This is a genomic window from Variovorax sp. 01N425, from assembly GCF_056399465.1.
Map to the genome: position 1 here is coordinate 227023 of NZ_JBFTRJ010000008.1, position 52463 is coordinate 279485.

The 52463-nt window shown below is 69.0% G+C and carries 61 protein-coding genes (2 of these 61 only partly in view); 25 read left to right on the forward strand and 36 right to left on the reverse strand.

Annotated features, from left to right (window positions below):
- Both AC1DSC_RS16540 and AC1DSC_RS16545 read right to left on the reverse strand, forming a co-directional pair.
- Positions 1-171: the 5' end (the start) of a hypothetical protein gene (locus AC1DSC_RS16540; RefSeq protein WP_015865833.1), read on the reverse strand. The gene continues 432 nt to the left of window position 1, outside the view; the window shows 171 of its 603 coding nt (coding positions 1-171); its start codon is at positions 169-171; the stop codon falls past the left edge of the window.
- A gap of 575 nt (positions 172-746) precedes the next feature.
- Complete coding sequence (locus AC1DSC_RS16545) at positions 747-1400, reverse strand: glutathione S-transferase family protein (RefSeq protein ID WP_015865831.1); 654 nt, start codon at positions 1398-1400, stop codon at positions 747-749.
- Positions 1401-1526: 126 nt separating this feature from the next.
- Here AC1DSC_RS16545 and AC1DSC_RS16550 point away from each other — a divergent pair, with 126 nt between their 5' ends.
- Together AC1DSC_RS16550 and AC1DSC_RS16555 are read left to right on the forward strand one after the other, a co-directional pair.
- A complete protein-coding gene (locus AC1DSC_RS16550; protein WP_015865830.1) occupies positions 1527-2612 on the forward strand; it encodes an alpha/beta fold hydrolase in 1086 nt (361 codons plus the stop codon).
- Between the two features lie 101 nt (positions 2613-2713).
- Positions 2714-3526, forward strand: a complete 813-nt coding sequence (locus AC1DSC_RS16555) for a class I SAM-dependent methyltransferase (RefSeq protein ID WP_015865829.1) — start codon at positions 2714-2716, stop codon at positions 3524-3526.
- 33 nt (positions 3527-3559) lie between these two features.
- Here AC1DSC_RS16555 and AC1DSC_RS16560 read toward each other — a convergent pair whose 3' ends face one another.
- The 18 genes from AC1DSC_RS16560 to AC1DSC_RS16645 form a co-directional block, all read right to left on the reverse strand.
- A complete protein-coding gene (locus AC1DSC_RS16560; RefSeq protein WP_015865828.1) occupies positions 3560-4390 on the reverse strand; it encodes a methyltransferase domain-containing protein in 831 nt (276 codons plus the stop codon).
- A 164-nt stretch (positions 4391-4554) separates the two neighbouring features.
- The gene (locus AC1DSC_RS16565) at positions 4555-5559 is read right to left on the reverse strand and encodes a Bug family tripartite tricarboxylate transporter substrate binding protein (RefSeq protein WP_015865827.1); all 1005 of its coding nucleotides are present in this window, start codon (positions 5557-5559) and stop codon (positions 4555-4557) included.
- A 46-nt stretch (positions 5560-5605) separates the two neighbouring features.
- Positions 5606-6787 (reverse strand): thiolase, encoded by a 1182-nt coding sequence (locus AC1DSC_RS16570; protein WP_015865826.1) that lies wholly within the window; start codon positions 6785-6787, stop codon positions 5606-5608.
- On the reverse strand, positions 6784-7173 hold the full coding sequence (locus AC1DSC_RS16575) for an OB-fold domain-containing protein (RefSeq protein WP_015865825.1): 390 nt from the start codon (positions 7171-7173) through the stop codon (positions 6784-6786). The genes AC1DSC_RS16570 and AC1DSC_RS16575 overlap by 4 nt, the downstream gene beginning before the upstream one ends.
- Positions 7170-7973 (reverse strand): enoyl-CoA hydratase/isomerase family protein, encoded by an 804-nt coding sequence (locus AC1DSC_RS16580; RefSeq protein ID WP_015865824.1) that lies wholly within the window; start codon positions 7971-7973, stop codon positions 7170-7172. Before AC1DSC_RS16580 ends, AC1DSC_RS16575 begins: the two co-directional genes overlap by 4 nt.
- The gene (locus tag AC1DSC_RS16585) at positions 7970-9661 is read right to left on the reverse strand and encodes a long-chain-fatty-acid--CoA ligase (protein ID WP_015865823.1); all 1692 of its coding nucleotides are present in this window, start codon (positions 9659-9661) and stop codon (positions 7970-7972) included. Before AC1DSC_RS16585 ends, AC1DSC_RS16580 begins: the two co-directional genes overlap by 4 nt.
- Positions 9658-10824 (reverse strand): acyl-CoA dehydrogenase family protein, encoded by a 1167-nt coding sequence (locus AC1DSC_RS16590; RefSeq protein ID WP_015865822.1) that lies wholly within the window; start codon positions 10822-10824, stop codon positions 9658-9660. Before AC1DSC_RS16590 ends, AC1DSC_RS16585 begins: the two co-directional genes overlap by 4 nt.
- The gene (locus AC1DSC_RS16595; RefSeq protein ID WP_015865821.1) at positions 10821-11660 is read right to left on the reverse strand and encodes an SDR family NAD(P)-dependent oxidoreductase; all 840 of its coding nucleotides are present in this window, start codon (positions 11658-11660) and stop codon (positions 10821-10823) included. Before AC1DSC_RS16595 ends, AC1DSC_RS16590 begins: the two co-directional genes overlap by 4 nt.
- A 21-nt stretch (positions 11661-11681) precedes the next feature.
- On the reverse strand, positions 11682-12110 hold the full coding sequence (locus AC1DSC_RS16600; RefSeq protein WP_041945786.1) for a MaoC family dehydratase: 429 nt from the start codon (positions 12108-12110) through the stop codon (positions 11682-11684).
- A gap of 17 nt (positions 12111-12127) precedes the next feature.
- Positions 12128-12571, reverse strand: coding sequence for a MaoC family dehydratase N-terminal domain-containing protein (locus AC1DSC_RS16605; RefSeq protein ID WP_015865819.1), 444 nt, complete (start codon positions 12569-12571; stop codon positions 12128-12130).
- Positions 12568-13752, reverse strand: a complete 1185-nt coding sequence (locus tag AC1DSC_RS16610; protein WP_208856361.1) for a lipid-transfer protein — start codon at positions 13750-13752, stop codon at positions 12568-12570. Before AC1DSC_RS16610 ends, AC1DSC_RS16605 begins: the two co-directional genes overlap by 4 nt.
- A gap of 108 nt (positions 13753-13860) precedes the next feature.
- Entirely contained in the window at positions 13861-14295 is a 435-nt protein-coding gene (locus AC1DSC_RS16615) for a PaaI family thioesterase (RefSeq protein WP_015865817.1), read from the reverse strand.
- Positions 14292-15110 carry an SDR family oxidoreductase gene (locus tag AC1DSC_RS16620; RefSeq protein WP_041945785.1) on the reverse strand — a complete coding sequence of 273 codons (819 nt, stop codon included), beginning with the start codon at positions 15108-15110 and terminating at the stop codon, positions 14292-14294. The genes AC1DSC_RS16615 and AC1DSC_RS16620 overlap by 4 nt, the downstream gene beginning before the upstream one ends.
- A gap of 17 nt (positions 15111-15127) precedes the next feature.
- Positions 15128-16108 carry a tripartite tricarboxylate transporter substrate binding protein gene (locus AC1DSC_RS16625; protein WP_015865815.1) on the reverse strand — a complete coding sequence of 327 codons (981 nt, stop codon included), beginning with the start codon at positions 16106-16108 and terminating at the stop codon, positions 15128-15130.
- Between the two features lie 46 nt (positions 16109-16154).
- On the reverse strand, positions 16155-16574 hold the full coding sequence (locus AC1DSC_RS16630; protein WP_015865814.1) for a PaaI family thioesterase: 420 nt from the start codon (positions 16572-16574) through the stop codon (positions 16155-16157).
- Positions 16574-18076: an AMP-binding protein gene (locus AC1DSC_RS16635; RefSeq protein ID WP_015865813.1), complete on the reverse strand. Its 1503-nt coding sequence runs from the start codon at positions 18074-18076 to the stop codon at positions 16574-16576. Before AC1DSC_RS16635 ends, AC1DSC_RS16630 begins: the two co-directional genes overlap by 1 nt.
- A gap of 98 nt (positions 18077-18174) precedes the next feature.
- The gene (locus AC1DSC_RS16640; RefSeq protein ID WP_015865812.1) at positions 18175-19188 is read right to left on the reverse strand and encodes an AraC family transcriptional regulator; all 1014 of its coding nucleotides are present in this window, start codon (positions 19186-19188) and stop codon (positions 18175-18177) included.
- Between the two features lie 64 nt (positions 19189-19252).
- Positions 19253-20434 carry a CaiB/BaiF CoA transferase family protein gene (locus AC1DSC_RS16645; protein WP_015865811.1) on the reverse strand — a complete coding sequence of 394 codons (1182 nt, stop codon included), beginning with the start codon at positions 20432-20434 and terminating at the stop codon, positions 19253-19255.
- A gap of 141 nt (positions 20435-20575) precedes the next feature.
- Here AC1DSC_RS16645 and AC1DSC_RS16650 point away from each other — a divergent pair, with 141 nt between their 5' ends.
- The 3 genes from AC1DSC_RS16650 to AC1DSC_RS16660 all read left to right on the forward strand — a co-directional run bounded on the left by AC1DSC_RS16650 (position 20576) and on the right by AC1DSC_RS16660 (position 23437).
- Positions 20576-20986 carry a hypothetical protein gene (locus AC1DSC_RS16650; protein ID WP_230537802.1) on the forward strand — a complete coding sequence of 137 codons (411 nt, stop codon included), beginning with the start codon at positions 20576-20578 and terminating at the stop codon, positions 20984-20986.
- A gap of 139 nt (positions 20987-21125) precedes the next feature.
- Complete coding sequence (gene chrA, locus AC1DSC_RS16655) at positions 21126-22499, forward strand: chromate efflux transporter (protein ID WP_015865809.1); 1374 nt, start codon at positions 21126-21128, stop codon at positions 22497-22499.
- A gap of 11 nt (positions 22500-22510) precedes the next feature.
- Positions 22511-23437, forward strand: coding sequence for a Fe-Mn family superoxide dismutase (locus AC1DSC_RS16660; RefSeq protein WP_015865808.1), 927 nt, complete (start codon positions 22511-22513; stop codon positions 23435-23437).
- 36 nt (positions 23438-23473) lie between these two features.
- Here AC1DSC_RS16660 and AC1DSC_RS16665 read toward each other — a convergent pair whose 3' ends face one another.
- Positions 23474-24529: a DMT family transporter gene (locus AC1DSC_RS16665; RefSeq protein ID WP_015865807.1), complete on the reverse strand. Its 1056-nt coding sequence runs from the start codon at positions 24527-24529 to the stop codon at positions 23474-23476.
- On the reverse strand, positions 24526-25170 hold the full coding sequence (locus AC1DSC_RS16670; protein ID WP_015865806.1) for a dihydrofolate reductase family protein: 645 nt from the start codon (positions 25168-25170) through the stop codon (positions 24526-24528). The genes AC1DSC_RS16665 and AC1DSC_RS16670 overlap by 4 nt, the downstream gene beginning before the upstream one ends.
- 191 nt (positions 25171-25361) lie before the next feature.
- Between AC1DSC_RS16670 and AC1DSC_RS16675 the strand changes: the two genes are divergently transcribed.
- A complete protein-coding gene (locus AC1DSC_RS16675; protein WP_015865805.1) occupies positions 25362-25616 on the forward strand; it encodes a ParD-like family protein in 255 nt (84 codons plus the stop codon).
- Positions 25616-26428, forward strand: coding sequence for a type I methionyl aminopeptidase (gene map, locus AC1DSC_RS16680; protein WP_015865804.1), 813 nt, complete (start codon positions 25616-25618; stop codon positions 26426-26428). The genes AC1DSC_RS16675 and map overlap by 1 nt, the downstream gene beginning before the upstream one ends.
- Here map and AC1DSC_RS16685 read toward each other — a convergent pair.
- On the reverse strand, positions 26392-27546 hold the full coding sequence (locus tag AC1DSC_RS16685; protein WP_015865803.1) for a citrate/2-methylcitrate synthase: 1155 nt from the start codon (positions 27544-27546) through the stop codon (positions 26392-26394). The genes map and AC1DSC_RS16685 overlap by 37 nt on opposite strands.
- A gap of 112 nt (positions 27547-27658) precedes the next feature.
- Here AC1DSC_RS16685 and AC1DSC_RS16690 point away from each other — a divergent pair, with 112 nt between their 5' ends.
- From AC1DSC_RS16690 to AC1DSC_RS16700, 3 genes are all read left to right on the forward strand, one after another.
- Complete coding sequence (locus AC1DSC_RS16690) at positions 27659-28612, forward strand: 2-hydroxyacid dehydrogenase (protein ID WP_478081374.1); 954 nt, start codon at positions 27659-27661, stop codon at positions 28610-28612.
- 47 nt (positions 28613-28659) lie between these two features.
- The gene (locus AC1DSC_RS16695) at positions 28660-29643 is read left to right on the forward strand and encodes a Bug family tripartite tricarboxylate transporter substrate binding protein (protein WP_478081373.1); all 984 of its coding nucleotides are present in this window, start codon (positions 28660-28662) and stop codon (positions 29641-29643) included.
- 62 nt (positions 29644-29705) lie between these two features.
- On the forward strand, positions 29706-30683 hold the full coding sequence (locus AC1DSC_RS16700; protein ID WP_015865800.1) for a tripartite tricarboxylate transporter substrate binding protein: 978 nt from the start codon (positions 29706-29708) through the stop codon (positions 30681-30683).
- A 126-nt stretch (positions 30684-30809) separates the two neighbouring features.
- Here the strand turns inward: AC1DSC_RS16700 and AC1DSC_RS16705 are convergent, their stop codons facing one another.
- Positions 30810-31475, reverse strand: a complete 666-nt coding sequence (locus AC1DSC_RS16705) for a carboxymuconolactone decarboxylase family protein (RefSeq protein WP_015865799.1) — start codon at positions 31473-31475, stop codon at positions 30810-30812.
- A gap of 89 nt (positions 31476-31564) precedes the next feature.
- Positions 31565-32056, reverse strand: coding sequence for a (R)-mandelonitrile lyase (locus AC1DSC_RS16710; protein WP_015865798.1), 492 nt, complete (start codon positions 32054-32056; stop codon positions 31565-31567).
- 135 nt (positions 32057-32191) lie between these two features.
- On the opposite strand from AC1DSC_RS16710, the gene AC1DSC_RS16715 reads away from it, so the two are divergent.
- Positions 32192-33106: a LysR family transcriptional regulator gene (locus AC1DSC_RS16715; protein ID WP_015865797.1), complete on the forward strand. Its 915-nt coding sequence runs from the start codon at positions 32192-32194 to the stop codon at positions 33104-33106.
- Positions 33107-33133: 27 nt separating this feature from the next.
- On the opposite strand, the gene AC1DSC_RS16720 is transcribed toward AC1DSC_RS16715, so the two are convergent.
- The gene (locus AC1DSC_RS16720) at positions 33134-34120 is read right to left on the reverse strand and encodes a serine hydrolase domain-containing protein (RefSeq protein WP_015865796.1); all 987 of its coding nucleotides are present in this window, start codon (positions 34118-34120) and stop codon (positions 33134-33136) included.
- Positions 34121-34508: 388 nt separating this feature from the next.
- Between AC1DSC_RS16720 and AC1DSC_RS16725 the strand changes: the two genes are divergently transcribed.
- Positions 34509-35363, forward strand: a complete 855-nt coding sequence (locus AC1DSC_RS16725; RefSeq protein ID WP_208856359.1) for an NAD(P)-dependent oxidoreductase — start codon at positions 34509-34511, stop codon at positions 35361-35363.
- A 21-nt stretch (positions 35364-35384) separates the two neighbouring features.
- Here AC1DSC_RS16725 and AC1DSC_RS16730 read toward each other — a convergent pair whose 3' ends face one another.
- A complete protein-coding gene (locus tag AC1DSC_RS16730; protein WP_015865794.1) occupies positions 35385-36689 on the reverse strand; it encodes a LysR family transcriptional regulator in 1305 nt (434 codons plus the stop codon).
- 163 nt (positions 36690-36852) lie between these two features.
- Here AC1DSC_RS16730 and AC1DSC_RS16735 point away from each other — a divergent pair, with 163 nt between their 5' ends.
- From AC1DSC_RS16735 to AC1DSC_RS16755, 5 genes are read left to right on the forward strand one after another with little or no spacing between them, the layout of a single operon-like run.
- A complete protein-coding gene (locus tag AC1DSC_RS16735; RefSeq protein ID WP_478131834.1) occupies positions 36853-37881 on the forward strand; it encodes an amidohydrolase family protein in 1029 nt (342 codons plus the stop codon).
- A gap of 4 nt (positions 37882-37885) precedes the next feature.
- Positions 37886-38593: a 4-carboxy-4-hydroxy-2-oxoadipate aldolase/oxaloacetate decarboxylase gene (ligK, locus tag AC1DSC_RS16740; RefSeq protein ID WP_478131827.1), complete on the forward strand. Its 708-nt coding sequence runs from the start codon at positions 37886-37888 to the stop codon at positions 38591-38593.
- 15 nt (positions 38594-38608) lie between these two features.
- On the forward strand, positions 38609-39628 hold the full coding sequence (locus AC1DSC_RS16745; RefSeq protein ID WP_478131828.1) for a Bug family tripartite tricarboxylate transporter substrate binding protein: 1020 nt from the start codon (positions 38609-38611) through the stop codon (positions 39626-39628).
- Positions 39629-39645: 17 nt separating this feature from the next.
- Positions 39646-40551, forward strand: coding sequence for an NAD(P)-dependent oxidoreductase (locus AC1DSC_RS16750; protein ID WP_015865790.1), 906 nt, complete (start codon positions 39646-39648; stop codon positions 40549-40551).
- On the forward strand, positions 40548-41240 hold the full coding sequence (locus AC1DSC_RS16755; RefSeq protein ID WP_015865789.1) for a substrate-binding domain-containing protein: 693 nt from the start codon (positions 40548-40550) through the stop codon (positions 41238-41240). Before AC1DSC_RS16750 ends, AC1DSC_RS16755 begins: the two co-directional genes overlap by 4 nt.
- An 18-nt stretch (positions 41241-41258) precedes the next feature.
- Here the strand turns inward: AC1DSC_RS16755 and AC1DSC_RS16760 are convergent, their stop codons facing one another.
- Entirely contained in the window at positions 41259-41666 is a 408-nt protein-coding gene (locus AC1DSC_RS16760; RefSeq protein WP_015865788.1) for a VOC family protein, read from the reverse strand.
- On the reverse strand, positions 41663-42157 hold the full coding sequence (locus AC1DSC_RS16765; RefSeq protein ID WP_015865787.1) for a helix-turn-helix domain-containing protein: 495 nt from the start codon (positions 42155-42157) through the stop codon (positions 41663-41665). Before AC1DSC_RS16765 ends, AC1DSC_RS16760 begins: the two co-directional genes overlap by 4 nt.
- A 97-nt stretch (positions 42158-42254) precedes the next feature.
- Here AC1DSC_RS16765 and AC1DSC_RS16770 point away from each other — a divergent pair, with 97 nt between their 5' ends.
- Positions 42255-42734 carry a VOC family protein gene (locus AC1DSC_RS16770; protein WP_015865786.1) on the forward strand — a complete coding sequence of 160 codons (480 nt, stop codon included), beginning with the start codon at positions 42255-42257 and terminating at the stop codon, positions 42732-42734.
- A 40-nt stretch (positions 42735-42774) separates the two neighbouring features.
- Complete coding sequence (locus tag AC1DSC_RS16775) at positions 42775-43452, forward strand: glutathione S-transferase family protein (RefSeq protein WP_015865785.1); 678 nt, start codon at positions 42775-42777, stop codon at positions 43450-43452.
- A gap of 23 nt (positions 43453-43475) precedes the next feature.
- Here AC1DSC_RS16775 and AC1DSC_RS16780 read toward each other — a convergent pair whose 3' ends face one another.
- From AC1DSC_RS16780 to AC1DSC_RS16800, 5 genes are all read right to left on the reverse strand, one after another.
- A complete protein-coding gene (locus AC1DSC_RS16780; RefSeq protein ID WP_015865784.1) occupies positions 43476-43907 on the reverse strand; it encodes a VOC family protein in 432 nt (143 codons plus the stop codon).
- Positions 43908-43936: 29 nt separating this feature from the next.
- Positions 43937-44803, reverse strand: a complete 867-nt coding sequence (locus tag AC1DSC_RS16785) for an alpha/beta fold hydrolase (protein WP_015865783.1) — start codon at positions 44801-44803, stop codon at positions 43937-43939.
- 82 nt (positions 44804-44885) lie between these two features.
- Positions 44886-45431 (reverse strand): P-loop nucleotide/nucleoside kinase family protein, encoded by a 546-nt coding sequence (locus tag AC1DSC_RS16790; protein WP_478131829.1) that lies wholly within the window; start codon positions 45429-45431, stop codon positions 44886-44888.
- Positions 45428-45841, reverse strand: a complete 414-nt coding sequence (locus tag AC1DSC_RS16795) for a GNAT family N-acetyltransferase (protein ID WP_015865781.1) — start codon at positions 45839-45841, stop codon at positions 45428-45430. The genes AC1DSC_RS16790 and AC1DSC_RS16795 overlap by 4 nt, the downstream gene beginning before the upstream one ends.
- A 60-nt stretch (positions 45842-45901) precedes the next feature.
- Complete coding sequence (locus tag AC1DSC_RS16800) at positions 45902-46270, reverse strand: hypothetical protein (protein WP_015865780.1); 369 nt, start codon at positions 46268-46270, stop codon at positions 45902-45904.
- A 189-nt stretch (positions 46271-46459) separates the two neighbouring features.
- Here AC1DSC_RS16800 and AC1DSC_RS16805 point away from each other — a divergent pair, with 189 nt between their 5' ends.
- Positions 46460-47209 (forward strand): TerC family protein, encoded by a 750-nt coding sequence (locus AC1DSC_RS16805; protein ID WP_015865779.1) that lies wholly within the window; start codon positions 46460-46462, stop codon positions 47207-47209.
- A 13-nt stretch (positions 47210-47222) separates the two neighbouring features.
- On the opposite strand, the gene AC1DSC_RS16810 is transcribed toward AC1DSC_RS16805, so the two are convergent.
- Positions 47223-47672 carry an SRPBCC family protein gene (locus AC1DSC_RS16810; RefSeq protein WP_015865778.1) on the reverse strand — a complete coding sequence of 150 codons (450 nt, stop codon included), beginning with the start codon at positions 47670-47672 and terminating at the stop codon, positions 47223-47225.
- 236 nt (positions 47673-47908) lie between these two features.
- On the opposite strand from AC1DSC_RS16810, the gene AC1DSC_RS16815 reads away from it, so the two are divergent.
- Together AC1DSC_RS16815 and AC1DSC_RS16820 are read left to right on the forward strand one after the other, a co-directional pair.
- Positions 47909-48769, forward strand: coding sequence for a helix-turn-helix domain-containing protein (locus AC1DSC_RS16815; protein ID WP_478131830.1), 861 nt, complete (start codon positions 47909-47911; stop codon positions 48767-48769).
- Positions 48770-48808: 39 nt separating this feature from the next.
- Positions 48809-49513: a B3/B4 domain-containing protein gene (locus AC1DSC_RS16820; protein WP_478131831.1), complete on the forward strand. Its 705-nt coding sequence runs from the start codon at positions 48809-48811 to the stop codon at positions 49511-49513.
- A 27-nt stretch (positions 49514-49540) separates the two neighbouring features.
- On the opposite strand, the gene AC1DSC_RS16825 is transcribed toward AC1DSC_RS16820, so the two are convergent.
- Entirely contained in the window at positions 49541-50323 is a 783-nt protein-coding gene (locus AC1DSC_RS16825) for an IclR family transcriptional regulator (protein ID WP_015865774.1), read from the reverse strand.
- Between the two features lie 121 nt (positions 50324-50444).
- On the opposite strand from AC1DSC_RS16825, the gene AC1DSC_RS16830 reads away from it, so the two are divergent.
- The 3 genes in view from AC1DSC_RS16830 to AC1DSC_RS16840 are tightly spaced (at most 35 nt apart) and all read left to right on the forward strand, a layout consistent with a single transcriptional unit that may run on beyond the window.
- Complete coding sequence (locus tag AC1DSC_RS16830) at positions 50445-51452, forward strand: TRAP transporter substrate-binding protein (protein ID WP_015865773.1); 1008 nt, start codon at positions 50445-50447, stop codon at positions 51450-51452.
- A gap of 15 nt (positions 51453-51467) precedes the next feature.
- Positions 51468-51917 (forward strand): type II 3-dehydroquinate dehydratase, encoded by a 450-nt coding sequence (locus tag AC1DSC_RS16835; RefSeq protein ID WP_015865772.1) that lies wholly within the window; start codon positions 51468-51470, stop codon positions 51915-51917.
- Positions 51918-51952: 35 nt separating this feature from the next.
- Positions 51953-52463 carry the 5' portion of a TRAP transporter substrate-binding protein gene (locus AC1DSC_RS16840; RefSeq protein ID WP_015865771.1) on the forward strand. The gene runs 503 nt beyond the window's last position, so the window shows 511 of its 1014 coding nt (coding positions 1-511); the start codon lies at positions 51953-51955; the stop codon falls past the right edge of the window.

Sequence of the window (52463 nt, forward strand, 5' to 3'; positions counted from 1 at the left end):
CAGGTAGTGGAACAGCGTTGTCCCCGTTTGGCAAAATCGGGGAGCGCTCTCTGCCGAGAGCAATGTTTCAATCTCCGGATCGGTGTAGAGCTGTTGCTCGAACTCAGGCACCGGGGTTTTGCCAGAGGCGAAGTCGCTCAGTCGTTGCAGGGCTTCAGTTGATGGAGGCATTTTCGAAGGCTTCTAGATTGGCATGCGCCGCGAACGACCGGTCTCGCGGAATTGGTGGCAATTGGCTGAATGACTGCATATGGCCGGCTGAAGCACGTTACTGGAGAACAGCATCTTGCTTTTCCTCAGCAGAGGCGGCCAGGGCCTCCTCGAGTATTTGGAACACGTCGCCTCCGGTGCTCGACACGAAGTAGTTGCCAAGGCTCGCCGTTACTCCGACTGCCATCAGCGCTCCTCGTGAACCGGCATCGCGTCTTGCGTCGCCTTCTATGACTGCGATCGGGTGCATTCTGCCTCGGAGCCGTACGGCCGGTTCTGGCCGACCGTAGCCGGTCGCAACGTCCAGAGCTTCAGGCCCATGCCGTCCTTCGAATCCGCAAGGCACTAATGCCTTCTTGTGCTCGACGGAGCGCGCAGGCCGCAGAGCTGCGCACGCCACTTGTCGCAATTCGCTCTCTAGGCGGCCCGTCTTGCAGTGTCTGCGTCAGCATTGGAAATTGTTCCTGGTGGCAAGTGATTTCGAAAGCGAGAAGACCATCAGAACTGGCGGCGACAAGTTGACGCAGCCTTCCAGGTCAGCTCGCCGGCAAAGGCGCAGCGTTGACCGCCAGCTGCGCGGCGAACGCCCGCTGGTAGGCCGGCCGCGCTTCGCCGCGAGCGACATAGGCGGCCAGGCTGGGAAACTCGTTCAGCAGGCCCGAGGGCCGAAGCCGCAGCAGCACCGACACCATCAGCAGGTCGCCCGCGCTGAAGCCGCCGTCGAGCCATTCGGCATCGCCGAGGCGCGCGGACAGCTGGTTCATTCGGGCGCGCACCCGGTCTTCCACGAGGGGCATGCGCTCGGCCTTCCAGGGCTTGTCGCCCTCCATCAGCCTGACCGTGACGAGTTCGAGGATGGGAAGCTCGACCGTGTTGAGCGCCGCGAACATCCACGTGATGGCGCGCGCCCTTGCGTTGGCATCGGCGGGGAACAGGCCCGGGTGGCGCTCTGCGATGTGCATCACGATGGCGCCGGTCTCGAACAGCGCGAGCTCGCCTTCCTCATAGGTGGGGATCTGGCCGAAGGGATTCAGCGCCAGATGCGCGGCCTCCTTCATCGCGCGGAAGGACACCAGGCGCACCTGGTAGGGCAGGCCGGCTTCTTCCAGCGCCCAGCGCACGCGCGTGTCGCGCGCCAGGCCCTTGCCGCCATCGGGCGAGCGTTCGAAGGCGGTGATGGTGATGGTCATGGTGAGTGTCCTTTCGGCGTACGGCAGGAAGCGCCGGCGCCATTTTGAGCAAGGCCGGTCAGATAGTTCATGGCGCGGCAAACGTGGCTTTCACGGTAAATTGTGCTCAAAACCACAGGAGACCGCATGCCTGCCATTCCGCACTTCAACCGCTTCGCCTTGCGAGCCGCCTTGTACTCCTGCCTCGCGATGCTCGCCCTGTCGAGCCGGGCCGCCGACTACCCGGCGCCGAAGGAGGGCAGCTGGATCGCCAAGGACTTTCGCTTTCACACCGGCCAGGTCATGCCGGAACTGCGCCTGAACTACGTCACCATTGGCGCGCCCAGCGGCGAGCCGGTGCTGGTCCTGCATGGAACCGCCGGCTCGGCGGCAAGCATGCTGACGCCCGCATTTGCCGGCGAGCTGTTCGGCGTGGGCCAGCCGCTGGATGCCACCCGCTACTACATCATCATTCCCGATGGCCTGGGAACCGGCAAGTCGGCCCGCCCCTCGGATGGCCTGCGCGCCAACTTTCCCCGCTACAACTACGACGACATGGTGGATGCACAGTACCGGCTCGTCACCGAACACCTTGGCGTCAAGCACCTCCGGGCGATCATCGGCAATTCGATGGGGGGCATGCATGCCTGGATGTGGGGCGTGAAGCACCCTGACGCCATGGACGCGCTGGTGCCGATGGCGTGCCAGCCCACCGAGATGTCCAGCCGCAACTGGATGATGCGCCGGCTGCTGACCGAGTCCATCCGCAGGGATCCGGAGTGGAACAACGGCAACTACACCACCCAGCCTCGCAGCGCCCAGTTGGCCTCCGTGTTCTTCGCCACCGCCACCAGCGGCGGCAACCTGGCGATGTACAAGGCCGCGCCGACGCGTGCCCAGGCCGACAAGCTGCTGGAGACGCGCCTGGGTGCGCCCTTCACTGCGGATGCAAACGACATCCTCTACCAATGGGAGGCGTCCGCCGACTACAACCCGTCCCCCGGGCTGGAGCGCATCCAGGCGGCCGTGCTTGCCATCAACGCGGCCGATGATGAGCGCAACCCGCCTGAGACCGGCATCATGGAACGCGAAATGAAGCGCGTGAAGAATGGCCGCTACTACCTGATCCCGTCCAGCGACCGGACCACCGGCCACGGAACCACGGGCCAGGCAACATGGTGGAAGGCGCAGCTTGCGGAGCTGCTGCAAAAGGCGCCAAGGCAAGGGCTGTAGAAAACCGGCAGGCCCACCGGCGTTGACGCAGCCATCGGCCGAGGCATAGCATCGGCCTGCACGGCACTCTTGCATGCGCCCGGCCGTGCGGAGGGATTGCCATGAGCACCACGTCCTCGACCTTCGTCGCCACCGACGGCGATGGCTATGAACGGCTGATGGGCCGCTGGAGCCGCCTTCTTGCGCTGCCTTTCCTCGACTTTGTCGCCACCGCGGACGGCGACCGCATCCTCGACGTCGGATGCGGCACCGGCCACCTGACTTTCGCCGTGGCCCGCCGCACCGGCGCCGGCGAAATGCGGGGCGTGGACATCGCGCTGCCCTACATCGAGCATGCCAGGCGCCACAACGAGGATGCGCGCATCGTCTTCGAGGTGGGCGATGCCTGTTCGCTGCCGTATCCGGCGCAAAGCTTCGACCGCGTGCTCTCGCTGCTGGTGCTGCACTTCGTGCCGGAGCCGGGCAAGGCCATTGCCGAGATGCGCCGCGTCGCCCGGCCCGGCGCGGTGGTCGGTGCGGCGGTGTGGGACGCGCGCGGCGGCTGGGTCTCCAACCGCATGTTCTTCGACACCGCCGCCATGCTCGACCCCGAGGCCGGCGCCCGCCGCGCCCGCAACTACACGCGGCCCCTCACGCGGCCCGGTGAACTGGCCCGGGCCTGGCGCGACGCGGGGTTCAAGGGCGTGGAAGAAACGACGCTCGCCATCCGCATGGAGTTTGCCTCGTTCGCCGACTACTGGGCGCCCTTCGAGGGCAAGGACGGGCCCGGCGCGGAATACGTCGCGACGCTCGATGCGGATGCGCGCTCCAGGCTGCGCGAGGCGGTCGAGGCGGCCTACCTCGACGGCGAAGCCGATGGCGCGCGCTCCTATGCCGCGCTCGCGTGGGCCGTCAAGGGCACGGCGCCGGCGTAGCCGCAGCGGCCGCGCTCCATTGTTGGGCGCCGCCTATTTCCTTGCGACAACTTGTCCAAGAACTATCCGCCCTTCCTGGAGATTTCGCCCCTGATTTTGTGCCATCGCCTGAAAGTCGGCCCCGAGGAGCAGATGGAATCCAAGCGGCGGAAAGCCTTCCTTGCGGATCTTCTCGGCCAGGGACACAAACCACGTGCGCGCTGCCTCGGTCGTGTCCATCCAGTCGGAAATCGTGAATCCAGCGTTCTCGAGAAGCCTGCGCAACTCGTCCGGCTGCACGAGGAAGCTCGTATCCGGCGTGCGCGCCCACGGGACGGGAAACAGGACCGGTCCGGAAGGGCCGGCCAATACGTCGTAGATGGCGAGCGTGCCGCCCGGCTTCAGAACCCGGTGCATCTCCTTGTACAGCCGGAGTTTGTCTGGAATGTTCATGGCCACGTGCTCCGTCCAGACGACGTCGAACACGCCGTCATCAAACGGCAGGTGGGTGGCATCACCCTGGCGATAATCGACCAGGTCCGCCAGGCCGACCTTGGCAGAGAGCATTGCAGCGGCGCGGCAGTATTCGTCTGTGAGGTCAATGCCGGTGACGTGGCAACCGAACTCCCTTGCAAGGCAGCGCGAAGTTCCGCCAACACCGCTGCCGACATCGAGCACACGCTTGTTCGCATCGAGACCCGCGGCCCGGGCGAGCTCCAGCGTCGCAGCCCGGCCCCGGATATGAAACTCGTCGACAGGTGCCAAGTCTTCCGGCGTGAGGCGGTCCAGGTCTTTGCCCGCCTTTTCCAGGGCCGCCAGAATGACGCTTCCCACATCCGGGCGGCCGTAATGCGCCTGGATGGCTTGGTTGACTCGATTCGGCATAGAAAGCCTCCAGTACCTGTTGGCGTTGTCCAGCGAATGAAAGGGACCTTTGCGTCCCGAACCGCGTGGCGGCGAACGGCGACAAGGCTGCTGATCCCGAGCCTGCGTCGACGTTGCCATGCAGCATCTTGCGCCACCTCACGCCGCGCTGCAACGGCTCGCGCTCACTGCGCGAGGCGGATGTTCGCGTCCTTGATGATCTTCGCGTAGATGGCCGCATCGGCGCGCACCACCTTCTGGAACGCTTCGGGCTTGCCGCCGGCCACCTGCAGGCCCAGCGCCTCGATCTTGGCGCTCACGTCGGGCAGGTGCACGATGCGGTCGATCTCGTCGGACAGCTTCTGCACCACCGGCGCGGGCGTGGCGGCGGGCAGGAACACGCCGAACCAGCCGTAGGGGTCGAAGGAGTGAAAGCCCAGCTCGGCGAAGGTGGGCACGTCGGGCAGGCCGGGCATGCGCTGCGTGCCGGTCACGGCCAGCGGGCGCATCGACTTGAGGTGCGGCCGCGCGGTGGCGCTGTCGATGAAGGCCGAGGCGAGCTGGCCGCCCACCAGGTTGGTGACCAGTGGCGCGGCGCCCTGGAACGGCACGTGCACCAGGTCGATGCCGGCCTGCATGTTCAACAGCGCGCCCTGGATGTGCGACGAAGTGCCGGCGCCGTAGCTGCCGAAGTTGTACTTGCCGGGGCTCTGCTTCACCATCGCGATGAAGTCCTTGAGGTTCTTTGCGGGCGAATCGAGCGGCACGGCCAGCATGCTGGGGCTGCGCGCAATCATGGTGACGGGCGCGAAGTCCTTCAGTGGGTCGTAGGCGAGCTTGTCCATGAGCGGCGGCTGCTGGATCAGCGCGGTGATGGCGATGAGCAGCGTGTGGCCGTCGGCCGGCGCCTTGGCGACGAAGCCGTTGCCGATGGTGCCGCCGGCGCCGGGGCGGTTCTCCACCAGCACAGTCTGCCCCCAGGCTTCCTGCAGCTTCTGGCCGATGGTGCGCGCCAGCGCGTCGGTGGCGCCGCCGGCGGGGTAGGGCACGATCAGCTTGAGCGGCTGGCTCGGATAGGCGGAGTGCGCGGCCGTTTGCGTGGCTGTTTGTGCCAAGGCCGGCGCGCTGAGCAGAAGCGCCAGGCCTGCGGCCGCGCAGAGCCTTCGTACCAGCATCGATGTCGTCTTCATGGGCTTGTCTCCTCTTCGGGGGTGGAATAACTCGGCTCGATTCGGCTCAACGCAGCGCTTCGGCCGTGCCCAGGATCGCGGTGGCCTGGCTCGACAGCATGCCGCCGTTGCCATGCGCGAGCGCGGTCTGCGCGTTCTTCACCTGGCGCTCGCCGCATTCGCCGCGCAACTGCCGCACGGTCTCGATGAGCGCGAAGATGCCGTACATGCCGGGATGCACGCACGACAGCCCGCCGCCGTTGGTGTTCACGGGCAGCCGGCCGCCGGGGGCAATGGCGCCGTCGGCCACGAAGCGGCCGCCTTCGCCCTTGGGGCAGAAGCCCAGGTCTTCGAGGAACAGCAGCGTGTTGATGGTGAAGGCGTCGTACAGCTGCACCACGTCCATGTCCGCGGGTGCGAGCCCGGCCATCGCGAAGGCCTCGCGGCCCGATTGGCGGGCCGCCGTGACGGTGAGGTCCGCCATCGAGGAGATCTGCCGGTTCCACACCGCCGTGGCGTTGCCCAGCACATAGACCGGCTTTCTCGGCAGGTCCCTCGCGCGCTCGGCGCTCACCAGCACGCAGGCGCCGGCGCCATCGGTGACCAGGCAGCAGTCGCGCACGCCCAGCGGGTCCGACACCATGCGGGCGCCCAGCACGTCTGCGCGCGTGAGCGGCTCGCGCATGAAGGCTTCGGGGTTGAGCCCGGCCCAGGCGCGCGCGGCCACCGCCACGTCGGCCAGCTGCTCGCGCGTGGTGCCGAATTCGTGCATGTGGCGCGACGCCGCCAGCGCGTAGGCCGACACCGGCAGCATCGGCTCGTAAGGGTGCTCGTAGGGCTGCGGGTCGAGAAAGCGGCGCGCCGCCACGATCTCTCTCCGGCCGAAGGCGGCACTGCGCTGCGCGCTGCCGTAGCAGATGAGCACCGCGCTGCATTGGCCCGAACGGATGGCCTGCATCGCGGGCAGCAGGTGCGCGATGAAGCTGCTGCCGCCCAGCATGGTGCCGTCGATGTAGCGCGGATTGAGGCCCAGGTATTCGACCACCGGCAGCGTCCACATTGCGGCCGAGGCGCTGGCGGTGCAGAGGCCGTCGATGTCGCGCATCTGAAGGCCCGCATCCGCCACCGCCGCGCGCGCGGCGCGCGCCAGCAGTTCCATGTCGGTGAAGCCCGGCGCTTCGCCGCAGCCGAAGGTGGCGGCGCCGGCGATGGCCGCGCTGCCGCGCAAGGCCTTCAGTTCCGCGCTCATCGAGTGGCTCCTTCGACGGCATCGAACAGCACCAGGCCGCGGCCGTCCTTCACCTGCACCCGCGCGCGGACGCGCTGGCCGATGCGCACCGCTTCGGGCGCGAGGTTCTCGATGCGGCTCATGAGCCGCACGCCTTCGTCGAGATCGACCAGGCTCACGTTGAGGTCGCCGCCGTCGGCCGGCTTGCGCCGCACGGTCGTCACGGCATGCACGGTGCCCAGGCCGCCAGGCGCCTTCCATTCGAGCGCCGTGCCGCCGCAGTGCGGACAGCTTTCGCGCGGGTAGTAGACGTGGCGGCCGCAGTCGCCGCAGCGCTGCAGCAGGAAACGGCCGGCGTCCAGCTCGCGCTGGTGGAAGGCCTGCACGCCGAGGCGGTGGTCGTTCATCGGGCTTGCTCCTTGTGGACCGGCCACTGGAAGGGCAGCGGCTTCTTGTCGAGGAAATGGTTCACCGCCTCGCGGTGCTCGGCACTGCCGAAGGCCAGCGCCTGCGCGTTCGCCTCGGTGTCGAGCAGCGCGGCCAGCGCGCCGGCATCGCCGGTGGCGCGCTTCACCAGGCTCACGGCCAGGGGCGAGGCGCCGGCAAAGCTCTGGGCCAGCGCCAGCGCGCGCGGCAGCAGCTGCGCGGGTTCGTGCAGTTCCATCGCAATGCCGAGCTCGAGCGCCTCGGCCGCGCCGACCTCGCGCGCCGACAGCATCAGCTCGCGTGCGCGCTGCGCGCCCACCACGCGCGGCAAGGTGTAGAAGGCGCCGCAGTCCGGCACCAGGCCGAGCTTGAGAAACGACATGCAGAAGCGCGCGCGCGGGCTTGCGAGCACGAAGTCGGCCGCGAGCGCCAGGCTGAAGCCCGCGCCATAGGCCGCGCCATCGACCGCGGCGATCACGGGCTTGTCGAGCAGGATCAGCTCGCTGAACCAGCGCTGCGTGGCCTGCATGCGCTCGCGCCAGCCGGCGTTGTCGAGCTTTGCATCGGCAATGCCGCGCAGGTCGCCGCCTGAGCAGAACTGGCCGTTGGCGCCGGCCAGCACCAGCGCGCGCACCTCGGGGTCGCCGCGCACCTGCGCGATGGCCCGGGCGAGCTCGTCGCGCATGGCGGGGGCGAGCGCGTTGCGGTTGGCGGGCGTGTCCAGCGTCAGCAGCGCGGTGCTGCCGTGGCGCTCGCAGCGCAGTGCGGTGAAGCCGTTCATGGGTGTGCTTGCTCCTGGGCAGCGGCGCGCTGCGCTTCCTGCAGTTCGCGCCAGAGGATCTTTCCGGTGCCGGACTTCGGCAGGCTGTCGAGAAACTCGACCACGCGCGGCGCCTTGTAGACGGCCATGCGCTCGCGGCACCAGGCGACGATGTCCTCTTCGGCGACGTGGCCGCGCAGCGCGGGCTTGAGCACCACCAGCGCCTTGACCGATTCGCCGCGCCTGCCGTCGGGCACCGCGATCACGCAGGCCTCGTGGATGGCCGGATGCTCGTACATCGCGTTCTCCACTTCGGTGGGCCAGACCTTGTAGCCCGAGGCATTGATCATTCGCTTGAGCCGGTCGCGCAGGAAGAAGTAGCCGTCCTCGTCCATCGAGGCCAGGTCGCCGGTGCGGAAGAAGCGCTGGCCGCCGATCTCGATGAAGGCCTCGCGGTCAGCCTCCGGGTTGCGCCAGTAGCCCTTCATGAGCTGCGCGCCGCGCGTGACCAGCTCGCCCACCTCGCCAGGCGGCAGTTCCTCGAACGTGACCGGATCGACGATGCGCGAGTCCACGCCCTGCGTCGGCGTGCCCAGGCACTGGCGCTTGCCGCGTGCGGGCGGATTGGCGTGCAGGAAGGATGCGGTCTCGGTCAGGCCATAGCCTTCGTTGTACGAAAGGCCGCGGCGCTGCAGGAGCATGGCGGCCACCGCCTCGGGCATCGCGGCGCCGCCGCCCGACAGCAGCGCCAGGCTCGAGAGGTCGCGCCGCTCGGCTTCGGCGTGGGAGAACAGGTCGATCACCATCGCCGGCGGCGCCGACCAGGCCGTGACCGCATGGCGCTCGATCAGGCGCGCGGCCATCGCCGGGTCCCAGCGCGGCATCATCACCGCGGTGGCGCCCAGGAACATCGGCAGGTTCATGCCGTTCTGCAGGCCCAGCATGTGGAAGAGCGGCGCAACGGCCAGCGTGACCGTCTCCACATGCAGCTGCTTCCACACCGCCGAGGAAGCGAGCGAGGCCAGCAGCGTCGCATGGGTGTGCATGCAGCCCTTCGGGTGGCCTGTGGTGCCCGAGGTGTAGGGCAGCACGGCCAGGTCGTCGGGCAACAGGGGCAATGCCGCGGGCGCGAGGCCGAGCGCGATCGCCTGCTCGAAGCCATGCAGTCGCGCGTCGTCGAGTGGCGCGCGCGGCGCCGTGACCCAGCCGGGCAGCGCGTCGTCGCTCGCCGACGCATCAATCGCGTCGGCATAGGCATGGACGAGCGCGGCGCGCAGCTCGCCTTCGCCTTCGCCGAACGCGAGCACGGGCAGCAGCTCCTGCGCGACGAAGGCGATGCGCGCACCGCTGTCTGCCGCGTAGTGCCGCACCTCCGCGGCCTTGCTCATCGGGTTCACCGGCACCACCACGGCGCCCGCGCGCAGCACGGCGTAGAAGGCCGTCACGAACTGCGGGCAGTTCTGGCTCGCGAGCAGCACGCGGTCGCCGGGCGCGACGCCCAGGCGCTGCTGCAGGTAGCCGGCCAGCGCGTCGACGCGTTCGCGCAGCTGCGCATAGGAGGTGGCCGCGCCGCAGTAGACGATGGCGGGCTTGCCGGGATAGCGGCGCGCCGCGGTGTCCAGGTAGTCGGGCAGCGTGGCGCGCGGCACGCGCAGCTCGCGCGCCACGCCCTTGGGCCAGAAGCGGAAGTGCGGCGGCCTGGCGTTCATTGCTTTTCCATCGCCCGCGCGATGATTTCCTTCATCACCTCGTTGGCGCCGCCGTAGATGCGGCCCACGCGCACATCGGCATAGAGCCGCGCGACGGGGTATTCGTTCATGAAGCCGTAGCCGCCGTGCAGCTGCAGGCATTCGTCGACGATGCGGCAGCAGGCGTCGGTGGTCCACCACTTGGCCATGGCGGCCGTCGGCACGTCGAGCTCGCCCTGCATCAGGCGTGCGATGCAGTCGTCGACGAAGGCGCGCGCCACCTGCGCCTGCGTCTCGCATTCAGCCAGCTTGAAGCGGGTGTTCTGCATCTTCAAAAGCGGCTCACCGAACACCTGGCGGTCGCGCACGTAGCCGAGCGTGTCGCCGATGGCGCGCTGCATGGTCGCGACCGCGCCGACCGCGATCAGCAAGCGCTCGCGCGGCAGTTGCTGCATGAGCTGCGCGAAGCCGCGGCCCTCTTCGCCGCCCAGCAGGTGGTCGGCCGGCACGCGCACGTCGTCGAAGAACAGTTCGGTGGTGTCGAGCGTCTTCTGGCCCATCTTGTCGAGCAGCGGCCCGCGGCGGAAACCTGAAGTGCCCTCGGTCTCGACCATCAGCAGCGAGATGCCCTTGCCGCCGGCCGCCGCATCGGTCCTGGCCGCGACGCAGACCAGGCCCGCGTGCATGCCGTTGGTGATGAAGGTCTTGCTGCCGCTGATGCGCCAGTGGCCGCCGTCGCGCCGTGCCTGCGTCTTGATGCGCTGCAGGTCGGTGCCGGCGCCGGGCTCGGTCATGGCGATGGCCGCCACCAGCTCGCCGCTGGCCATGCGCGGCAGCCAGCGCTGCTTCTGCGCCTCGGTGCCGTAGGCCAGCAGGTAGTGGGCGACGATGCCGCTGTGCACGTTGTTGCTGAAACCCTGCGCCATGGCGCGCATCTGCTCCTCGCAGATCACCGCCTCGTGCAGGAAGCTGCCGCCGCCGCCGCCATATTCTTCGGGGATGCTGGCGCACAGCAGCCCGGCCGCACCGGCCTTGGTCCAGATCTCGCGGTCGGCATGGTGCTGCGCACGCCAGCGCGGCTCGTGGGGAACGCATTCGCGCTCGAAGAAGCGGCGCGCGCTGGTGCGCAGCATCTCGAGTTCTTCGTTCATCCACGGCCGCGTGGCGACGGCCCCGCCGGTCATGGCCGCCCGCCTCCGCAGACCAGCACCTGGCCGCTCACGTAGTTCGACTCCGGAATGCAGAACAGGTAGACCGCGCCCGCTGCTTCCTGCGGCGTGCCGCCGCGGCCGAGCGGGATCAGCGCCTCGGCGTTCTTGAGGATCTGCGGGTTGACGCCGACCTTGATCTGCCGGCCCTCGATGTCGATGCTCGCGCCCGCGCCGGCATCGGCTTCGGTCAGCCGCGTCTTGATCAGGCCGAAGGCCACGCTGTTGACCGTGACCTTGTAGCGGCCCCATTCCTTGGCCATGGCCTTGGTCAGGCCGTTGATGCCGGCCTTGGCGGCCGCGTAGTTGGCCTGGCCTGCGTTGCCGTACACGCCCGAGGTGGACGAGATGTTGACCACCTTGCGGAACACCTCGCGGCCTTCGTCGGCTTCGCGCCTGGCCGCATCGCGGATGAAGCTGGAGGCCGCGCGCAGGATGCGGAATGGCGCCGTGAGGTGCACGGCCAGCATCGCTTCCCACTGCTCGTCGCTCATCTTCTGCACCACGTTGTCCCAGGTGTAGCCGGCGTTGTTGACGACGATGTCCAGGCCGCCGTAGCTGTCGACCGCGGTGCGCACGAAGCGGTCGGCAAAGCCGGCGTCCGTCACGCTGCCAGGGCAGGCGATGGCGCTGCCGCCCGCTGCCACGATGTCATTGACGGTCTGCGCGGCGGGTCCGGCATCGAGGTCGTTGATGACCACGCGCGCGCCGTCGCCTGCGAGCTTGAGCGCGATCTCGCGCCCGATGCCGCGGCCGGAGCCGGAAACGATGGCGACCTTGCCTTCGAGTTTTCTGTGGGTGCTGCTGTTCATGGGTTGTCTCCTCGGGATGTGTCAGGGCCAGGCGACCAGTGCCTCGGCGCTCAGCCTGGCGGCGCCTTCGTGGTTGGCCGTCATGAGCTTCAGCCGCACGCTGCGCCGGCCCTCGTGCTCGAACTTCTCGGCCACCGTGCCGGTGCAGCGGATGCGCTCGCCCACCTGGGTGATGGCGGCAAAGCGCAGGTCGAGCGAGCGGATCGCCGGCTGCGGCACCCAATGGGTCAGCAGCCGCGCGAGCCAGGCCGCCGAGAGCATGCCGTGCGCGAACACGTCGGGCATGCCGGCGGATCTGGCGAAGTCGATGTCGACGTGGATCGGGTTGTGGTCGCCCGAGGCACCGCAGTACAGCGCCAGGTCGAGCCGGCGGATCGGCGGCAATTCGAGCGGGGGCAGGGCGTCGCCGGGCTGCAGTGCGTTCCAGTCGGGGAGGGTGGCGGTGGTCATCGCAAACTTCCGGTTCTTCATGAGTTGCGCACGACGGTCACGCAGCGCAGCTCGGCCACGAGCTCATCGCGCTGGTTGCTGACGGCGGTCTTGCGCACGACGAATTCGAGCGCGCCGTTCTTCTTGTCGTAGATGTCCTCGATGCGCTGGCGGAAGGTGAGCGTGTCGCCCGCATAGGCCATCGCGTGGTAGCTGAAGCCCTGCTCGCCGTGCAGCAGGCTGCGGTAGTCCATGCCCAGCAGCTCGCGGATGGCGGCCGGGTTGGGCGCCTCCATCTCCAGGCAGAAGAGAAAGGTGGGCGGCACCGGCAGGCCCGGATGCCCCGCATCGTGCGCGGCGGCCTCGTCGATGTAGACGGGATCGGCCTGGCCCGTGGCCTTGGCGAAGAAGCGCAGGCGGCCTTTTTCCACTTCCACCTGGAAGGGCGGGAGCTGGTGGCCGATGTGGCGGCGGTCGATCATCTGGATTGATAGAGCGTGACCACGCAGGCGCCGCCCAGGCCCAGGTTGTGCTGCAGCGCGAGCCGTGCGCCTTCGACCTGGCGCTGCTCGGCCCGGCCGCGCAATTGCCACACCAGCTCCGCGCACTGCGCAAGGCCCGTGGCGCCGAGCGGATGGCCCTTGGACAGCAGGCCGCCCGAAGGATTGGTTACCACGCGCCCGCCGTAGGTGTTGTCGCCCTCGACGATGAAGCGCTCGGCCGTGCCCTCGGGCGTGAGGCCCAGCGCCTCGTAGGTGATGAGCTCGTTGGCGGTGAAGCAGTCGTGCAGCTCCACCACGTCGAGTTCCTCGGGGCCGATGCCGGCGTCTTCGTACACCTGGCGGGCGGCGGCGGCGGTCATGTCGTAGCCGACCAGCTTGCGCATGTCCTTGCTCTCGAAGGTGGAAGGCGTATCGGTGGTCATGGCCTGCGCGGCGATCACCACGCGCATGTCGAGGCCGTGCTTCTCTGCGAACTCGGCCGAGCAGACGATGGCCGCGGCCGCGCCGCAGGTGGGCGGGCAGCACTGGAAGCGCGTGAGCGGATCGAACACCAGCGGCGAGGCCATCACCTCGTCGAGCGTCAGCGTCTGGCGGAACACCGCGAGCGGGTTGCGCGCCGCATGCTGGCGCGCCTTCACCGAGATGCGGCCGAAGGTATCGCGCCGGATGCCGTGCTGCGCCATGTAGTCGCGGCCGGCGCCGCCGAAGAACTGCGCGGCGCGCGGCGCTTCGGGCACGTAGCCCTGCTTTTCGGCCATGGTCTCGGCGAAGCGCGCCATCGGCGAGGGGCGGTCGTCGTAGGCGCCCTTGAGCGCGCCGGGCTGCATCTGCTCAAAGCCGAGCGCGATCGCGCATTCGACCATGCCGCTCTCGACCGCCTGGCGCGCGAGGAACAGCGCGCTGGAGCCGGTGGAGCAGTTGTTGTTGAGGTTGAACACCGGAATGCCGCTCAGGCCGACGCCGTAGATGGCGGCCTGCCCCGCGGTGGAGTCGCCGTAGACATAGCCGACATAGGCCTGCTGCACCAGTGAATAGTCGACGCCGGCGTCGTCGAGCGCAAGCCTGGCGGCGCGCGCACCCATCACGGTGTAGGGGTCGCTGGCGCCGGGCTTGGTGAAGGGGATCATGCCCACGCCGACCACATGGACGGGGCGCTGCATACGTGTCATGGAAACTCCTGGATGAGACGCGGTGACGATGGATGAAGTCTCCGCCGCTGCGCGGGCTTCAACAATCGCGGATCGGCCCAAAACGATTGGCCGAAACGCTCAAGCCGGGTCGCGGTAGCGGAAGGTACCCATCGCACGCGCCGCCACCTCGCCGCTGGCATCGGTGACGGTGGCCTCGCAAAAGCACACCGAACGCCCGCCGCCCGTGGCGCGCCCCTGCGCCTGCAGCAGCCCGCCCGCGGGCCGCATGAAGGCGATGTGCATGTCGACCGTGACGACCTCGCGTGCATAGCCCACGCGCGAGAGCGCGGCATGCGCCATCGCGCTGTCGAGCAGGGTCATCAGCACGCCGCCGTGGCCGCTCGCGTGGTTGTTCAGCAGTTCGGGGCGCAGCACCACCGACACCAGCGATTCGCCGCCCTCCGCATGCTCGAGCCTGAGCCCGAGGTGCTCGGAAAAGGGCACGTGGCGCTGCGGTCCGCTGCGCGGCCGGCCGTCGCCTTCCTGCGGCGCGCTCGCAAGGTGCAGGCTCATGGCGCGGACCCCCGCTTCGACGCGGCCGCTGCCGCCGTGAAATCGCGCGGCCCGGTCAGCGCCAGGCCGCCGTCCACGGGAATGACGGCGCCCGTGATGTAGGAGCCCCAGTCGCTCGCGAGCATCATCGCCATGCGGCTGATGTCCTCGATGCGGCCCAGGCGCTTGAGCGGCACGCGATCGGCCATCGCGGCCATGGTGCCTTCGGTGGGCGCGAGCCGCTTCAGGCCCTCGGTGTCGGCGATCGGCCCGGGCACGATGGAGTTGATGCGGATGCCCTGCGGGCCCCACTCGAGCGCGAGCACCTGCGTCAGCATGTCGACACCCGCCTTGGCCGCGCACACATGGGCCTGGAAGGGCGTGGGCGTGAAGGCCTGGCCGGCCGAGATCTGGATCACGCAGGCGCCGGGCCGGCGCAGGTGCGCATGCGCGAGCCGCGCGACGTTGAAGCTGCCCAGCAGGTCGATGTCGACCACCGTCTTGAAGGCATTGGGCGACATGTCGAGCGCGCTCGCAAGAAAGTTGCCCGCGGCGCCCGAGACCAGCACGTCGATGGGGCCGAAGCGCTCGGCGCCCTGCGCGAAGGCGCGTTCCAGCGCCTCGGGCTGGCGCACGTCGGCCGCAATGCCCAGGGCCTGCGTGCCGAGCGCCTCGAGCTGCTGCGCCGCCGCGGCCACCTTGTCGGCCGAGCGGCTGAGCACCGTGAGGCGCGCACCGGCGCGCGCAAAAGCCTGCGCGATGCCGAAGTTGATGCCGCTGGAGCCGCCGGCCACGGCCACGTGGCGGCCCGAGAAATCGAAGGCGGAAAAATCCATGGGGTTCATCGCTGTGTTCACTCCGGCTTGAAGCCGATCTCGGCCAGCATCTTGCGTTCGCGCTCGAACTGCGCACGGGCGTAGCCGGCATAGCCCTCGCCGGTCATCAGCTTGGGCTGCATGTCGAACAGATCCAGCTGCTGGAGGTAGGCCGGGTCCGCCGCGGCCTTGCTGAAGGCCGTGTGCAGCCTGGCGGCAATCTTCGGATCAAGGTTCTTCGGCGCGACCAGGCCCACCGGCGACTCGATCACCATGTCGTGGCCCAGCTCCTTGACGGTCGGCGCGTCGTAGCGCTTCAGGCGCTCGGCGGTGAAGGTGGCGAGCAGGCGCACCTTGCCGCCCTGCACCTGGGGCCCGAAGCCGGGATCGCCGTAGACGTCGAGGTGGCGGCCGATCACCGCCTGGAAGGCCTCGCTGCCGCCCTTGTAGGGCACCAGGTTGAAGGAGGTGCCCGCCTGCCTGGCGAGCCGCTCGGCGTAGATGCGGTTGATGCTGATCGCGCCGACGTTGCCCCAGCTGACGGCGCCGGGGCGCTTCCTGGCGTCGGCCAGCAGCTCGGGCAGCGTCTTCCAAGGCGCATCGGCGGCCACCACGATGCCGGTGGCGAGGCCGGCCAGCCCGATCAGGTAGCTGAAGTCCTTGAGCGGATCCCAGCTCACCTTCTGCACCAGCGGTGCGCGGATCACCGAGTTGTGCATGACCGCGATGGTGTAGCCGTCGGCTTCGTTCATGGTCGCCAGCGATGCGGTGCCGGTGACGCCGCCGGCGCCCGGCTTGTGCATCAGCACGATGGGCTGGCCCAGGTCCCTGGAGGCGGCCTCGGCCAGCGTGCGGAAGATCGGGTCGAAGGAGCCGCCCGGCGGAAATGGCAGCACGAGCAGGATCGGCTTGCTCGGATACGGCTCGGCGGCCAAGGCCGGGGCGGCCGCGCCGGCGCCGAGGGCGATCAGTGCGCCCAGCGCGGCGCGCCGGCTGAGCGGGCGGAAGCTGCGGTTCATGGTGTCGTGTCTCCTGTCGTTTGAAATTGGCGGCGGCGCATGCGGCTCAGGCGGCCTGCGGCAGCGGCAGGTAGCGGAAGGACCCTTGCGCTTGCGCGACCAGGCGGCCGGCCTCGTCGCTGACCGTGGCGCGGCACCAGGCCACGCTGGCGTCGTGCTGCACCACTTCGCCGTCGGCCGTGAGACGGCCGCGGCCCGGCGCGTGGAAGCTGGTGTTGAGGTTGAGCGTGACGGCGGTGCGCGCAAAGCCGAACAGCGACACCGCCGCGCTCGCCATCGCCACGTCGAGCAACGTGACCAGCACACCGCCGTGCACGGCGCCGATGACGTTGCCGAGCTCGGGCCGCGCATCGATGACGAGGCGCGCGCGGCCGCCTTCGGAGAACTCGCGGCGCGCCTCCAGCAGCCGCATGAACGGCACCTGGCCGAACAGGTGGCGGTGGTCCGCACCGGTGACGGGTTGCATCACGCCTGCAGCCGCTCGCGCAGCACGTTCTTCAGCACCTTGCCCGCGGCCGACAGCGGCAGCTCGCGCAGGAAGCTGATGCCCCGCGGGCACTTGTAGCCGGCCAGGCGCTCGCGGCACCAGGCGCGCAGTTCATCGGCATCGGCGCGCGCATCGTCGGCCAGCACGACCGCCGCATGCACCGCCTCGCCCCAGCGCGCATCGGGCACGCCGATGACCGCCGCCTGCCGCACCTGCGGATGGCTGCGCAGTGCGGCCTCCACCTCGGCGCAGTAGACGTTCTCGCCGCCGCTGATGATCATGTCCTTCAGGCGGTCGACGATGAACAGGTGGCCGTCGGGCAGCATGCGGCCCGCATCGCCGGTGCGCAGCCAGCCGTCTCGCAGCGCGGCGGCCGTGGCCTCGGGGTTGCGCCAGTAGCCCTGCATCACCATCGGCCCGCGCGCCAGCACTTCGCCGACTTCACCGCGCGGCAGTTCGCGGCCGCTCTCGTCCGCGATGATGATCTCGGCGCCCAGGCCGGCGCGGCCGACCGAGTTCAGCCGGCCGAGCGCGCGCGCTTCCGCCCGGTGGTTCGACGGCAGGTTGATGCACACGGCGCCCGCGGTTTCGGTGAGGCCGTAGGCCTGGAAGAACTCGGCATGCGGCCAGGCTTCCAGCGCGCGGTCGAGCAGGTCGGGCGGCATCGGCGCCGCACCGAAGGCGATGCGCGTGAGGCTGCGCACGCGCCCGGGCGTGAACGCCGCGTCGTCGAGCAGCGATTGCAGCATGCTCGGCACCACGACGATGTCGCCGATGCGATGCTCCTCGATGGCGTCGATGACCGCAGCGGGGCGGAACTGCGCCATCGTCACGCAGCCGCCGCCGACGATCAGCTGGCCCACCAGGCGGCCGAGCCCGGCGACGTGGAACAGCGGCGCCACCAGCAGCGAGACGGAATCGGGCGCATTGTTGAGTTCGGCGCCGCGCGTCATCGATGCGGTCCAGAAATTGGCGTGGCTCAGCATCACGCCCTTGGAGCGGCCGGTGGTGCCGCCGGTGTAGAGGATGGCGGCGAGCGCGTCGCCGCCGGTGCGCGAGTCGGGCAAGGGTTCCAGCGCCGCGCCTTCTTCTTCGAGCGCATCCAGCTGTGCAAGTGCGGGTGCATCGGCCGGCGTCAGCGCCCGCAGGCTTTCGTGCACGAGCAGCAAGGAGGCTTGGCTGTCCTGCAGCGCATGTGCGAGCTCCGGCGTGCTCCAGCGGATGTTCAAGGGACAGGCGACGGCGCCGAGCCACCAGCACGCGAGGATGGCCCGCACCAGCTGGTCGCTGTTGGGCGCGAGCAGCGCCACGCGGTCGCCGCGCGCAATGCCGCGCCGGGCCAGCGCGGCCGCCTGCCGCGCGATGCCGTCCGCCATCTGCGCATGCGTCTGGCGGCGCACGCCGGCGTCGCCCACGTGGGTGAGCGCCGCCATGCCGGGGTTGCGTTGGAGCGCGCGATGCAGGCCTTGGGTCAGGTACACGATGGAGCCACCGACGGGTAACGAAGATGCGGCACAGCTTAGGCCGCACCGCGCACCGCACCCATGGCGGGAAGCGCCAAAGGGCTTGGCGAAACCGCTCAGCGTTCCGGGCCGTGCGTCAGCCGGTATTCGCCGGGCGCCACGCCGGTCCACTGCTTGAAGGCGCGGTGGAAGGTGCTGGCTTCCGAGAAGCCCACGCGGTTGGCGATGTCCAGCAGCGGCAGCGGCGTGTGCAGCAGGTAGTCGATGGCGGCGTCGCGCCGCAGCTCGTCCTTGATCTGCTGGAAGCCGCGGCCTTCGTCGCGCAGGCGACGGCGCAGCGTCTGCGGCGTCACCGCGAGCGCCTCGCCCACTTCCTCCAGCGACGGCAGCTCGCTGCCCAGGCCCTTGCGCAGCAACCGGCGGATGCGCTCTGTGAGGCTGCTGGTGTCGCGGTACTTCACGATCAGGTTGGCCGGCGAACCCGCGAGGAATTCGCGCAGGCTCTGCGGCGACTGCACCACCGGCAGGTCGAGCCAGCGCGCCTCGAACGACATGCCCACATGCGCCTGGCCGTAACGGATCGGCACCTGGTAGACGCGCGAGGTCTCGGTGTTGGTCTGCTCGGCCGTGTAGTCGACCTCGAGCAGCGGAATGCGGCGCGCCACCAGCCAGGAGGAGGCGTTGAAGGCGAACAGCATGAAGGCCTTCACCGCATAGTCGAGCCGCGCATCGGAAGCGCGCCGCAGCACGAACTGCACATGCGCGCTGCTGCCCTGCACCGCAAGGCGCGGCACGAAGTCGTGCAGCAGCAGGTGGTACGAAGCGAAGCCTTCGCGCAGGGCCTCGCCGAGCGTGGCGCAGCGCACCAGCTGGCGCATGCACTGGCCGAAGCTGCCGGGCGGCAGCGGGCCGCTCAAGAGGCCCCAGATCTCGTCGCGCAGCTCGCGACGCAGCGCGCGGATCAGCAGCGCGTACTGGCGCTGCGAGATGCGCGCGAGCGGCGATTCCAGCAGCGACGGCGCGATGCCCGCGCGGACCAGCACGCGCGCCGCATCGACGCCGCGGTGGCGCGCGCCCATCAGGATGCTGTGCACTTGCTGGATGGCAACGGTGTGGTGGGTGAGCGTCATCGGTGGCGGCCGTTGCTGCAACTCGGCCGGTGGGATTGTAGGCAGCGCCCCGGGAGGCAGTGCCTCAATCGATGGCGCCGGCGGCCCGCAGCGCGGCCACGGCCGATGCATCGAGCCCGGCCTGCCGCAGGATCTCGTCGGTGTGCTCGCCGGCGCGCGGGGCGGCGCGGGGAACAGACGGCTCGAAGCCGGTCATCTTGATCGGGCAGCCGAGCTGCGGCGGCGCGGCGTCATCGGTCGCAACGCGCATGCCGCGCGCGCGGAAATGCGGATGCGCCAGCGTCTCGTCGATGCGCAGCACCGGCGTCACGCAGCCCGTGCCGTCGTGGAACAGGCCGCGCCAGTGCGCGAGCGGCCGCGCGCCGAAGATCGCGGCCAGCTCCGCGCGCAGGCGCTCCTCGGTGGCGGCATCGCCGCTGCGGTGCAGCGGTGCGAGGTCGGGGCGCTCGAGCAGGCGGCACAGGTCGTGCCAGAACTTGGGCTCCAGCGCACCCACCGCCAGCTGCCGGCCGTCGGCCGTGCGGTAGTAGCCGTAGCAGGCGAGCGCGCCCGTCAGCGCGCTGTGGCCGATGCGCGGCACGCTGCCGTGCTGGTGCAGGCCGGCCAGCGGCAGCACCGCATGGGCCAGCACGCCGTCGGCCATCGCGATGTCGACATGCCGCCCGCGTCCGCTGCGCGCGGCATCGAACAGCGCGGCCAGGATCCCGGCCACCGCGGTCATGGTGCCACCCAGCAGATCGGCCACGGGCAGGTTCGACAGGGCCGGTCCCGCGGCATTGCCGACCTGGTCGGCCACGCCGGCAAGCGCCGCGTAGTTCAGGTCGTGCCCGGGCGTGTCGCTGAGCGGCCCGGTCTGGCCGAAGCCGCTGATGCTGCAGTAGACGATGCGCGGGTTCGCGGCCGCCACCGCTTCATAGCCGACGCCCAGCCGCTGCATCACGCCGGGCCGGAAGCCCTCCACCAGCACGTCGGCCTCGCGGCACAGGCGCAGCAGCGTGGCCACGCCCTGCGCGTGCTTCAGGTCGATGCGGATCGCGCGCTTGTTGCGGTTGACGAGCGCACGCACGCTGGGGCTCGCGTAATCGCCGGCGCCGGTGTCTTCGATCTTGATCACGTCGGCGCCGAGGTCGGCCAGGTGCATGGCACCGAGCGGACCGGGCAGCAGGCGGGTCAGGTCGAGCACGCGCACGCCGGCGAGCGGCGCGCCTTTGGCTGCGCCGGCGATGGGTTCGGGGGAAGAGGTCATGTGGGCTGCAATCTAGGCGGCGCGGGGCGGCGCGGCAATGGCGGCACCGCTCCGGGCGATTGGCGAAAAGCGTCAGGGGGCGCCATGGCGCGGCTTGTTGCCGGCGTATGCTTCGGGATGCGGAGGTTTCAGATGCTCCCCATGGTCATTGCGCTCATAGCGACCGTCGTCCTGCTCGTCTGGATGGGATTCTTCATGATGGGCTCGCTGCCACTGCTGGTGCTCAAGCACGACACACCGCTGGACTCGCGCTTCATCCGGGGCCTTTTCAACGTCTACTACGTTGCCGTGATGCTGACGGCGAGCGCGGCAGCACTCAGCTACACGTGGGCCGGCAAACCCGCTTTCGCCCTGGGCATGGCTCTCATCGCAGCCTGGGCATTCGCGCTGCGCCGCTGGATCATCATCCCGCGCATGGACATGCTGCGGCACACGATACCGGCCGCTGACACTTCGATCTTCCGGTTCCGCCGGCTGCACGTCGCCGGGATGATGCTCAACGTGGCGCAATTGGCCACGGTGGCCTGGGCCCTGACGCGGTTGGGTCTTTGAACCGGCCGCGCCAACCTGCGCGCAGGAGCTGCAGCGCAGCGGCTGGTGTTACGATGCCGGCATCGGGAAAACAGCCTCCCGTTCTGCAAAGTCAGACGGTGTCCCGTCCAAGCGCTGGTGACTCACAACGGAGCCTTCCGTGGACACCGCCTTGCCTGACGCACCTCCTGCGCTTCCTGCGCCCTCCCAGCCTGTTTCCTTCGCCGAAGCGCTTCGCTTCTGGCTCAAGCTCGGCTTCATCAGCTTCGGCGGGCCCGCCGGACAGATCGCGATCATGCATGCCGAGCTGGTCGAGCGCCGGCGCTGGATCAGCGAAAAGCGCTTCCTGCATGCGCTGAACTTCTGCATGCTGCTGCCCGGGCCCGAGGCGCAGCAGCTGGCCACCTACATCGGCTGGCTCATGCACCGCACCCGCGGCGGCATCGTGGCGGGCGCACTGTTCGTGCTGCCTTCGCTGTTCATCCTGATCGCGCTGTCGTGGATCTACCTGCGCTTCGGCAACGTGCCGGTGGTGGCCGGCATCTTCTACGGCATCAAGCCGGCGGTCACCGCACTGGTGCTGCACGCGGCGCATCGCATCGGCAGCCGCGCATTGAAGAACCGGTGGATGTGGGGCATTGCCGCGGCCGCCTTCGTGGCCATCTTCGCTTTCGACACGCCATTCCCCGCGATCGTGCTGGCCGCCGGGCTGGTCGGCCACTTCGGCGCGCGATGGGCGCCCGGCGTGTTTGCGCCGGGCGGCGGCCACGGCAGCGCCGCGCAGAGCTACGGCCCGGCACTCATCGACGACGACACGCCCACGCCGCCGCATGCGCGCTTCTCGCGCTCGCGCCTGGCCGGGATCCTTGCGGCCGGGCTCGGCCTGTGGCTGCTGGCGATGGGCATGCTTGTCGCCACGCAGGGGCTGCACGGCACGCTCACGCAGATGGGCTGGTTCTTCACCAAGGCGGCGCTCCTGACCTTCGGCGGCGCCTATGCCGTGCTTCCCTACGTCTACCAGGGTGCGGTCGAGCAATACCACTGGCTCTCCGGCGCGCAGATGATCGACGGGCTGGCGCTGGGTGAGACGACGCCGGGCCCGCTGATCATGGTGGTGGCTTTCGTCGGCTTCGTCGGCGGATGGCTGAAGCAGGTGCTCGGGCCCGACTCGCTGCTGCTTGCGGGCGCGCTCGCCGCGACGGTCGTCACCTTCTTCACCTTCCTGCCGTCGTTCATCTTCATCCTGGCCGGCGGACCCGCCATCGAGGCGACGCACGGCAAGCTGGGCTTCACGGCGCCGCTGTCGGCCATCACGGCGGCCGTGGTGGGCGTGATCCTGAACCTGGCGCTCTTCTTTGCGTACCACGTGCTGTGGCCGCAGGGCTTCGGCGGCCGCCTCGATGCGGTCTCCGCGGCGATCGCGCTGGCGGCGGCCGCCGCGCTGTTCCGCTTCAAGGTCGGCGTGATGCCGCTGCTCGGTGCCTGCGCGGGCATCGGGTTGGCGGTGACCTTGCTGTTTCCCCAACTGCGCTGAAGGAGCCACTCATGGACGCCCGGATTCAACCCCTGCCCTTCGACCCCGCCATGCTGCGCGGCCTGTCGGAAAAACTGCTCGCGAGCCATCACCAGAACAACTACGGCGGGGCGGTGAAGCGCCTCAACGCCATCCGCGCGCAGCTCGCCGCGACGCCGTTTGCATCCACGCCGGGCTTTCAGCTCAACGGCCTCAAGCGGGAGGAACTGATCGCGAGCAACTCGATGCTGCTGCACGAGCTGTACTTCGCGTCGCTCGGCGGCGACGGCCAATCGATGGAACCCGCCATGGCGCTGGCACTGGCGGCCAGCTTCGGCAGCGCCGAGCGATGGCGCGAGGAATTCGCGGCCCTGGGCAAGGCGCTCGGCGGCGGCTCGGGCTGGGTGCTGCTCGCGTTCCAGCCGCGCGAGGGCACGCTGGTCAACCAATGGGCCGCCGACCACACCCATGCGCTGGCAGGCGCCACGCCCATCCTTGCGCTGGACATGTACGAGCACGCCTACCACCTCGACCATGGCGCCGCGGCGGGCGCGTACGTCGATGCCTTCATGGACAACATCCATTGGGGGCAGGTCTACGCGCGCTACCAGCAGGCCGTGCATGCGGCCAGCGAGCCTTTCGGCGCCACGCAGGACGAGATCGCCGGATCGGTGCTGCTCGACGTGCGCCGCGCCGGGGTGTTCGAGCGGGCCGCCGCGATGCTTCCAGGGGCGCGCTGGCGCGATCCGGCCGCGGTCGACAGCTGGGCCTCCGAACTGCCGGCCGGCAGCGACGTGGTGGTGTATTGCGTCTATGGCCACGAGGTGGGGCGCAGCACCGCCATGCGGCTGCGCGCGGCAGGCCTGAATGCACGCTACCTGCGCGGCGGCATCGACGGCTGGCAGGCGGCGGGCGGGCCGCTCGAAGCCAGGGCCGGCGTGCAAGGCGCGGCGCCCTGAATGGGTCCGCCCGGACGCGCACGCCCGGGCACCGGCTCAGTGGATGTGCTGGTGATGGGCGTCAGGCACGTGGGCGTGCGCGTGGCGAGCGGGCTCGTGCACATGCGGATGGCTGTGCGAGCCCACGGGGAGCACATCGTGGGTGTGGTCATGGTGGCCGTCGTCGTGGCGGTGCGCATGCTCGTGCTCCATGCGCTCATGCGTGTGCTCGTGGCCATGCGACTCCGCCAGGTGCAGCGCCACGCCCAGCATCATCAGAAGCCCGCCCGCCGCCATCACCCAAGTCCCGCTCCGGTCGCCCAGCGCAATGGCAAAGGCGGCGCCGATGAACGGCGCAAAGGCAAAGACGGAGCCGGTCCGCGCCGCCCCGAAGGCGCGCTGCGCGAGCAGGTAGAAGCGAAGGCTCAGGCCATAGCCGCTGGCGCCGACCGCGAGCAGGACCAGCGCGGCGCTCGACGCAGGCATCGGCTCGCCGAACAGCCACGCCAGCAAGGCCGTCGCCGTGGCGCCGATGGCGGCCTTGCCCAGCACCACCTGCCCCGGATCGCGCTCGGCCAGCGCGCGCGAGAGCGTGTTGTCCATGCCCCAGGCCGCGGTCGCGACGAGCACGGCCAGCATTCCCCAGAGCTGCGTGCTGCCGCTGCGTCCCTGGTCGAGGACCAGCGCGATGCCTCCGGCAAGCAGGAGCAGCATGGCACCCCATACGCGCCGGTCCATCGTCTCCTGGTAGAGCAGGCGCGCCAGCAGGGCGGTGAACAGCGCTTCCAGCGTCAGCATCAGCGATGCGCTGGTCCCGCTCGTGTGCTGCAGTCCCCAGGCCAGAGCGACGGGGCCGAGCACCGCGCCGAAAGCCGCCATGGACAGGAGCCGCGGAAGATCGCCGCGCACCATCCGGGCCTCGCGTTCTACCCGCTGGCGGGACGCGAAGCCGACGGCCGCCGCGCCCGCATACAGCAGTGCGGCGGTGGTGAAGGCACCCAGTCCCTTGCCGAAATGCTGGACCAGCGGCGTGCTGACGCCAAAGAGAACGGCGGCAAGCAGTGCGAGCAGGCCGCCTTTTACGGCGGGCAGGGAAAGATGCCGAGCAGTCATGGCCGCCTTTTGAATTTCATGTGAATCGCATCCGGCGCTGTGACCGTTTTCGCCAGCGCGAGGGCGCCCAGCGCCTCGGCATTGTCGAACAGGCGCTCGCCACCGCCGAGCAGGATCGGCGCCAGGTGGAGCTGCATTTCATCGACCAGGCCGGCCTTCAGGTATTGCTGCGCAGCGCGTGCGCCGCCCGCGAGCGCCACGTCCTTGCCGCCTGCCGCGCGGCGGGCCTGGTCCAGCGCGCTCTCGATGCCGTCGGTCACGAAGCTGAAGCGCGTGCCGCCTTCCATGACCAACGGGTCGCGCGCGTGATGCGTCAGCACGAACACCGGGTGATGGAACGGCGGATTGCGGCCCCACCAGCCGTCCCAGGGGGCGGTCGTGCTCCACGGTCCCGGGCCGCCGCCGAACATGTTGCGGCCCATGATGGTCGCGCCGATGCCGGCAAGCTCTTCCTCCACCACCGGCGTGCTCTCGTTCACCACGCCGCCCTCCAGGCCATGTGGACGCCGCCAGGCTTCGAGCGGGAACACCCACTCGTGCAACTGCTCGCCGCCGATGCCCAGCGGCTCCCGCAAGCTCTGGTTCGGCCCGGCGACGAAACCGTCCAGCGACATCGAGATCCTGAATCGAAGCTTTGACATGCTGCGTCTCCTGCAGGCGTGGCCGAAGAGGGCGAGTCTAGGAATTGCAAGGCCGCGCGGCAATGCCAATGAAGCCGCGGTTTCTGCCAGCGGCGCGCCGCCCGCGGGTGTTGCCGGGGCTCATCCGCCGGATCATTGCGGGACCATCCAAAACATATACAATCCACGCACATTTCATATAAAGGCAAGCGATGGGCATCGTGAAGATTTCGGACCTGATGCATGAGAACCTGCGGGTGGCGGGAAACGCCCTGAGCAGGTCCATCAATGCACAGGCAGAGCACTGGATGCGGGTCGGCATGCTGACCGAGATGCATCCGGAACTGGACTACCGGGAAGTCTGCCAGCTGCTGATACAGGCTGAACTCGCGGGCGGCCTGGACATTGCCGCGGCCGTCACCAGCCAGCCCGGCAAGCCCCGCGGATCCGCGACGGGGAAGCACTAGTGGCGCACGGCGTTCCCATCAAGTCCGCCGAGGAACTCGCGATGGCGCGGCGCGCCGGCAGGCTTGCCGCGGAGGTGCTGCAGATGGTCGAGCCCTACGTGGTGCCGGGGGTGAGCACGGAAACGCTCGACCGGATCTGCCACGACCACATCGTGAACGTGCAGGGCGCCATTCCCGCCAACGTGGGCTACCAGGGCTATCCCAAAACCATCCTCACCTCCGTCAACCAGGTGGTTTGCCATGGCATTCCGTCGCCGGCCAAGATCCTGAAGAAGGGCGACATCGTCAACATCGATGTCGCCGTCATCAAGGATGGCTGGTTCGGCGACACCAGCCGCATGTACTTCGTCGGCGCGCCCAGCGTGCTGGCTCGGCGCCTGGTGGAGACGACGTACGAGGCCATGCTGGCCGGCATCCGGCAGGTCAGGCCCGGAGCGACCCTGGGCGATATCGGCCATGCGATCCAGTCGGTCGCTCACCGCGAGCAATTCAGCGTGGTGCGCGAATACTGCGGACACGGCATCGGCCGGATCTACCACGACGAACCGCAAGTGCTGCACTACGGGCAGCGCGGGGAAGGCCTCGAGCTGGAGCCGGGGATGGTCTTCACCATCGAGCCGATGCTCAACGCAGGCAGGCGCGAGACCAGGCAATTGCCCGACGGGTGGACCGTCGTGACCAGGGACCGGTCGCTGTCTGCCCAGTGGGAGCACATGGTGGCCGTCACGCCCGACGGGTATGAAGTGCTGACGGCCTGGCCGGAAAGTACGGGCAGCTACGCGCCAAGCGCCTCGGGCACCGGCCCCACATAGCGCCCGCGCGGCCGGATCACCTGCGCCGTGCCCAGCTGCTCCAGGCTGTGCGCCAGGAGCCCGACGCTGCGCGCAGTGGCGAACAGGCCGAAGGCCGCATCGGCAGGCAGCCGATGGTGCGCGGCCATGGCGGCCAGCGCAACGTCGATGTTGGGCTGCAGGCCGGTCAGCTTGGTCACCTTTGCGATGAAGCGCGCAATCACCTTGGGAGGCTCGAACAAGGCCAGCAGCGCGGCCGCGCGCGGGTCGCCGTCGGGGTAGAGGTGATGGCCGAATCCGGCGAGCGACAGGCCGTTCGAGAGGTGGTGGGCGAGCACCTGGTCTTCGCCCAGCCGTTCCACCTCGCTGAACAGCGCGCGCACGCGTCCCGAGGCATCGCCGTGCAAGGGGCCGGAGAGCGTGGTCAATCCCGCAAGCAGGCATGCGGGCAGCGAGGCGCCCGTCGAAGCGGCAATGCGCGCGGCAAAGGCCGAGCTGGTCAGTTCGTGATCGGCCAGCAGCACCAGGGCCGTTCGCAGCAGATCGGCCACCTTGGCGGGCTGCTTCCATCCTTTCGCAAAGCGAAGATGCAGCGGCTCATGGCCCGGTGATGCGCCGAACGCATTGGCCAGCCGGCCCACCAGGTCCTGGCTTTCGGCATGCAGCACCCGGGTCAGGCGGCCCCCGGTGGAATGGCCGGCGGCCGCCAGGCTGGCCAAGGCCGCGAAGGCCGCGCCTCGCCCGGGCTTGCCGGAACGCAGGGACGCCATGCAGGTGAAGTCGACGGCATGTTCGGCGCCCCACAACAGTTGCGCCGCATCTTCGAGCGTGGCGGTCCGGGCCATGCGCACGGCATCGCGGCCGCGGTAGTACGGCCGCCCGCGCGAGAACGCGCTGAGGGCCGTGGGAATGCTGGGCTCCGAGCCGAACAGCGTGTTGGCGGCCAGCGTCTCGTGCTTGCGGCCGGCCTGCTTGCGCCTGGCCAGGCCGGCCACGTCCTCGGTGCGGTAGAGCCTGCGCCGCGTGTCGGCCGGGTCGGGCATGACCTCGAGCTTGCCGCGGCTCACGTACGCGTAGATCGTCTGGGGCTGCACGCCCAGGAGCTTGCACGCCTCGGTCATCGAAATCCAGGAAGCCATGGGCGGGTCGTGAGAGTCAATTTCTATTGATTATATGTATCAAGATTGACCAGTATGTCAATCTATTCATAGCATAGGCCCGGCTCCGTGAAGAGCGTTCCCGAACAGCGATATGAAACCCCAAGTCCTTCAACTCAATCCGATCCTGATCCCCGCAGTCAACGACAAGCTCGCCTCGCTCTACGCCGTGCACAAGCACTTCGAGCTGCCCGATCCTGAGGGCTGGCTGCGCCAGCACGGTGCATCGATCGACGCCGTGATCACCGGTGGGCACACCGGCATTTCGCGCGCCATGCTGGAGCAGCTGCCCAGCCTCAAGGTGGTGGCCGTCAATGGCGTGGGCACCGACGCCGTGGACCTGGCGTACTGCCGGGAGCGCGGCCTGCCCGTCACCGCAACGCTGGGCGCGCTCACCGAAGACGTGGCCGACCTCGCCATCGGCTTGCTGATCGCGGCCTGCCGCAACCTGTGCGCGGGCGACCGCTTCGTGCGGGACGGCCAATGGGAGCGCCACCCCCAGCCCGGCGCCATTCCGCTTGCCCGCCGCTTCAGCGGCATGCGCATCGGCATCGTCGGAATGGGGCGGGTGGGCCGCGCCGTGGCGGTGCGGGCGGCTGCCTTCGGTTGCCCCATCCGCTACACCGACCTGCGCCCGATGGACGACGTTGCCTGCAGCTTCATGCCGAGCCTGGTGGACCTGGCGCGCGAATCGGATGCGCTGGTGCTGTGCGCCGCCGCGGACCGGGCCGAAGGCATCGTCGACGCGGCCGTGCTCGACGCGCTGGGCCCGCGCGGATTCCTGGTCAACGTCGCGCGCGGCCGGCTCGTGAACGAAGCCGACCTCACGCAGGCGCTGGTCGACGGCCGCATTGCGGGTGCGGGGCTGGATGTGTTCGTCGACGAGCCGCGCGTGCCGCTGGCGCTGCGCCAGTCCGAGCGCACGACGCTGCAGGCCCACCGCGCCAGCGCCACCTGGGAGACCCGCACCGCCATGGCCGAGATGGTGCTGGCCAGCGTTGCCCAGGCCCTGGCCGGCGAGCGCCCGGCCATGAGCCTGACCACCTGAGCATCCATCCGCCTTCGCGGCGCAGCGGCCGCGCATCAAACCTATAAATGGAGACATCCTTGTTCATTCGACGCCTTGCCATTCCCCTGGCCCTTGCCCTCTGCGCCATCCAGGCGCCGGGCTTCGCGCAGACTTTTCCTTCGCGCCCCGTCACGCTGGTGGTGCCGTTCCCGCCGGGCGGCGGGACGGACACCGGCGGCCGCGTCATCGCCGAGCAGCTGGGCCGGCGCTGGGGCCAGCCTGTGATCGTGGAGAACAAGGGTGGTGCCGCCGGGCAGATCGGCGCCGACTTCGTCGCCAAGTCCAGGCCGGACGGCTACACGCTGCTGCTGGGCAACATCGGGACGCAGGCGATCAATCCGCTGCTGTATCCCAAGCTGCCCTACGACGCCGACAAGGCCTTTGCGCCCGTCTCGTTGGTGGCCGAACTGCCGCTGGCGATGATGGTGAATCCAGCGGTTCCGGCGAAGACGGCGGCCGAATTCGTGGCGCTGGCCAAGGCCAGGCCGGGCCAGATGAGCTACAGCAGCTCGGGCGCCGGCGGCGCACCGCACCTGGCGGCCGAGATGTTCAAGGACCAGACCGGTGCCTTCATCCTGCATGTGCCCTACCGCGGCGGCGGGCCGGCCATCGCCGACCTGCTCGCGGGCCATGTGCAGCTGTCGTTCATGACCGTGCTCGAGGCCTCCGGCCACATCAAGGCGGGCAAGCTGCGTGCGCTGGCCGTGACCGGCGACAAGCGCGTGCCGGCGTTTCCCGAAGTGCCCACGCTCGCCGAAAGCGTGGCGCCCGGCTTCAACGCGATCTCCTGGATCGGCCTGCTCGCACCGGCGGGCACGCCGCCCGAGGTGGTGGAGAAGATCGCCGCCGACCTGCGCGCCGTGCTGGCCGACGAATCGGTCAAGGCGCGCTTCGTGGGGCTGGGCGGCGTGCCGCGCGCCACATCGCCGCAGGAGTTCGCGCGGCTGATCGACGGCGACAAGCGCCGCTACGCCCAGATCATCCGCAGCCGCAAGATCACGATCGAGTGAGCGCGGCGAGCCGGGCTTTCCTTTCGAAAGAGACACAGACCCACCCCCAAGAGGAGACATCCATGCAGCTCACATCCCTGGTCAAGATCCTTGCCGTCTCGGCGTCGCTCGCGGCAATGCCGATCGCCGCATCGGCCGATGCGGCCTACCCGGCGCGCGCCATCAAGATCGTCGTGCCCGCGCCGCCGGGCGGTGCGATCGACACCATTGCCCGCGTCGTCGGCGACAAGCTCGCGGTGTCGATGGGCCAGCCGGTGATCGTCGACAACCGGCCCGGCGCTTCCAACAACCTGGGCACCGACGTGCTCGCCAAGTCGGCGCCCGACGGCTACACCATCGGCATCGTCGGCGGCAGCCACAACATCAACAAGTTCCTGTTCAGGAACCTCGGCTGGGATCCGGAAAAAAGCTTCGAGCCCATCGTCTACAGCCATGAGGTTCCACTGGTGTTTGCCATCTACCCGCAGCTTCCGGCCAGGACGCTGCCGGAGCTGGTGGCGTGGATGAAGGCCCATCCGGACGAGGCCAAGGTTGCCACCTCCGGCCGCGGCAGCGCGCAGGAAATGGCGGCCGAGATGTTCCGCATGGCCAGCGGCGCACCGATGCTGCTGGTGCCCTACAAGGGTTCTTCCGCCGCGCACCCGGACCTGCTGGCCGGGCGCACCGCGCTCTTCATCGACACCATCAGTGCCATCCAGCCGCAGGTGAAGGCCGGCAATGTGCGCGCCGTGGCAGTCTCGACGCGCAAGCGGACAAGCTCGCTGCCCGACGTGCCGACTGCGGACGAGCAGGGATTGAAGGGCTACGACGCCAACACGAACGGCGGCTTCCTGGCGCCGGCCGGCACGCCCAAGGCTGTCGTCGCCAAGCTGAATGCCGAGATCAACGCGGCGCTTAAGCTGACCGACGTGCGGACCAAGCTGGAGGCCGCCGGCATCGAGGTACAGGGCGGCACGCCACAGGAATACGCGGCACTGATCAAGTCCGATCTTGCCAAGTGGGGCAGGGTGGTGAAGGAGGCGGGGATCCAGGCGGAGTAAGGGCCGCGGGAGCTCGATGGCCGGAATTCGATCGGACCAATCTCGGCATCCAAGCCGCCCGCCGGCTGCGGCGCCGCCGCGGTGACGCCTGATGCAGGCAATGGTGCGGTCGCATCGAGTCCCGCTTCAGCTGCCAGCGCGCGTGGCCAGCTGGCGCGCCAGCGCCTCGCGAGCCCTGCGGCCCATCTCCGCATCCACGCGCTCTGCAAGCACCTGCGCCAGCTGGTCGAGCTGGGCGGCACTGATGCCCACGTTCATGCTGATGCGCATGTGCGACTGAAGCTGGGATTCGGCGCCCGCAAGCGCCGACAGCATGCCGACCGTCGCCAGCTCGCGGCTCGGCCAGTCGAGGTTGTCGCGCTCGAACACATCGCCGAAGAGGTGCGTCTTCAGGTATTCGTCGATGGCCGGCGCGAAATCGAACAATGCGCCCTTGACCGGCGCTCCGGCGAGCTTCGTCTGGTTGGCCGTGCCGGCCGCCAGCAGTGCGTCGCCCTTCGGAATGGGGCGCGAGGGCAGTTGGCCCTGCTTGTCCTGGGCACCGCGCTGCTTGCGGGCTTCCACGACCTTCATCAGTTCGCCCAGCGCATTGAGGCTGCGCGGGAATCCGGCATAGGCATACACCTGCACCAGGATCTCCTTTGCCTCGTTGATGGCCAGGCCGGCATCGAGCCCCTGTTCGAGCGCCGTGTTCAGGCGGGCGATGTCGCCCGCCGCTGCGAACGCCGCAATCGGGATGATGGATTGCTGGCGCAGCGAAAGCGTTTCGGATGCGGTGCGTGTGGTGTTCATGTTCGTGGACTCCTGGGGCGTGCTACCGGCATGGCACGGAGCGACGGCAAGGCACAGCGCCAAGGCCAGCGCCCGCCTTGCTGCCATGCCTAGCGCTGGTTGTATTGCTCATCGCTGACCTTCTCCATCCATTCGACGTTCTTGCCGTCCACGGTGCCGGTGACGGCCAGGTGGACCAGTGCCGTGAACGGAGCGGCGCCGTGCCAGTGCTTGACGCCCGGAGGGCACCAGACGACGTCGCCGGGGCGGATCTCCTGCACGGGTTGGCCCCACTCCTGGGTCAGGCCGAGGCCCGACTGCACCACCAGGCGCTGCCCGGCCGGGTGGGTGTGCCAGGCGGAGCGCGCGCCGGGCTCGAAGGTCACGAGGCCACCCGAGGCGTTGAGGGTTTCGGTGGCGGGCCAGAGCGGGTCGACGCGGACGCGGCCGGTGAAGTATTCGGCAGGGCCGGCTGCCGAAGGTTGGCTGCCGGCCCTCGCGATCTGCTGGGCCGCCCCCGGTGCCGGGGCGGGTTCGGCGCCTGCGCCGATGGAGTTCAGGGCCGCAAGGTAGAGCGCGGCCTTCAAGGGTCGGGTGCACATGGTGGGTCAATTCCTGGTCGTCGATGGCAAGAGTGCGCCGCCTATGAGCGCGACGCGAACGCCTTAACTCTATGGACACCACGCGCGGTTGAGAAGGAAGCAAAATCGGGATGCTTATGTGAATGCAGCTCACCAATGGCAAAAGAAAACCTGAACGATCTCCAGGCCTTCGTGGTGGTTGCCCGCGAACGCAGCTTCACCCGTGCCGCCGCCCAGATGGGCGTGTCGCGCTCGGCGCTCAGCCATTCGATGCTGGCGCTGGAGGCGCGCCTGGGCGTGCGCCTCCTGACCCGCACCACGCGCAGCGTCTCCGTGACCGACGCAGGCGCCCGGCTCCTCCATACGCTGGCCCCACGGTTGCAGGACATCGAGCGGGAGCTCGAATCCCTTTGCGCAATGCGCGACAAGCCGGCCGGCACGGTCCGCATCACCACGCATGACCATGCGGTTGCCACGGTGCTGTGGCCCAGGCTCCTGCCGCTGCTCAAGCAGCATCCGGACATCCAGGTGGAGTTCAGCGTCGACTACGGCTTCACCGATATCGCCGCCGAAAGGTTCGATGCCGGCGTGCGGGTGGGAAACCGCGTCGACAAGGACATGGTGGCGGTCCCGATCGCACCGGCGCTGAGGATGGCGGTGGCGGCTTCTCCGGACTACCTCGCGGGCAAGCCTGTGCCGGTGAAACCCGCGGACCTCACGGCGCACCGCTGCGTGAACCTGCGGCTGCCGACGCACGGCGGCCTGTACGCCTGGGATTTCGAGAAGGGAAGGAAGCAGGTCAGCGTGCGGGTGCAAGGCCAGACGGTGTTCAACAACACCTTCCTGATGCTGCGCGCGGCACTGGACGACATGGGCTTTGCCTATGTGCCCTTCGACATCATGGAACAGCACATCGAAGAGGGGCGGCTCGTTCCGGTCCTGCAGGACTGGTGGCCGGCCTTCCCGGGCTACCACCTCTACTACGCCCATCGCCGCCAGCTTTCCCCGGCGCTCGCCCTGGTCATCGAAGCCTTGAGGTACCGGGCGCCGCCGCCCAGGCGAACGGGGTGACCGCCCCGCCGGGGCTTGCTGTGTTCTTCAGCGCAGCGACGCGTGGATCAGCTTCTGCACCGCGAAGAGCGGCTTGAGCTGGTCTTCGCGGTAATAGTTGCCCATGAAAATGACATACACCAGCTCGAGCGCAGGAATGACGACCAGCCGCTGGCCTCCGAGTCCGATCGCCATGTAGGCGGGCGAGCCATCCTGGCGCTGGATCACATACCAGTGGTAGCCATACCGGAGGCCGTCGAAAGCGTCGGCGCGCGGCGTCAGCGACTCGGAGATCCAATCCTTCGGAACCAGCGCCCGGCCGTTCCACTCGCCGCGCTGGAGCAGCAGCTGGCCAACGCGAGCCAGATCCGGCGCGCGCATGCGCAGGCCCGATGCCGCGGCGGCCTCTCCATTGAAACCATGGGTCCACTCGACCTTCTCGATGCCCATGGGCGAGAACAGCTTGTCGCGTGCGTAGTCCAGCAGCGGCACGCCCGCGCCCTTGGCGATGAGATGGCCCAGCACGGCCGTTGCGCCGCCCGAGTAGCGCCACCGTTCACCCGGGTTGGCGACGATGGGGCGTTCCAGCACATAGCGGTAGCGATCCTTGCTGCGCTCCATCGAAATTTCGCTGTTGCGCGGATCGCTGTAGGGCAGGTCCTCGTTCCACTCCAGGCCCATTGTCATCGCGAGGGCATGGGAGATGCGGATCGCACGCCTGCGCTCGTCGCGGGCCAGGTCAGCGTAGGCGGGAAAGGCGTCCAGCAGCGGCGCATCGAGCGCGGGAACCTTGCCTTCGGCGAGTGCGATGCCGTAGAGCAAGCCCACGATGCTCTTGCTGACGGAACGAAGGTCATGCAAGGTATCGGCGTTGAATGCAACCGTGCCCAGCGGCGTACCCCAGCGTTCGTCCGGGCCTTCGAAGTAGCGCTCCATCTCGACCCGGCCCTTGCGCGCAATGAAGACGGCATGCAGATTCGAGAACTCGCCGCTTTGCACGCCCTGGTCCAGGCGCGCCGCAAGATCCGGCGCCATTGCGCTGGACTCCGGACTGCCTCGTGTCCATTGGAATGGGGTTGCCGCGAATCCCCGTCCCGTGCAGGCGAGTGCAGCTGCGGCGCCGGCCGTCACGAGCACGCTGCGACGCCGCGGGGCATGGGACTGCTGGTGGCTTGTCATGCGGGGCTCCATGGTCTTTGTCGGTAATTCATGGGCATCGCTCACCGCGGCGAAGTACTCGGCCGAGTTTGGTACGCTGCGCCTGCCTGCAGGCCAATCCCAATCCGAGCCATTTCGTCGCACGACCGGTGCTTGCCGACGCAAGCCTAACCCAAGGCGGAACGCAGTCCTCGATCCGGACGGCTGCCCCTGCATCCCCTACATATCGCAAACCCAGGAGACTCCCTTGAAAAAGAATATCGGCATGATCGGCATCGGCATGATGGGCCACGGCATTGCCAGCAACATCGCCAGGCATGGCTACCCGCTGGCGGTGCTCGAGCACCCCGGCAACCAGCCGCTGGACGCGCTCAAGGCCGCCGGCGCGCGCAGCTTCACGCGCGCGGCCGAGCTGGCCGCGCAGTCCGACATCGTCATCCTCGTGCTCACGGGCTCGCCCCAGGTCGAGGCCGTGCTCACGGGTGAGGGCGGCGTGCTGCAGGGCCTGCGCCCGGGCAGCATCGTGATCGACTGCTCCACCGCGATTCCCGCTTCCACGCTGCGCATGGCCCAGGCCGTGCAGGCCGCGGGCAGCCGCTTCCTGGACACGCCGATGACGCGCACGCCGAAGGAAGCGGCCGAAGGCCGGCTCAACCTGCTGGTGGGCGGCGATGCGGCCCTGCTCGAGGAATGCCGCCCGCTGCTGTCGTGCTTTGCCGAGAACATCCTGCACGCGGGCCCGGTGGGCGCAGGCCATGGCATGAAGCTGCTGCACAACTTCGTCTCGCTGGGCACGGTGGCGCTGATCGCCGAGGCGGCGGCCTGCGCCGGCCAGCACGGCGTGGCGCCCGAGATGTTCGTGGAGATCCTGGCGAAGGGCGGCGGCGGCGGCGTGGCGCTGGAGCGGCTGCGGCCCTACCTCACGGCCAAGGACACGTCGAGCCTGCGCTTCTCGATCGCCAATGCGAGCAAGGACCTCGGCTACTACAACACCATGGCGGGCGATGCCGGTGCGCACCGCGACATTGCGGCGGCGGTGCTGCAGACGCTGCAGCATGCGCAGGGCCTGGCGCCCGAAGCCCTGGTGCCCGAGCTGGCGGACCTGCTGGCCCGGCGCTGAGCGCCGGCGGCCGCCCGCACTTCACCGGCGGCGGTTCGCGGGCTTGGCCCGGAAGTCGGGCGAGCGGGCGACCACCGCGCGGATCTCCTGCATCAGCGCGCGCGCACCGGGCGAGGGGAACGCGCCGAGGCGCTGGGTGAGGCCGATCTCGCGCCGCGTCTCGTCGAGCGGAAAGTCCAGCACCACCAGGCTGGCATTGCGGATCTCGTGGCGCAGCTGGTGGGCGGAGATCGCGGTCAGCATATCGCTTGCGAGCAGCAGGCCGCGCAGCACGGCAAGGTCGCCGGTCTCCACCGCGGGAACCGGCGGCGCTTCGCGCGCGGCCGAGAAAAAGCGCTCGAGCAGCTCGCGCGAAGGCGTGCCCTGCCGCGAGAGTGCCCAGCTCGCCTGACGCAGCGCATCGAAGTCGACACGCACGCCGCGCGCCAGCGGATGGCCGGCGCGCGCGATCACCGAGATGCGGTCTTCGAACAGCGCCTCCTGTTGCAGGTCGCGCGCGTCGGCGCTGCTGCGCAGTGCGCCGAGGATGAAGTCGATGTCGCCGCTGCGCAGCGACGCCGCCAGCGCGTCGTAAGGGCTTTCGACCGTGGCGACGTGCAGCCCCGGATGGCGCGCCAGCAGCGAGGCGATCGCTTGCGGCAGTATCTGCGTGCGGCCGAGCGGCAGCGCCCCCACGTTCACGCTGCCCTGCAGCATGCCTTCGCTGGCCGCGATGTCGGGGCCGATGTGGCGCAGCTCCGCGAGCACGCGCTTGAAATGGAAGGCCACCATCTCGCCGGCCGGCGTGGGCACCAGGCCTCGCGTCCGGCGCTCGAGCAGCGCCACGCCGAGCCCGCCTTCGAGGTCCTTCAGCGCGCTGCTGATCGCCGGCTGCGTGATGCCGAACTCGCGCGCGACCGCCGGCATGTTGCGCTTCTCCACCAGGCTCGCGATCACCGCGAGGCGCCGGCCGTTGAGGATCGATGCAAAGAGCGAGTGCACGTCGGCCGATGCGCCGATGCCGCCGCGCGCGACGAGCTGGGCGCGCGCCTCCTCGAACTCGCGCTCGATGCGGCGCGCGCGCAGCAGCACCAGGTCGCCGTAGGAGTTCAGCGCCATGCCGCGCGGGCCGCGGTCGAACAGCGGCCGGCCGAGCGCGCCTTCGAGCTCGGAAATGGAGCGCGTCACGCCCGAGGCGACGCGGAACAGCTGCTCGTCCGCGGCCCTGGCGATGCTGCCGGCCGCCGCCACGGCCGTGAACGCGCGCAGGTGCCGCAGGTTGAGGCCCAGCGCATGGGTGTGCGTGCGGTCGATCACTTTGTCTTGCAGCTGGCGTCGGCCCGTCATTCCAGGGGTGCCTGGGCAGGAGCCCTGGCCGATAAGAAAGTCTGATGGTAGGGCAAGCCGAACTCACGCCACGCGGCGGCCGGTGGAACCACACTTGACGCAAGGGCCGGCGCACTACCTGCGCGAGCCGGCAAAGCACCACCCAGCCATCCACGGAACCGCAATGATCATCGACTGCCACGGCCACTACACCACGGCGCCCAAGGCGCTGGAGAACTGGCGCAGCCAGCAGATCGCGGGCCTCAAAGACCCCGCGCTGAAGCCCCGCGCCGCCGACCTGAAGATCAGCGACGACGAGCTGCGCGAATCGATCGAGGGCAACCAGCTGCGCCTCATGAAGGAGCGCGGCAGCGACCTGACGATCTTCAGCCCGCGCGCGAGCTTCATGGCCCACCACATCGGCGACTTCGAGACCTCGTCGACCTGGGCCGCCATCTGCAACGAGCTGTGCTTTCGCGTGAGCGAGCTGTTCCCCGACCACTTCGTCGGCGCGGCCATGCTGCCGCAGTCGCCGGGCGTGGACCCGCGCAGCTGCATTCCGGAACTCGAGCGCTGCGTGCGCGAGTACGGCTTCGTCGCCATCAACCTCAATCCCGATCCCTCGGGCGGGCACTGGACTTCGCCGCCGCTGCCGGACCGCCACTGGTACCCGCTCTACGAGAAGATGGTCGAGCACGACATCCCGGCGATGGTGCATGTGAGCACGAGCTGCAACGCCTGCTTCCACACCACCGGCGCGCATTACCTGAATGCCGACACCACGGCCTTCATGCAGTGCCTCACCTCGGACCTGTTCAGCGATTTTCCGACCTTGCGCTTCGTGATCCCGCACGGCGGCGGCGCGGTGCCCTACCACTGGGGGCGCTTTCGCGGGCTGGCGCAGGAGATGAAGAAGCCGCTGCTCAAGGACCACCTGCTCAACAACATCTTCTTCGACACCTGCGTGTACCACCAGCCGGGCATCGACCTGCTGACGCGCGTGATCCCGGTCGACAACATCCTGTTCGCGAGCGAGATGATCGGCGCGGTGCGCGGCATCGACCCCGAGACCGGCTTCTTCTACGACGACACGCGCCGCTACATCGACGCCACGCCCCTGCTCGACGCTGGGGCGCGCCACAAGGTGTTCGAAGCCAACGCACGCCGCGCGTACCCGCGCCTGGACCGCGCACTCATCGCCAAGGGGCTCTGATCTCATGTCTTCTTTTTCTTCCAACACCCTCCAGCAGATCGGCGTGGTCCATCGCAAGGTGGCGCGCGCGGATGCCGCCGCGGTCGACAAGCTGTCGCGCTTCGGCGTCTCGACCGTGCACGAGGCGCTCGGCCGGCTCGGGCTGATGCAGCCGCGCATCCGCCCGATCCATCCCGATGCGCGCTTCTGCGGCCCGGCCGTCACGGTGCTGCTGCAGCCCGGTGACAACTGGATGCTGCATGTGGCGGCCGAGCAGATCCAGCCCGGCGACGTGGTGGTCGCGGCCTGCACCAGCGACAGCACCGACGGCTTCTTCGGCGACCTGCTTGCCACTTCGTTCAAGGCGCGCGGCTGCAAGGGCCTGGTGATCGACGGTGGCGTGCGCGACGTGCGCGACCTCAACGCGATGGGCTTTCCCGTGTTCAGCCGCGCCATCCATTCGAAGGGCACGATCAAGGCCACGCTCGGCTCGGTCAACGTGCCGGTGGTGTGCGCCGGCGCGCTGGTGCATCCGGGCGACGTGGTGGTGGCCGACATCGACGGCGTGGTGGTGGTGCCGGCCGCGCGTGCGCAGCAGGTGGCCGATGCGGCCGAAGCGCGCGAGGCCAACGAGACGGCCAAACGCGCGCGCTTCGCGGCCGGCGAACTCGGCCTGGACATGTACGCCATGCGCGAGCCGCTGGCCAAGGCTGGCCTGCGCTACATCGACTGACGGCGGCAGGACGACATGGCTCGCATCATCGGCACCGCGACCACCGGCATCACCCGCCGCCAGGCCTGCATCTTTTCCGCAGGCGGCGCGTTCTGGCTGGCGAGCCGCGGCGCCGCGGCTGCCGAGGGCTATCCGGACCATCCGCCGCACCTGGTCGTGCCGTTCACGCCCGGCGGCTCCACCGACGTGCTGGCGCGCAGCATTGGGCAGGAGCTCGGCCGCGCATGGAACCAGGCCGTGGTGATCGACAACGTGCCCGGCGCGGGCGGCTCCGTCGGCGCGGAGAAGGCCGCGAAGGCGCCCGCCGACGGCTACACGCTGCTGATGGGGCACATCGGCACGCTGGCCATCAACCCGTCTCTCTACCCCAAGCTCGGCTACCACCCGCTGCGCAGCTTCGCGCCCGTGGCATGGGTCGCGCGCGTGCCGAACGTGCTCGTGGTCCATGCCTCGGTGCCGGCGCGCACGCTGGCCGAGCTGATTGCGCTGGCCAAGGCCAGGCCCGGCCAGCTGGCCTACGGCTCGGGCGGCAACGGCAGCGCGGCGCACATCGCGATGGAATACCTCAAGCTGCAGACCGGCGCCTCGCTGCTGCACATTCCCTACCGCGGCACCGCGCCGGCCGTGAACGACCTGCTGGCGGGCCAGCTGCAGGCACTCTTCACCGGCACGCCCGCGCTGCTGCCGCACATCAAGGCCGGCAAGCTGCGTGCGCTCGCGGTGTCGAGCCCGCGCCGCATCGCGTCGCTGCCCGACGTGCCCACGGTGGCCGAGAGCGGCGTGCCCGGCACCCAGGATTTCGAGGCCGACCAGTGGTACGGCGTGGTCGCGCCGGCCGGCACGCCCGCGCCGATCGTCGCGATGATCAACCAGCAGATCAACCGCTCGCTCGCCTCGGCGGAGGTCAGGGCGCGACTCGCGGCCGAGGGCGCCGGGGCCACGCCCGCCACGCCGCAGGCCTTCGGCCAGCTGATCGCGAGCGAGATGGTGCGCTGGGAGCGCGTGATCAAGGCGGTCCGCATCACCGTCGATTGAACAGCTAGGAGACACACATGGGTATCACACTGGGCATCATCGGTTGCGGCGAAGTGGGCGGCATCTTCGGCCGCGGCCTGCTGCACAAGGAAGGCGTCGAGGCGGTCTGGGTCTGGGACCTGAAATTCGCCGACTCCGACGGCGGCGCGGCAGCACGCGCCGCCGCCGAAGCCGGCGGCCTGCGCGTCGCCTCGGGCATGCAGGCGCTGTGCGCCGCGTCCGATCTGCTGATCTCGGCCGTGACCGCATCCAGCACCTTCGCGGTGGCCGAGGAAGCGGCGCGGCATGCGCGGGCGGGCATGCGCTTTCTCGATCTCAACTCGGCCTCGCCCGGCACCAAGCAGCGGGCCGGCGCCGTGCTCGAAGCCGCCGGCGCCGGCTATGTGGAAGCCGGCGTGATGACCTCGGTGCCGCCCTACGGCATCCGCGTGCCCATGCTGCTGGGCGGCGCCCAGGCCGAGACACTCGCGGCCACGCTGTGCGCATGGGGCATGGACGCGCGCGCCGTGAGCGAGCGGCTCGGCGTGGCCTCGGCCATCAAGATGAGCCGCAGCATCATGATCAAGGGGCTGGAGGCGCTGGTGATCGAAAGCTACACCACGGCGCGGCGCTACGGCGTGGAGGCGCATGTGCTGCCCACGCTCGCCGAGACCTTTCCGCAGATCGACTGGGAGCGCCAGGGCGCCTACTTCTTCAGCCGCGTCGTGCAGCATGGCAAGCGGCGCGCCGAGGAAATGCGCGAAGCGGCGCAGACTGTTCGCGAGACCGGCTTCGAGCCTTTCATGGCGGCGGCCATTGCAGGCAAGCAGGACTGGGTGGCACAGCAGGCGCGCACCGGCCTCTTCGACGGACTGGACGCCAAGAGCCCGTGGCAGGACTACGCCGACCGCCTGATCGGCAGAGGGCAGGGCGGCGAGAAATGACGGCGCCCGCGATCCGTGGCCTCTGCTCGATGGCGACCCGGGGCTTGCTGCAGGAGCTTGCGGCCGCCCATTCGCAGCGCAGCGGCGTGCCCGTCTCCTTCCTGGCGATCGGCGGGGTCGAGGCGGCGCGGCGCGTGTCCGCGGGCGAGCCCTTCGACGTGGTGGTGCTGGCCTCGGATGCGATCGATGCGCTTGTCGCGCAGGGCAAGCTCGATGGCGGCGGCAAGGTCGACCTGGTTCGTTCGGGCGTGGCCGTGGCGGTGCCTGCAGGCGCGGCGCATCCCGATATTTCCACCGAGGACGCGCTGCGCAGCGCAGTGCGCACCGCCTCCGGCATCGCGTATTCGACCGGGCCGAGCGGCGTTGCCTTGATGGCGTTGTTCGAGCGCTGGGGCATCGCCGGCGAGATCCGCGCCCGCCTGGTGCAGGCGCCGCCCGGCGTGCCGGTCGGCGCACTGCTTGCACGCGGCGATGCCGCGCTCGGGTTCCAGCAATGGAGCGAGCTGATCGGCGTCGAAGGCGTCGACCTGGTCGGCCCCTTGCCGCCGGAGGTCCAGATCACCACGGTCTTTTCCGCGGCGCCGGTGGGCGGCTGCGCGCAGCCGGCCGCGGTGCGCGCACTGCTCGAATCCATGCGTTCGGCAGACAGCGCCGAGGCCAAGCGCCGCCATGGCATGGCGCCGGCCTGAGGCAGGTTCGGCGCTGGTTCAGCCGCGCGCCTGGATCAGCTTCCAGCCATTGCCCGACGGATCGCGAAAGCCCGCGTCCACGGTGCCGTAGCGCTCCACCGGCTCCTGCGTGAATTCCACGCCCAGGCCGCGCATCCGCTCATAGGCGGCGCGGCAGTCGTCCACCCGCAGCACCAGCGGCGGCATCGCGCCCTTGGCGACGATGGCGCGCACCGCCTGCGCCGTGGCTGCATCGAGCACCGGCGGCCCGGGCCTGAACAGGCCAAGCTGGAACGACGGCTGCTCGGGGTGCTGCACCGTGAGCCAGCGGTAGTCGCCGTTTCCCACGTCCGTGTGGACGCGGAAGCCGAGCTTCTCGACATAGAACGCCAGCGCCTCGTCCTGATCGTGCACATACAGACCGGCGACTTCAATGCCCTGATTCATGGAATCTCCTGTGGTTGTTCAGGCTCGTTTGTACCGTCCGCCGCGAGGCGCCGCTTCTCCGAAACTGCGGTCGTGAGATGGGGCCGGTGCGCGGCATTGACGATGCACACGGGCACCCGGCCGAGCTCTTGCGGCGTGGCCTTGGCGCGCGCGCGGATCGCGCTCGGGCTGCTGCCGGTGATGTCGCGGAAGGTGCGCCCGAAGGTGCCCAGGCTGGCCCAGCCCGTCTCGAAGGCGATGTCGGTGATCGGCCGGTCGCTCTCGCGCAGCAGCGCCATCGCGCGCTCGATGCGGCGCGTGAGCAGGTACCGGTGCGGCGGCGTGCCGAAGGCCTGCTTGAACGATCGCGCGAAGTGGGCCTCCGACACGCCGCTCACCTGCGCCAGCCGTTCGACCGGCCACTCCTCGTGCGACGCGGCGTCCATCCGGTCCTTGGCGCGCAGCAGCCGCCGCAGCAGTGCGGGGTCCTGGATGATCGGGTCGATGGCCATCGCAAAATTATCGCGGACGCGCGTGCGGCGGCTGGAGGCGCTATCCTGCCGTGGATCGCAACTGGCGTTCGTATCTGCCCCATTCAGGAGACCCAAGATGATCAGCAAGAACACGATTTGTCTCTGGTACGACGGCACCGCCCTGGATGCCGCCAAGTTCTACGCAGAGACTTTCCCCGACAGCGCCGTGGGCGCCGTCCATCGCGCGCCCGGCGACTATCCCTCGGGCAAGGAGGGCGACGTGCTGACGGTCGAGTTCACGGTGATGGGCATCCCCTGCCTGGGCCTGAACGGAGGCCCGGCGTTCAAGCACAGCGAGGCCTTTTCGTTCCAGGTCGCGACCGACGACCAGGCCGAAACGGACCGCTTGTGGAATGCGATCATCGGCAACGGCGGCCAGGCCAGCGCATGCGGCTGGTGCAAGGACAAGTGGGGATTGTCGTGGCAGATCACGCCGCGCGCCCTGACGGCCGCCATCACCGATCCCGACCCGGCGGCAGCCAAGCGAGCGTTCGAAGCCATGATGGAGATGACAAAGATCGACATCGCCGCGATCGAAGCGGCTCGGCGCGGCTGACGCGCAATTCAACACAGTGGCGGCCACAAGCCGCCGAACCATGATCACCCTGCACCACTGCGTCAGCGCACGCTCGTTCCGCCCTCTCTGGATGCTCGAAGAGATCGGGCTTTCCTACGAACTCAGGATGCTGCCCTTTCCGCCGCGCGTGCTGTCGCGGCCGTACCTCGAGGTCAACCCGCTCGGCACGGTGCCGATGCTGGCCGACGGCGCCATGCGAATGACCGAATCGGCCGCGATCTGCCAGTACCTGGCCGCACGCTTCTCGGCGGGCCAGCTCGATGTGGGCCGCGACGAGCCGGACTTCGGGCCGTACCTCAACTACCTTCACTTCGGCGAGGCAACCTTGACCTTTCCGCAGACGCTCGTGTTGCGGTACGCGCACTTCGAGCCGGCGGAGCGAAAGCAGCCGCAGGTGGCCGACGACTATGCCAAGTGGTTCCTCGCGCGCCTGCGAACGCTGGAGCCGCTGCTCGCCGAGCGCGAGCATCTCTGCGCGGGCCGCTTCACCGCGGCGGACGTGTCGGTCGGCTATGCACTGCTGCTGGCCGAGCACCTGGGTCTGGCCGAGCGCTTCACACCGGCGGTGGCGGGCTACTGGGAGCGCTTGCAGGCGCGACCGGGCTTCAAGGCCGCCATGGCCGCGCAATCGAGAGCGGCCGAGGTGCAGGGGGTCTCCTTGACCCCTGCACCCGACATCAGGCCCGACAGGCCCTGACGGGCGGCCGCGGCCCCAAGCGCCTACGCAGCTTCAGCCCCTGGCAGCAGTTGCGGGTTGTAGATCGCCTCCCACAGGTGCCCGTCCGGGTCCATGAAGTAGCCGGCATAGCCGCCGTAGAAAGTGTCCGCCGCGGTTTTCACCACCGTGGCACCGGCCTTCGCGGCTTGCTGCATCACGGCGTCCACTTCGGCCTTCGACATGACGTTGTGCCCGAGGGTGAATTCGAGGGACCCGCCCGCGCGCAGCGGAAGGCCGGCATCGGCCGCGATGCTCGAGCGCGGCCACACGGCCAGCTTGAGACCGTCCTGCAGGTCGAAGAAGGCGACGGCGCCGTTCTCGAACTCCCTGCCCACGATGCCGTTGGTGGGCAGGCCGAGCCCGTCTCGATAGAAGGCGACAGCTCTCTCCAGGTCCTCGACGCCGAGGGTGATGACGGTGATTCTTGGTTGCATGCAGATCTCCAAAAACGATGTGGCGCGCGTCAGGCCGCATGCCCGAGTTCAGCGCGAAATGCGCGCAGCGCCTCGCAGCTTGCAGCGGGCGCCTCGATGGGAAGGAATTCGCCGCTGCCGCTGATGAGCCGCGATCGAAGATTCGCGGCGCCGGCCTTGCGCAGGCCTGCTACATAGTCATCGATGTCGCGGCCGCCGGCGTCGCCGCGCAAATACAGGATGGGCGTGTCGATGCGAACAGGGCCCGCGTTGCGTTGCGCGGCGCTCTCGAGCGCCCGGTACCAGTCGAAGCCGGCCTTCAAGGCTTCGGGCCGCTGGTAGGCGCGCGTCCAGTCGTTCCGGATCTCGTTCGTCAGCGCATGCTTGTCGCCCGCGAGCAGGTCGTAGAAGTAATCGAAATAGGCGCGTTCGCGTCCGCTCACCAGCCGTTCGGGCAGCTGCGGTATCGCATGGAACGCGAAGTGCCAGATGCGGGGCTCGGCGACGAGCCTCGACCACGGTGCAATGCCGGGGATGACGGTGTTCATGACCACCGCACCGGCGATGCGTGCGCCGTGCTCCCGCGCCGCTGCAAATGCGAGCATGCCGCCGATGTCCACGCCCGCGAACACGATCGAATGCGCGCCCAGCGATTCGGCCGCGCGCAGCAGGAGGCCGGCGAGTGCATGCAGCTCGCAGGGCGATGGGCCCGGCGGCAGGCCGAGCGATCCGCCGATGCCGGGCAGGTCGAAGGCGATGGCATGGGCGTCCCTTCCCAGTTCATCGAGCACCGGGTCGTAGATCGACTTCGATTGCGGCCAGCCGTGCAGCAGGATGAGCCACGGCGATCCCGCGTCGCCGGCGCAGCGGTAGGAAAGGGTCACGCCGTCGATCGAAAGCGTGGATTCGCGGGCCATGGGTGCTTGCTCCTTCGAGAAGCACCGTATCCCTCGCGAAGCCCGTGCTGATCAGCCTCGCCCGCAGCCGGATGTAGGCCGTTTACTCGCCTGCGGCTTGGCTGCGCGGCCGGTCCAGGATCAGCGTGGCCGCCTCGCTTGCGCTGACGACCGCCGAATCGATGACGAGGCGGCTGGTGGTCCAGGCCTCGTATTCATGGCGCGCGACTGCCTCCCAGGTCGGCGGAACGTGGCCCGAAATGTCAGCCTTCCGGCTCTCCACGCGCCTGCGGTGCTCGACGGGGTCGGAGCACACGATCTCGAGCTCGAGCAGGCCCGAGGATGTGCTGGCTGCCACTGCACGCCATGCCTCGCGGGTGACCGGGAGCGGATTGACGCAATCGGCGATCACCGACATGCCGAGCGCGAGATTGGACCGGGCAAGCTCGCAGGCCACGGCGTAGCCGGCGGGGCCCACTTCCTCGAGAGCCGCCGATCGGATGAGCGCTTGCTCGATGGTGTCGATGCGCAGATAGGCGCAGGGGAAGCGGGCAGCGAGTTCGCGCGCGATGGTGGTCTTGCCGGTGCCCGGCAATCCACCGAGAACCATCAGCATCGGCTTCGCCGTGCGCGTGATTCCCCCGATCAAGGCGCCACCCGCAGGCGTTGCTCCCTCGGCCGCTCCATCGCGGCCGACGAGGGGCTGAAGCCCAGCCTGGCAAAGAACTCGGCGGCACCCGGCCGGCCGGCCCGCAGCACCCATGTCATGCCCGTCTCCGAACCCAGGATGTGCCGGACCAGCGCTTGCCCGATGCCCTGACGGCGCAGCGGCTCGGCGACCACGACCATGGACAGGTATCCGTTGGAGATGCCATCGCCGATGGCGCGCGCAAAGCCGACGATCTCGCCGTCCGCCGACAGCGCAACCACCGCCTGCTGCGACGCCGAGATCAGCCGGCCGAGATGTGCGGCATCGGCGATCCGGTGCGCCCATCCGTTGGCGCAAAGAAGGCGATGGATCGTGTCGGCATCGGAAGCCGCGGCGCTGCGAATCTGCATATCCGCTCCTCGAGAATTCAATGGCATCGAGGGCGACTGTAGCCGCTCGCGCGGCTGCGATCAGTCGCGGTCTTCGCGATAGTGGCGGTAGTGCTCGCGCCGCTCCCATTCGCGGCGGCGCCATTCATGGCGCGCTGCGCGGCGTTCTTCCCAGCTCGGTCCCGGCTCGTAGTAGACGGGTGCCGGTGCAACGTAGGCGGGCGCCTGATAGCGCACCGGCGGCGCCGGCTCGTAGTAGACAGGGGCCGGCCGCGAATACACAGGCGCGGGCTCGTAGTAGACCGGTGCCGGCTCGCTCACCACCACGCCGGGCACCGACACGCCGATGGACCAGCTGGTGCCCGCGGTTGCGGCGGCCACGCCGAAAAGAGCGCCTGCGGCAATCGTGCCCGAGAGAGCCAGCTTGAGAACGGTTCGAGTAAAGGTCATCTCATCTCCAGAGATATGGGATTGCTCCCGATGCCTCTACCAACGTTCGGCCGAGCAAGATCGCACACATCGCTTCGGTGAAGAACATTTCAAGATGTCACGCGAAAACCCCGGAAAGCCGCATGGCAGACTCCGTTCCTGCTTCCCATCCTTCTTTTTTGCCGGCATTGCCGTGCCGAAAGACCTTCCATGCTTGAACTGCTGACGGATCCCCAGGTCTGGATCGCCTTTGCGACCCTGACCGCGCTCGAGCTCGTGCTGGGCATCGACAACATCATCTTCATCTCGATCCTGGTCGACAAGCTCCCGCCAGCCAAGCGCGAGTTCGCACGGCGCGTCGGCCTCTTCATGGCCATGTTCATGCGCATCGGCCTGCTGCTGGTGCTCGCGTGGATCGTGGGGCTGGTCGCGCCGCTTTTCTCGGTGCTCGGCAAGGACATTTCGGGGCGCGACCTGATCCTGATCCTGGGCGGGCTGTTCCTGATCTGGAAGAGCACGAGCGAGGTCCACCAGTCGCTGGAGGGCGGCCATGAGCAGAAGTCCAGCGCGGTCAAGGCCACCTTCGCGGGCGTCATCCTCCAGATCATGGTCATCGACCTGGTGTTCTCGCTCGATTCGATCATCACCGCAGTCGGCATGGTGGACGACGTGCGGGTGATGATCGCCGCGGTGATCGTGTCGGTGTTCCTGATGATGCTGTTTGCCGGCCCGATCGGCCGCTTCGTCTCGAACCATCCCACCATCAAGATGCTGGCGCTGGCCTTCCTGGTGGTGGTGGGCGTGGTTCTTGTCGCGGAGGGCTTCGGGCACCACGTGCCCAAGGGCTACGTGTACTTTGCGATGGCCTTCTCGCTGGCCGTGGAGATGCTCAACATCCGGCTGCGCAAGAAGGCGGCCAAGGCCGTGGAGCTGCATCCGCCCCATATTCCGGGCGACTGAAGCCCCTCGGCGCTCAGCCCGGAATGTTCGGCTCGACCAGCTGGGCGAGCGCGACAAGCGACTCCTGCCAGCCCAGGTAGCACATCTCCACGGGAATCAGGTCGGGGATGCCTTCCTGCACGACGGACATGTCGGTGCCGCAGGACACGGCCGTGAGCGTCACGGTGGTCTTCATGGTGCCCGGCAGGTTGGGATCGTCGAAGCTCGCGTCGTAGGCAATGCGCTGGCCGGGAACGAGCTCCAGGTACTTCCCGCCGAACGAGTGGCTGTGGCCACTGCCAAAGGCGGTGAAGGACATGCGCCAGGCGCCGCCGACCACGGGGTCCATGCTGTGGACCTTGCCGGTGAATCCGAAGGGCGGCAGCCAGCGCTCGAAGGCGCTGGGCTCGATGAAGGCGCGGTAGAGCCGCTCGGGCGGAGCGCGCAGTACGCGGTGCAGGCGGACGGTGTTGGTAGTAGCCATGGCTGTGTTCTCCTGAAGTGCAGAGGATGACCCTCCACTGGCACGACGAACGAGGCTGCGGAAAATCGACAGCGAACTGTAGCGCCGTACGATAAAAATTATTTGTAGCCGAAAGTTTGCAGTTTTTTTGGCCTGCGCGCCGCCGGGGTTGCGGGCACCCACAGGCCCTCGTCGCAGTGCTCGTCGTCTTCCAGGCGAATCCTGCAGATTCGCATGCCGCATGCATACTCCGCGCGATGATGAAGAACCCGCACCACGACTGCTGCGTCTTCGGCTCGCCCTGGGAGGGCGTGCATGGCACCCGCATCTCGAGCCAACGGCGCTACGGCAGGCATTGGCATGCCACCTTCGGCATCGGCGTCATCGACGAAGGCGCCCAGCGCTCGGCCAGCGGGTGCGGCGAGGTCGAGGCCCATGCCGGCCATCTCATTGCGACGAATCCGGGCGAAGTGCATGACGGGCGGCCGTTCGGCGCGCCGTTCCGGCGCTGGCGCATGCTGTATCTCGAACCCGCTGCGATCCGATGGGCCGTGGATGCGGCTGCAACGGGCGCGGCGAACGAGGACATGGCCCTGGTCCGCCCCGTCATCAAGGACGAGGGGTTGCGGCGCATGCTCGGCGAGCTCCTGCGGCTGCTGGAGGCGCGCACTGCCGCGCCGCAGCGGGCAGAAGTGGATGCACTGCGCTGCGAGGAGCTGCTCGTGCAGACCTGCACCATGCTCGCCTCGCGCCACGGTGCGCAAAGGCTGCCCACGTGCGCCGCATCGGCCGACGTCTCGCAAGCGCGCGACATGCTCGCGGACTGCCTTGCGCAGCCGCCCAGCCTGGCGCAGCTCGCTGCGTCTTCGGGGCTGAGCAAATACCAGCTGCTGCGGCGCTTCAAGGCGGTCCATGGCGTTACGCCGTTCGCGTGGCTGCTGCAGCAGCGCGCGGAAGTGGCGCGCGGCCTCATCCGGCGCGGCGCCGCACTGGCGGATGCGGCCGTGGCGACGGGCTTTGCCGACCAGAGCCACATGACGCGCGCGTTCGCACTGCACTTCGGCTTCACGCCTGGTGCATGGCAGCGCGCCTGGGCGGCGCCCGCACGGCTGCAATAGCGTTCAAGACACGCCGCCGCGCCCGCGACACACTGGGCCATGCACTCTTTCTTCTTCTCTCATTCGCCGGAAATCTGGCAGCGCCATCCCGAACTGGTGCCTGGCGTCCTGCTGGCCCAGGGCATCCACCGAAACACCTGCGTGCAGGCGCAGGTGGCGCACTACCACGGCGTGGCGCGCGCACGGCTCGAAGCCGTCGGCTCGGAAGCCGATCTTCCGGAGATCCAGGCCTGGCGCAGCAGCTTCGCGCGCATGGGCCTCAAGCCCACGCAGTACCGGTGCGCCTCCGAGTCGCTGCTGCGCCGGTTCAGGAAGGAAGGCGCGCTGCCGCCGATCCATCCGCTGGTCGATTTGTGCAACGCGCTGTCGCTGGCCTTCGCGATTCCGATCGCGGTGTTCGACCTGTCGAAGGTGGCCGAGGGGCTGCAAGTGCGGTGCGCCGACGGCAGCGAAAGCTACCTCGCGTTCTCGGGCGAAACGGAAACGCCCGAACGCGGCGAAGTCGTCTTTGCGGATGCCGCAGGCTGCGCGCATGCGCGGCGCTGGACCCATCGCCAGAGCGCGCTTTCGGCCGTGCGCGATGAAACCTCCCGCGTCCTCATCGTGGCCGAGGCCCTGCATGCGGATGCCGCCAACGATGTCCGGCAGCTGCTGGATGCACTGTCCCGGGCATTGGCCGAGACCTGGGCGCCGCCGGCCGCGAGCGCGCTGTTGCGGCAAGACGCGCCCCGCCTGGTGTTCTGAAAAGCGGCCGTCCCCCGAGGCGCCCGGTCAGGCGCGCCGCTTGAAGAGCGCGGACGCGCCGCTCGCGTGCGCCACATCCTCGGCCGTGGCCAGCAGGGCCGGGCCCAGCGCGAGCATGCGTTCTTCCGTCAGCCGCACCAGCGGACCGGCGATGGTGATGACGCCGATCACCGCGCCGTTGCCGCTGCGCACCGGGGCGGCCATGGCCGTCATGGCGGGCGCGAACACCTCGTTGATCATCGCGAAGCCGCGCTTGCGGGCCGCGCGCAGGTACACCAGCAGTGCCTTGACGGTGGTCGGCGCCTTCGGGCCGTAGTCCTCGGGCTTGCCGAAGCCTTGCCTGGCGACCAGCTGGAGCGCCTGTTCGTCCGTCATGGTCGACAGCCACGCGTGGCCCGCGGAACTGCACGAGAGGTTGACCGAGAGGCCCATGTCGGGGTCGTAGCGCAGGCCGCGCACGGCGCCTTGCGCCTTGGCGACGAAGGTCAGCTCGTCGCCGTCGACCACCGCCAGCCGCACCAGCTCGCCCGATTCGGCCGCGAGCCGGTCGAGCAGCGGCTGTGCCACGTCGACGATGCCGCTGTTGCTCAGGAAGCTCAGGCCGAGCGACACCAGCTTGATCGTGAGCATGTAGTCGCCATGGCTCTGGTCCTGCCGCACATAGCCGCAGCGGATCAGCTCGCCCAGCAGGCGGTGGGTGGCGCTCAGCGGCATCTCCAGCTCGGCGGAGAGCGCGGAAAGCGCGCGGCCTTCGGGGTGGCCGGCCAGGTGTTCAAGGACCTTGAAGCTGCGTTCGAGGATGGCGCTCATGTCGTTGGAAAGAAGGGGAAGCAGGCGCCACTCTAGCTCTTTTGCCAAGTGTTTTCACTAGTGGAAAAGATTTCCACTTCAGTCCTAAGATCGCGCCGCATCACCTTGCTGGAGAACCATCTTGAGAAAGCTTCATCGCTCGCTGGCAGCCGCCGGCCTGGCCCTCGCATTGGCCGTTCCGGCGCTTGCGCAGGAGGCGCAGGAACGCGTCATCCGCTTCGGCCACCTCAACAACGCCGACCACCCGGTGAGCTTTGGCGTGAAGCGTTTTGCCGAGCTGCTGGCGGCCAAGAGCGGCGGCAAGATGAAGGTGCAGGAATACCCGGCCTCGCAGCTGGGCAACGAGATGCAGCAGCAGTCGGCGCTGCAGGGCGGCGTGCAGCAGATGTCGGCGCCGGCCACCACTTCGCTCGCGGGCATCGTGAAGGAGTTCGGCCTCGTCGACTTTCCGTTCGCGGTCGGCAACTTCGCGCAGGCCGATGCGCTGCTCGACGGCCCGCTCGGGCAGGCGCTGGTTGCGAAGCTGCCGGAGAAGGGCCTGGTCGCGCTGGGCTACTGGGACCTGGGCTTTCGCAACGTCACCAACAGCAAACGCCCGATCACCCGGCCCGAAGACCTGGAGGGCCTGAAGATCCGCGTCATTCCCAACCCGGTGTTCCTGGAGACCTTCAAGTCCTTCAAGGCCAACCCGGTGCCGATGCCCTTCGCGGAGCTCTACGGCGCGCTCGAGTCGAAGGCGGTCGACGGCCAGGAGAACCCGTACTCGGTGATTCTTTCGAACAAGTTCTTCGAGGTGCAGAAGTTCGTGAGCGCCACCAACCACGTGTACGCGGCCAACATCGTCCTGGTCAGCAAGAAGTTCTGGGACACGCTCAATCCCGCCGAGCAGAAGATGATGCGCGAGGCCGCAGACGAGGCCCGGGGCTACCAGCGCCAGGTGAGCCGCGCCGCCGCGCAGCGCGCCGTGGGCGAGCTCCAGGCCAAGGGCGCGAAGTTCAACGAGGTGGCGCCGGCCGAGCAGGCCCGCATGCGGCAGATTGCGAGGCCCGTCATCGAGCGCTTCGCCGCGAGCTACGACCCCGCCGTCGTCAAGCTCTACAACGACGAACTTGCGCGCATCCGCAAATAGGAAAGAAGCCACGGAATGAAGATCCTCGTCCTGCACGGCCCCAACCTCAACCTGTTCGGCCGCCGCGAACCCCACATCTACGGCACCACCACGCTGGCCGAGATCGACGCCATGCTGCACAAGCTCGCGGGCGAACTCGGCGCCACGCTGGAGACCATCCAGTCGAACCACGAAGGCGTGCTGGTGGACTTCCTGCACACGCACATCGATGATGCGCAGGGCGCGCTGGTCAATCCGGCAGGCCTCACGCAGCACGGCGTTCCGCTGCACGACGCGATCAAGGCCATGCCGTTTCCGACCATCGAGGTGCACATGTCGAACATTGCGGCGCGCGAGGCCTGGCGCGCGCACTCGATCATCTCGCCGGCCGTCAAGGGCACGGTCCAGGGCCTGGGGCCGCAGTCGTACCTGGCCGCGCTGCGCGCGCTGGTCGAGATGCAGCAAAGGCAACCGGCCGGCGCTTGAAGGGAGCCCCGGCGGAACACACGAAGGAGACTCCCATGAAAGGCTCGAAGCAGAAATGGCTGGCGCTGGCCATCGCGGCCTTCGCCGCATTGGCGGCGGCCGGTGCCGGCGCGCAGGTCAAGGAACGCACGCTCAAGTTCGCGTTCCAGAACCAGACCGGCCATCCGCAGGCGCAGGGCGCGCAGAAGTTCGCCGACATCGTCGCGGCCAAGTCCGGCGGCAAGATCACGGTCAAGCTGTTTCCGGGCGGCACGCTCGGCGGCGACCTGCAGACCGTGTCCGCGCTGCAGGGCGGAACGGTCGAGCTCACGGTGCTCAACGCCGGCATCCTTTCGGCGCAGGTCAGGGAGTTCGCAGTCTTCGACTTTCCGTTCCTCTTCAACAGCGGCAAGGAGGCCGATGCGGTCACCGACGGGCCCTTCGGCCAGAAGCTGATGGCCAGGCTCGACGACAAGGGCCTGCACGGCCTTGGCTACTGGGACCTGGGCTTTCGCAATCTCACCAACAGCAAGCGGCCGATCGCGGCGGCCGACGACATCGCGGGGC

Excerpts from the sequence above, each read along its gene's own strand:
- AC1DSC_RS16545 (WP_015865831.1), bottom strand. The coding sequence starts at position 1,400 with ATGACCATCACCATCACCGCCTTCGAACGCTCGCCCGATGGCGGCAAG.
- AC1DSC_RS16550 (WP_015865830.1), top strand. The coding sequence starts at position 1,527 with ATGCCTGCCATTCCGCACTTCAACCGCTTCGCCTTGCGAGCCGCCTTG.
- AC1DSC_RS16555 (WP_015865829.1), top strand. The coding sequence starts at position 2,714 with ATGAGCACCACGTCCTCGACCTTCGTCGCCACCGACGGCGATGGCTAT.
- AC1DSC_RS16560 (WP_015865828.1), bottom strand. The coding sequence starts at position 4,390 with ATGCCGAATCGAGTCAACCAAGCCATCCAGGCGCATTACGGCCGCCCG.
- AC1DSC_RS16565 (WP_015865827.1), bottom strand. The coding sequence starts at position 5,559 with ATGAAGACGACATCGATGCTGGTACGAAGGCTCTGCGCGGCCGCAGGC.
- AC1DSC_RS16570 (WP_015865826.1), bottom strand. The coding sequence starts at position 6,787 with ATGAGCGCGGAACTGAAGGCCTTGCGCGGCAGCGCGGCCATCGCCGGC.
- AC1DSC_RS16575 (WP_015865825.1), bottom strand. The coding sequence starts at position 7,173 with ATGAACGACCACCGCCTCGGCGTGCAGGCCTTCCACCAGCGCGAGCTG.
- AC1DSC_RS16580 (WP_015865824.1), bottom strand. The coding sequence starts at position 7,973 with ATGAACGGCTTCACCGCACTGCGCTGCGAGCGCCACGGCAGCACCGCG.
- AC1DSC_RS16585 (WP_015865823.1), bottom strand. The coding sequence starts at position 9,661 with ATGAACGCCAGGCCGCCGCACTTCCGCTTCTGGCCCAAGGGCGTGGCG.
- AC1DSC_RS16590 (WP_015865822.1), bottom strand. The coding sequence starts at position 10,824 with ATGACCGGCGGGGCCGTCGCCACGCGGCCGTGGATGAACGAAGAACTC.
- AC1DSC_RS16595 (WP_015865821.1), bottom strand. The coding sequence starts at position 11,660 with ATGAACAGCAGCACCCACAGAAAACTCGAAGGCAAGGTCGCCATCGTT.
- AC1DSC_RS16600 (WP_041945786.1), bottom strand. The coding sequence starts at position 12,110 with ATGACCACCGCCACCCTCCCCGACTGGAACGCACTGCAGCCCGGCGAC.
- AC1DSC_RS16605 (WP_015865819.1), bottom strand. The coding sequence starts at position 12,571 with ATGATCGACCGCCGCCACATCGGCCACCAGCTCCCGCCCTTCCAGGTG.
- AC1DSC_RS16610 (WP_208856361.1), bottom strand. The coding sequence starts at position 13,752 with ATGCAGCGCCCCGTCCATGTGGTCGGCGTGGGCATGATCCCCTTCACC.
- AC1DSC_RS16615 (WP_015865817.1), bottom strand. The coding sequence starts at position 14,295 with ATGAGCCTGCACCTTGCGAGCGCGCCGCAGGAAGGCGACGGCCGGCCG.
- AC1DSC_RS16620 (WP_041945785.1), bottom strand. The coding sequence starts at position 15,110 with ATGGATTTTTCCGCCTTCGATTTCTCGGGCCGCCACGTGGCCGTGGCC.
- AC1DSC_RS16625 (WP_015865815.1), bottom strand. The coding sequence starts at position 16,108 with ATGAACCGCAGCTTCCGCCCGCTCAGCCGGCGCGCCGCGCTGGGCGCA.
- AC1DSC_RS16630 (WP_015865814.1), bottom strand. The coding sequence starts at position 16,574 with ATGCAACCCGTCACCGGTGCGGACCACCGCCACCTGTTCGGCCAGGTG.
- AC1DSC_RS16640 (WP_015865812.1), bottom strand. The coding sequence starts at position 19,188 with ATGACGCTCACCCACCACACCGTTGCCATCCAGCAAGTGCACAGCATC.
- AC1DSC_RS16645 (WP_015865811.1), bottom strand. The coding sequence starts at position 20,434 with ATGACCTCTTCCCCCGAACCCATCGCCGGCGCAGCCAAAGGCGCGCCG.
- AC1DSC_RS16650 (WP_230537802.1), top strand. The coding sequence starts at position 20,576 with ATGGTCATTGCGCTCATAGCGACCGTCGTCCTGCTCGTCTGGATGGGA.
- AC1DSC_RS16660 (WP_015865808.1), top strand. The coding sequence starts at position 22,511 with ATGGACGCCCGGATTCAACCCCTGCCCTTCGACCCCGCCATGCTGCGC.
- AC1DSC_RS16665 (WP_015865807.1), bottom strand. The coding sequence starts at position 24,529 with ATGACTGCTCGGCATCTTTCCCTGCCCGCCGTAAAAGGCGGCCTGCTC.
- AC1DSC_RS16670 (WP_015865806.1), bottom strand. The coding sequence starts at position 25,170 with ATGTCAAAGCTTCGATTCAGGATCTCGATGTCGCTGGACGGTTTCGTC.
- AC1DSC_RS16675 (WP_015865805.1), top strand. The coding sequence starts at position 25,362 with ATGGGCATCGTGAAGATTTCGGACCTGATGCATGAGAACCTGCGGGTG.
- AC1DSC_RS16685 (WP_015865803.1), bottom strand. The coding sequence starts at position 27,546 with ATGGCTTCCTGGATTTCGATGACCGAGGCGTGCAAGCTCCTGGGCGTG.
- AC1DSC_RS16690 (WP_478081374.1), top strand. The coding sequence starts at position 27,659 with ATGAAACCCCAAGTCCTTCAACTCAATCCGATCCTGATCCCCGCAGTC.
- AC1DSC_RS16695 (WP_478081373.1), top strand. The coding sequence starts at position 28,660 with ATGGAGACATCCTTGTTCATTCGACGCCTTGCCATTCCCCTGGCCCTT.
- AC1DSC_RS16700 (WP_015865800.1), top strand. The coding sequence starts at position 29,706 with ATGCAGCTCACATCCCTGGTCAAGATCCTTGCCGTCTCGGCGTCGCTC.
- AC1DSC_RS16705 (WP_015865799.1), bottom strand. The coding sequence starts at position 31,475 with ATGAACACCACACGCACCGCATCCGAAACGCTTTCGCTGCGCCAGCAA.
- AC1DSC_RS16710 (WP_015865798.1), bottom strand. The coding sequence starts at position 32,056 with ATGTGCACCCGACCCTTGAAGGCCGCGCTCTACCTTGCGGCCCTGAAC.
- AC1DSC_RS16715 (WP_015865797.1), top strand. The coding sequence starts at position 32,192 with ATGGCAAAAGAAAACCTGAACGATCTCCAGGCCTTCGTGGTGGTTGCC.
- AC1DSC_RS16720 (WP_015865796.1), bottom strand. The coding sequence starts at position 34,120 with ATGGCGCCGGATCTTGCGGCGCGCCTGGACCAGGGCGTGCAAAGCGGC.
- AC1DSC_RS16725 (WP_208856359.1), top strand. The coding sequence starts at position 34,509 with ATGATCGGCATCGGCATGATGGGCCACGGCATTGCCAGCAACATCGCC.
- AC1DSC_RS16730 (WP_015865794.1), bottom strand. The coding sequence starts at position 36,689 with ATGACGGGCCGACGCCAGCTGCAAGACAAAGTGATCGACCGCACGCAC.
- AC1DSC_RS16735 (WP_478131834.1), top strand. The coding sequence starts at position 36,853 with ATGATCATCGACTGCCACGGCCACTACACCACGGCGCCCAAGGCGCTG.
- ligK (WP_478131827.1), top strand. The coding sequence starts at position 37,886 with ATGTCTTCTTTTTCTTCCAACACCCTCCAGCAGATCGGCGTGGTCCAT.
- AC1DSC_RS16745 (WP_478131828.1), top strand. The coding sequence starts at position 38,609 with ATGGCTCGCATCATCGGCACCGCGACCACCGGCATCACCCGCCGCCAG.
- AC1DSC_RS16750 (WP_015865790.1), top strand. The coding sequence starts at position 39,646 with ATGGGTATCACACTGGGCATCATCGGTTGCGGCGAAGTGGGCGGCATC.
- AC1DSC_RS16755 (WP_015865789.1), top strand. The coding sequence starts at position 40,548 with ATGACGGCGCCCGCGATCCGTGGCCTCTGCTCGATGGCGACCCGGGGC.
- AC1DSC_RS16760 (WP_015865788.1), bottom strand. The coding sequence starts at position 41,666 with ATGAATCAGGGCATTGAAGTCGCCGGTCTGTATGTGCACGATCAGGAC.
- AC1DSC_RS16765 (WP_015865787.1), bottom strand. The coding sequence starts at position 42,157 with ATGGCCATCGACCCGATCATCCAGGACCCCGCACTGCTGCGGCGGCTG.
- AC1DSC_RS16770 (WP_015865786.1), top strand. The coding sequence starts at position 42,255 with ATGATCAGCAAGAACACGATTTGTCTCTGGTACGACGGCACCGCCCTG.
- AC1DSC_RS16775 (WP_015865785.1), top strand. The coding sequence starts at position 42,775 with ATGATCACCCTGCACCACTGCGTCAGCGCACGCTCGTTCCGCCCTCTC.
- AC1DSC_RS16780 (WP_015865784.1), bottom strand. The coding sequence starts at position 43,907 with ATGCAACCAAGAATCACCGTCATCACCCTCGGCGTCGAGGACCTGGAG.
- AC1DSC_RS16785 (WP_015865783.1), bottom strand. The coding sequence starts at position 44,803 with ATGGCCCGCGAATCCACGCTTTCGATCGACGGCGTGACCCTTTCCTAC.
- AC1DSC_RS16795 (WP_015865781.1), bottom strand. The coding sequence starts at position 45,841 with ATGCAGATTCGCAGCGCCGCGGCTTCCGATGCCGACACGATCCATCGC.
- AC1DSC_RS16800 (WP_015865780.1), bottom strand. The coding sequence starts at position 46,270 with ATGACCTTTACTCGAACCGTTCTCAAGCTGGCTCTCTCGGGCACGATT.
- AC1DSC_RS16805 (WP_015865779.1), top strand. The coding sequence starts at position 46,460 with ATGCTTGAACTGCTGACGGATCCCCAGGTCTGGATCGCCTTTGCGACC.
- AC1DSC_RS16810 (WP_015865778.1), bottom strand. The coding sequence starts at position 47,672 with ATGGCTACTACCAACACCGTCCGCCTGCACCGCGTACTGCGCGCTCCG.
- AC1DSC_RS16815 (WP_478131830.1), top strand. The coding sequence starts at position 47,909 with ATGATGAAGAACCCGCACCACGACTGCTGCGTCTTCGGCTCGCCCTGG.
- AC1DSC_RS16820 (WP_478131831.1), top strand. The coding sequence starts at position 48,809 with ATGCACTCTTTCTTCTTCTCTCATTCGCCGGAAATCTGGCAGCGCCAT.
- AC1DSC_RS16825 (WP_015865774.1), bottom strand. The coding sequence starts at position 50,323 with ATGAGCGCCATCCTCGAACGCAGCTTCAAGGTCCTTGAACACCTGGCC.
- AC1DSC_RS16835 (WP_015865772.1), top strand. The coding sequence starts at position 51,468 with ATGAAGATCCTCGTCCTGCACGGCCCCAACCTCAACCTGTTCGGCCGC.